This is a genomic window from Flavobacterium sangjuense (assembly GCF_004797125.1).
Classification (GTDB): Bacteria; Bacteroidota; Bacteroidia; order Flavobacteriales; family Flavobacteriaceae; genus Flavobacterium; species Flavobacterium sangjuense.
Genome location: NZ_CP038810.1, coordinates 980,418 through 1,038,088 on the forward strand (window position 1 = coordinate 980,418; position 57,671 = coordinate 1,038,088).

At 36.2% G+C, this 57,671-nt stretch carries 56 protein-coding genes, 1 tRNA gene and 1 pseudogene (1 of these 58 only partly in view); 29 read left to right on the top strand and 29 right to left on the bottom strand.

The genetic code is table 11. The features are described 5' to 3' along the window. The 3 genes from GS03_RS04315 to pyrH all read right to left on the bottom strand — a co-directional run. Window positions 1-740, bottom strand: partial view of a DUF5686 family protein gene (locus GS03_RS04315; protein ID WP_136151340.1) — the 5' portion only. 1,744 nt of this gene lie to the left of the window's left edge; 740 of the gene's 2,484 nt are visible here — the first part of the coding sequence; its start codon is at window positions 738-740; its stop codon lies off the left edge, out of view. Window positions 741-832: 92 nt separating this feature from the next. Next, the gene (gene frr / locus GS03_RS04320; RefSeq protein WP_136151341.1) at window positions 833-1,393 is read right to left on the bottom strand and encodes a ribosome recycling factor; all 561 of its coding nucleotides are present in this window, start codon (window positions 1,391-1,393) and stop codon (window positions 833-835) included. Between the two features lie 10 nt (window positions 1,394-1,403). Then, on the bottom strand, window positions 1,404-2,111 hold the full coding sequence (pyrH, locus tag GS03_RS04325) for a UMP kinase (protein ID WP_136151342.1): 708 nt from the start codon (window positions 2,109-2,111) through the stop codon (window positions 1,404-1,406). Window positions 2,112-2,314: 203 nt separating this feature from the next. On the opposite strand from pyrH, the gene GS03_RS04330 reads away from it, so the two are divergent. After that, a complete protein-coding gene (locus GS03_RS04330; protein ID WP_136151343.1) occupies window positions 2,315-2,923 on the top strand; it encodes a thioredoxin family protein in 609 nt (202 codons plus the stop codon). On the opposite strand, the gene GS03_RS04335 is transcribed toward GS03_RS04330, so the two are convergent. From GS03_RS04335 to GS03_RS04355, 5 genes are read right to left on the bottom strand one after another with little or no spacing between them, the layout of a single operon-like run. After that, complete coding sequence (locus GS03_RS04335; RefSeq protein WP_136151344.1) at window positions 2,915-3,475, bottom strand: hypothetical protein; 561 nt, start codon at window positions 3,473-3,475, stop codon at window positions 2,915-2,917. The two genes, GS03_RS04330 and GS03_RS04335, sit on opposite strands and share 9 nt — an antisense overlap. 1 nt (window position 3,476) lies before the next feature. Next, window positions 3,477-4,166, bottom strand: coding sequence for a tRNA pseudouridine(55) synthase TruB (gene truB, locus GS03_RS04340; protein ID WP_136151345.1), 690 nt, complete (start codon window positions 4,164-4,166; stop codon window positions 3,477-3,479). A 3-nt stretch (window positions 4,167-4,169) separates the two neighbouring features. Next, the gene (locus GS03_RS04345; protein WP_136151346.1) at window positions 4,170-4,979 is read right to left on the bottom strand and encodes an undecaprenyl-diphosphate phosphatase; all 810 of its coding nucleotides are present in this window, start codon (window positions 4,977-4,979) and stop codon (window positions 4,170-4,172) included. Continuing rightward, window positions 4,979-5,221 carry a DUF3098 domain-containing protein gene (locus GS03_RS04350; RefSeq protein WP_136151347.1) on the bottom strand — a complete coding sequence of 81 codons (243 nt, stop codon included), beginning with the start codon at window positions 5,219-5,221 and terminating at the stop codon, window positions 4,979-4,981. Before GS03_RS04350 ends, GS03_RS04345 begins: the two co-directional genes overlap by 1 nt. Before the next feature lie 21 nt (window positions 5,222-5,242). Then, window positions 5,243-6,118: a cell division protein FtsX gene (locus GS03_RS04355; RefSeq protein ID WP_136151348.1), complete on the bottom strand. Its 876-nt coding sequence runs from the start codon at window positions 6,116-6,118 to the stop codon at window positions 5,243-5,245. 221 nt (window positions 6,119-6,339) lie between these two features. On the opposite strand from GS03_RS04355, the gene leuS reads away from it, so the two are divergent. The 4 genes from leuS to GS03_RS04375 all read left to right on the top strand — a co-directional run bounded on the left by leuS (window position 6,340) and on the right by GS03_RS04375 (window position 10,991). Further along, complete coding sequence (gene leuS, locus GS03_RS04360) at window positions 6,340-9,177, top strand: leucine--tRNA ligase (RefSeq protein ID WP_136151349.1); 2,838 nt, start codon at window positions 6,340-6,342, stop codon at window positions 9,175-9,177. Window positions 9,178-9,304: 127 nt separating this feature from the next. Then, the gene (locus GS03_RS04365) at window positions 9,305-9,490 is read left to right on the top strand and encodes a hypothetical protein (RefSeq protein ID WP_136151350.1); all 186 of its coding nucleotides are present in this window, start codon (window positions 9,305-9,307) and stop codon (window positions 9,488-9,490) included. Window positions 9,491-9,561: 71 nt separating this feature from the next. Then, the gene (locus GS03_RS04370; RefSeq protein ID WP_136151351.1) at window positions 9,562-10,257 is read left to right on the top strand and encodes a zinc metallopeptidase; all 696 of its coding nucleotides are present in this window, start codon (window positions 9,562-9,564) and stop codon (window positions 10,255-10,257) included. A gap of 155 nt (window positions 10,258-10,412) precedes the next feature. Next, window positions 10,413-10,991, top strand: a complete 579-nt coding sequence (locus GS03_RS04375) for an NUMOD4 domain-containing protein (RefSeq protein WP_136151352.1) — start codon at window positions 10,413-10,415, stop codon at window positions 10,989-10,991. Here the strand turns inward: GS03_RS04375 and GS03_RS04380 are convergent, their stop codons facing one another. The 4 genes from GS03_RS04380 to GS03_RS04395 all read right to left on the bottom strand — a co-directional run bounded on the left by GS03_RS04380 (window position 10,992) and on the right by GS03_RS04395 (window position 14,346). Beyond that, the gene (locus GS03_RS04380; protein ID WP_136151353.1) at window positions 10,992-11,462 is read right to left on the bottom strand and encodes an Lrp/AsnC family transcriptional regulator; all 471 of its coding nucleotides are present in this window, start codon (window positions 11,460-11,462) and stop codon (window positions 10,992-10,994) included. A 370-nt stretch (window positions 11,463-11,832) separates the two neighbouring features. Further along, window positions 11,833-13,206 (bottom strand): saccharopine dehydrogenase family protein, encoded by a 1,374-nt coding sequence (locus GS03_RS04385; RefSeq protein WP_136151354.1) that lies wholly within the window; start codon window positions 13,204-13,206, stop codon window positions 11,833-11,835. A gap of 10 nt (window positions 13,207-13,216) precedes the next feature. Further along, window positions 13,217-13,543, bottom strand: a complete 327-nt coding sequence (locus GS03_RS04390) for a hypothetical protein (RefSeq protein ID WP_136151355.1) — start codon at window positions 13,541-13,543, stop codon at window positions 13,217-13,219. 2 nt (window positions 13,544-13,545) lie between these two features. Beyond that, window positions 13,546-14,346: a DUF3108 domain-containing protein gene (locus tag GS03_RS04395; protein WP_246034176.1), complete on the bottom strand. Its 801-nt coding sequence runs from the start codon at window positions 14,344-14,346 to the stop codon at window positions 13,546-13,548. Window positions 14,347-14,468: 122 nt separating this feature from the next. Between GS03_RS04395 and GS03_RS04400 the strand changes: the two genes are divergently transcribed. Then, entirely contained in the window at window positions 14,469-14,855 is a 387-nt protein-coding gene (locus tag GS03_RS04400) for a DUF423 domain-containing protein (protein WP_136151356.1), read from the top strand. An 81-nt stretch (window positions 14,856-14,936) separates the two neighbouring features. Beyond that, window positions 14,937-16,562 (top strand): phosphoenolpyruvate carboxykinase (ATP), encoded by a 1,626-nt coding sequence (pckA, locus tag GS03_RS04405; RefSeq protein WP_136151357.1) that lies wholly within the window; start codon window positions 14,937-14,939, stop codon window positions 16,560-16,562. Window positions 16,563-16,635: 73 nt separating this feature from the next. Here pckA and GS03_RS04410 read toward each other — a convergent pair whose 3' ends face one another. Together GS03_RS04410 and GS03_RS04415 are read right to left on the bottom strand one after the other, a co-directional pair. Continuing rightward, complete coding sequence (locus GS03_RS04410) at window positions 16,636-17,385, bottom strand: uroporphyrinogen-III synthase (protein ID WP_136153059.1); 750 nt, start codon at window positions 17,383-17,385, stop codon at window positions 16,636-16,638. A 10-nt stretch (window positions 17,386-17,395) separates the two neighbouring features. Next, the gene (locus tag GS03_RS04415) at window positions 17,396-18,070 is read right to left on the bottom strand and encodes a DUF4271 domain-containing protein (RefSeq protein ID WP_136151358.1); all 675 of its coding nucleotides are present in this window, start codon (window positions 18,068-18,070) and stop codon (window positions 17,396-17,398) included. A gap of 109 nt (window positions 18,071-18,179) precedes the next feature. On the opposite strand from GS03_RS04415, the gene GS03_RS04420 reads away from it, so the two are divergent. The 3 genes from GS03_RS04420 to GS03_RS04430 are packed head-to-tail and all read left to right on the top strand — an operon-like array spanning window position 18,180 to window position 20,662. Further along, a complete protein-coding gene (locus tag GS03_RS04420) occupies window positions 18,180-18,905 on the top strand; it encodes a polyprenol monophosphomannose synthase (RefSeq protein WP_136153060.1) in 726 nt (241 codons plus the stop codon). A gap of 1 nt (window position 18,906) precedes the next feature. Then, complete coding sequence (locus GS03_RS04425; RefSeq protein ID WP_136151359.1) at window positions 18,907-20,247, top strand: dihydroorotase; 1,341 nt, start codon at window positions 18,907-18,909, stop codon at window positions 20,245-20,247. Window positions 20,248-20,257: 10 nt separating this feature from the next. Then, entirely contained in the window at window positions 20,258-20,662 is a 405-nt protein-coding gene (locus GS03_RS04430; protein ID WP_136151360.1) for a DUF4296 domain-containing protein, read from the top strand. Here the strand turns inward: GS03_RS04430 and GS03_RS04435 are convergent, their stop codons facing one another. Continuing rightward, the gene (locus tag GS03_RS04435) at window positions 20,663-21,688 is read right to left on the bottom strand and encodes an NAD-dependent epimerase/dehydratase family protein (RefSeq protein WP_136151361.1); all 1,026 of its coding nucleotides are present in this window, start codon (window positions 21,686-21,688) and stop codon (window positions 20,663-20,665) included. Window positions 21,689-21,801: 113 nt separating this feature from the next. Here GS03_RS04435 and tyrS point away from each other — a divergent pair, with 113 nt between their 5' ends. Then, a complete protein-coding gene (tyrS, locus tag GS03_RS04440; protein WP_136151362.1) occupies window positions 21,802-23,103 on the top strand; it encodes a tyrosine--tRNA ligase in 1,302 nt (433 codons plus the stop codon). Here the strand turns inward: tyrS and GS03_RS04445 are convergent. From GS03_RS04445 to GS03_RS04465, 5 genes are all read right to left on the bottom strand, one after another. Beyond that, window positions 23,096-24,076 (bottom strand): LuxE/PaaK family acyltransferase, encoded by a 981-nt coding sequence (locus GS03_RS04445; protein WP_136151363.1) that lies wholly within the window; start codon window positions 24,074-24,076, stop codon window positions 23,096-23,098. The two genes, tyrS and GS03_RS04445, sit on opposite strands and share 8 nt — an antisense overlap. Window positions 24,077-24,174: 98 nt before the next feature. After that, window positions 24,175-25,170, bottom strand: coding sequence for a T9SS type A sorting domain-containing protein (locus tag GS03_RS04450; RefSeq protein WP_136151364.1), 996 nt, complete (start codon window positions 25,168-25,170; stop codon window positions 24,175-24,177). Between the two features lie 103 nt (window positions 25,171-25,273). Next, the gene (locus tag GS03_RS04455; RefSeq protein ID WP_136151365.1) at window positions 25,274-25,582 is read right to left on the bottom strand and encodes a T9SS type A sorting domain-containing protein; all 309 of its coding nucleotides are present in this window, start codon (window positions 25,580-25,582) and stop codon (window positions 25,274-25,276) included. Between the two features lie 113 nt (window positions 25,583-25,695). Beyond that, window positions 25,696-26,856 carry a hypothetical protein gene (locus GS03_RS04460; RefSeq protein WP_136151366.1) on the bottom strand — a complete coding sequence of 387 codons (1,161 nt, stop codon included), beginning with the start codon at window positions 26,854-26,856 and terminating at the stop codon, window positions 25,696-25,698. A gap of 159 nt (window positions 26,857-27,015) precedes the next feature. Then, a complete protein-coding gene (locus tag GS03_RS04465) occupies window positions 27,016-29,871 on the bottom strand; it encodes a TonB-dependent receptor (protein ID WP_246034177.1) in 2,856 nt (951 codons plus the stop codon). Window positions 29,872-29,978: 107 nt separating this feature from the next. Here GS03_RS04465 and GS03_RS04470 point away from each other — a divergent pair, with 107 nt between their 5' ends. After that, the gene (locus GS03_RS04470) at window positions 29,979-30,662 is read left to right on the top strand and encodes a response regulator transcription factor (protein ID WP_136151367.1); all 684 of its coding nucleotides are present in this window, start codon (window positions 29,979-29,981) and stop codon (window positions 30,660-30,662) included. Beyond that, window positions 30,663-31,706, top strand: a complete 1,044-nt coding sequence (locus GS03_RS04475; protein ID WP_136151368.1) for a sensor histidine kinase — start codon at window positions 30,663-30,665, stop codon at window positions 31,704-31,706. It abuts the gene before it with no gap. On the opposite strand, the gene GS03_RS04480 is transcribed toward GS03_RS04475, so the two are convergent. Next, window positions 31,680-32,744: a UDP-N-acetylglucosamine--N-acetylmuramyl-(pentapeptide) pyrophosphoryl-undecaprenol N-acetylglucosamine transferase gene (locus tag GS03_RS04480; RefSeq protein WP_136151369.1), complete on the bottom strand. Its 1,065-nt coding sequence runs from the start codon at window positions 32,742-32,744 to the stop codon at window positions 31,680-31,682. The two genes, GS03_RS04475 and GS03_RS04480, sit on opposite strands and share 27 nt — an antisense overlap. An 86-nt stretch (window positions 32,745-32,830) precedes the next feature. Here GS03_RS04480 and trmB point away from each other — a divergent pair, with 86 nt between their 5' ends. The 8 genes from trmB (at window position 32,831) to GS03_RS04520 (ending at window position 38,299) form a co-directional block, all read left to right on the top strand. Then, complete coding sequence (gene trmB, locus GS03_RS04485) at window positions 32,831-33,505, top strand: tRNA (guanosine(46)-N7)-methyltransferase TrmB (RefSeq protein WP_136151370.1); 675 nt, start codon at window positions 32,831-32,833, stop codon at window positions 33,503-33,505. After that, the gene (locus GS03_RS04490; RefSeq protein WP_136151371.1) at window positions 33,506-34,132 is read left to right on the top strand and encodes a LysE family transporter; all 627 of its coding nucleotides are present in this window, start codon (window positions 33,506-33,508) and stop codon (window positions 34,130-34,132) included. Beyond that, complete coding sequence (locus tag GS03_RS04495) at window positions 34,132-34,455, top strand: MGMT family protein (RefSeq protein WP_136151372.1); 324 nt, start codon at window positions 34,132-34,134, stop codon at window positions 34,453-34,455. Before GS03_RS04490 ends, GS03_RS04495 begins: the two co-directional genes overlap by 1 nt. Beyond that, window positions 34,456-35,334, top strand: a complete 879-nt coding sequence (locus GS03_RS04500; RefSeq protein ID WP_136151373.1) for a hypothetical protein — start codon at window positions 34,456-34,458, stop codon at window positions 35,332-35,334. 126 nt (window positions 35,335-35,460) lie between these two features. Beyond that, window positions 35,461-36,597, top strand: a complete 1,137-nt coding sequence (locus GS03_RS04505; RefSeq protein WP_168710265.1) for an Mrp/NBP35 family ATP-binding protein — start codon at window positions 35,461-35,463, stop codon at window positions 36,595-36,597. 1 nt (window position 36,598) lies between these two features. Continuing rightward, a complete protein-coding gene (locus GS03_RS04510; RefSeq protein ID WP_136151375.1) occupies window positions 36,599-36,838 on the top strand; it encodes a NifU family protein in 240 nt (79 codons plus the stop codon). Window positions 36,839-36,907: 69 nt separating this feature from the next. Continuing rightward, window positions 36,908-37,966, top strand: coding sequence for an NAD(P)/FAD-dependent oxidoreductase (locus GS03_RS04515; protein ID WP_136151376.1), 1,059 nt, complete (start codon window positions 36,908-36,910; stop codon window positions 37,964-37,966). Continuing rightward, window positions 37,967-38,299, top strand: a complete 333-nt coding sequence (locus tag GS03_RS04520) for a 2Fe-2S iron-sulfur cluster-binding family protein (RefSeq protein ID WP_136151377.1) — start codon at window positions 37,967-37,969, stop codon at window positions 38,297-38,299. It abuts the gene before it with no gap. 10 nt (window positions 38,300-38,309) lie between these two features. Here GS03_RS04520 and GS03_RS04525 read toward each other — a convergent pair whose 3' ends face one another. The 8 genes and pseudogenes from GS03_RS04525 to GS03_RS04560 all read right to left on the bottom strand — a co-directional run. Next, window positions 38,310-39,536: a T9SS type A sorting domain-containing protein gene (locus tag GS03_RS04525; protein WP_136151378.1), complete on the bottom strand. Its 1,227-nt coding sequence runs from the start codon at window positions 39,534-39,536 to the stop codon at window positions 38,310-38,312. Between the two features lie 100 nt (window positions 39,537-39,636). Next, entirely contained in the window at window positions 39,637-40,332 is a 696-nt protein-coding gene (locus GS03_RS04530; RefSeq protein ID WP_136151379.1) for an SGNH/GDSL hydrolase family protein, read from the bottom strand. A gap of 3 nt (window positions 40,333-40,335) precedes the next feature. Next, complete coding sequence (locus tag GS03_RS04535; RefSeq protein ID WP_136151380.1) at window positions 40,336-41,118, bottom strand: DUF3050 domain-containing protein; 783 nt, start codon at window positions 41,116-41,118, stop codon at window positions 40,336-40,338. A gap of 151 nt (window positions 41,119-41,269) precedes the next feature. Then, window positions 41,270-42,448 (bottom strand): acyl-CoA dehydrogenase family protein, encoded by a 1,179-nt coding sequence (locus tag GS03_RS04540; protein ID WP_136151381.1) that lies wholly within the window; start codon window positions 42,446-42,448, stop codon window positions 41,270-41,272. Between the two features lie 301 nt (window positions 42,449-42,749). Then, complete coding sequence (locus tag GS03_RS04545; protein WP_136151382.1) at window positions 42,750-43,469, bottom strand: hypothetical protein; 720 nt, start codon at window positions 43,467-43,469, stop codon at window positions 42,750-42,752. A gap of 99 nt (window positions 43,470-43,568) precedes the next feature. Then, window positions 43,569-44,273 (bottom strand): tRNA1(Val) (adenine(37)-N6)-methyltransferase, encoded by a 705-nt coding sequence (locus tag GS03_RS04550; RefSeq protein WP_136151383.1) that lies wholly within the window; start codon window positions 44,271-44,273, stop codon window positions 43,569-43,571. A gap of 115 nt (window positions 44,274-44,388) precedes the next feature. Further along, window positions 44,389-44,913, bottom strand: coding sequence for a ribosome maturation factor RimM (gene rimM / locus GS03_RS04555; RefSeq protein WP_136151384.1), 525 nt, complete (start codon window positions 44,911-44,913; stop codon window positions 44,389-44,391). 161 nt (window positions 44,914-45,074) lie between these two features. Continuing rightward, window positions 45,075-45,623, bottom strand: a pseudogene (locus GS03_RS04560) (30S ribosomal protein S16); the annotation flags it as partial. 201 nt (window positions 45,624-45,824) lie between these two features. Between GS03_RS04560 and GS03_RS04565 the strand changes: the two are divergent. The 8 genes from GS03_RS04565 (at window position 45,825) to GS03_RS04600 (ending at window position 57,537) form a co-directional block, all read left to right on the top strand. After that, complete coding sequence (locus GS03_RS04565) at window positions 45,825-46,538, top strand: DUF6252 family protein (protein WP_136151386.1); 714 nt, start codon at window positions 45,825-45,827, stop codon at window positions 46,536-46,538. Between the two features lie 127 nt (window positions 46,539-46,665). Beyond that, window positions 46,666-47,004 carry an RNA recognition motif domain-containing protein gene (locus GS03_RS04570; RefSeq protein ID WP_136151387.1) on the top strand — a complete coding sequence of 113 codons (339 nt, stop codon included), beginning with the start codon at window positions 46,666-46,668 and terminating at the stop codon, window positions 47,002-47,004. A gap of 128 nt (window positions 47,005-47,132) precedes the next feature. Next, window positions 47,133-51,647 carry a DNA polymerase III subunit alpha gene (gene dnaE / locus GS03_RS04575; protein ID WP_136151388.1) on the top strand — a complete coding sequence of 1,505 codons (4,515 nt, stop codon included), beginning with the start codon at window positions 47,133-47,135 and terminating at the stop codon, window positions 51,645-51,647. A gap of 199 nt (window positions 51,648-51,846) precedes the next feature. Beyond that, window positions 51,847-53,790, top strand: coding sequence for a pectate lyase family protein (locus tag GS03_RS04580; protein WP_136151389.1), 1,944 nt, complete (start codon window positions 51,847-51,849; stop codon window positions 53,788-53,790). A 42-nt stretch (window positions 53,791-53,832) separates the two neighbouring features. Continuing rightward, window positions 53,833-55,713 (top strand): pectate lyase family protein, encoded by a 1,881-nt coding sequence (locus GS03_RS04585; protein WP_136151390.1) that lies wholly within the window; start codon window positions 53,833-53,835, stop codon window positions 55,711-55,713. 144 nt (window positions 55,714-55,857) lie between these two features. After that, a complete protein-coding gene (trxA, locus tag GS03_RS04590; RefSeq protein ID WP_136151391.1) occupies window positions 55,858-56,175 on the top strand; it encodes a thioredoxin in 318 nt (105 codons plus the stop codon). A gap of 276 nt (window positions 56,176-56,451) precedes the next feature. Further along, entirely contained in the window at window positions 56,452-57,378 is a 927-nt protein-coding gene (locus GS03_RS04595; RefSeq protein WP_136151392.1) for a DUF58 domain-containing protein, read from the top strand. 85 nt (window positions 57,379-57,463) lie between these two features. Then, window positions 57,464-57,537: transfer RNA gene (locus GS03_RS04600), tRNA-Asp, on the top strand. Window positions 57,538-57,671: the final 134 nt, after the last annotated feature.

The following is a 57,671-nucleotide window of genomic DNA, read 5'->3' on the forward strand; positions in this document are numbered from 1 at the left end:
GAAATAGGGCTTTTGTATTTGGTTTCGAAAAGCTCGTATTTTTCATCGTAAATAGAAAACGACTGCAGGCTGAAACCCAAAAATTCATAAATAGGTTCTTTAAAACCCGCCATTTTGGTACCCAAAATAGTTTCTTTTAGTATAGGTTTTTCAAACTGAAATTGCGACACTTTTTCGGTTAGAAACAAATGTTGTTTGTCAATAATCTTTTTAAATTTATAATCGGAAGAATCTATTTTGGCAATTTTTTCTTTGGAAACACCATCCACAAAAAGAGTGTCAATTTTCCCGACAATCGAATCAGGATTTGCCGTTACAAGTAATTTGTTATACGATTTGAATTGAAAACTACGCAGTTTTTTTTGTGGATTGTTGTTCTCTTTTTCCTGAATTACTTTGGCAATAATAGCGTTGGCGGGATTTACATTTGTAATGGTTACTTCTTTTAGCGCATTAGTTTTTGGCGAAAGATAGAGCGTAAAAAAAGTTTTTATTTCAAATAGAGAAATGGTTTTTGGCTCATAGCCAACATAGGAAACTGTCAGCGTTTCGGGCTGTGATGCCAAAAGGAAATTAAACTTTCCATCAACATCGGCAATGGTAGAAAAACCATTCTCGGTTTTTATCGTGGCAAACGGAAGTGCTTTTTTGGTTTCAGCATTTTTTATGATTCCATTGACTTGGAATTGTGCTTGAAGCGACAGCGTGAAGAATAAAAACAGTAGAAATAGTCGCTTCATTTGAAAGTAGTTGGCACAAAGATTTGACAAAAATAGGAATAAAAAAATCCGTCCTGATACATCGGGACGGATTTAATATTGAATTAACAAAGTTACACTTTCATAATTTCGGCTTCTTTGATAGCCAAATGTTCATCCACTTTTCGGATAAAACCATCCGTCAGTTTTTGAATATCTTCTTCAGCAGATTTACAAATGTCTTCTGAAGTACCTTCTTTTTCTAATTTTTTGATTTCAGTATTGGCATCTTTTCGGGCATTTCGGATGCTGATTTTAGCATCTTCCGCTTCCGCTTTTGCCTGCTTTACCAAATCGCGTCTTCTTTCTTCGGTTAAAGGCGGAACGCTGATGATTATATTTTCGCCGTTATTCATTGGGTTGAAACCAAGATTTGCAATCATAATTGCTTTTTCAATGGTTTGCAACATGCTTTTTTCATAAGGCTGAATGGTAATTGTTCTGGCATCAGGAACATTCACGTTAGAAACTTGAGATAAAGGTGTTTGAGAACCGTAATAATCTACAAAAACACTTCCCAACATTTGTGGTGATGCTTTTCCGGCGCGTATATTTAAAAATTCTTTTTCTAAATGTGCAATAGAACCAACCATCGATTCTTTTGTACTGTCTAAAATAAATTCAATTTCTTCCATTTTGTGTAAACTATATTTTAACTACGGTTCCAACATTTTCCCCGTTGCAAATTTTTAATAGATTTCCTTTTTTATTCATATCAAAAACTACGATTGGCAAGGCATTTTCCTGACTTAAAGTAAATGCCGTCGAATCCATTACGTTCAACCCTTTTTTGATAACATCATCAAAAGTAATGCTTTCGAATTTTACTGCGTTTGCGTTTTTTTCAGGATCTGAATCATAAATACCATCAACACGAGTTCCTTTCAAAATTACGTCAGCGTGTACTTCAACACCTCTCAGCACCGCAGCAGTATCAGTTGTAAAATATGGATTCCCTGTTCCGGCACCAAAAATAACAATTCTTCCTTTTTCAAGATGACGTACTGCTCTTCTTTTGATATAAGGTTCGGCAATCGCTTCAATTTTCAAAGCCGTTTGCAAACGGGTCAACATCCCTTTATCTTCTAATGCGCCTTGTAAAGCCATTCCGTTGATAACTGTTGCCAACATTCCCATATAATCACCCTGAACTCTATCCATACCATTACTGGCTCCGGCAATTCCTCTAAAAATATTTCCACCACCAATAACAATGGCAATTTCGACACCTTTACTATGAATTTCCTTAATCTCATCAGCATACTCAGCAAGACGTTTTGGATCAATTCCGTATTGTCTATCGCCCATTAAAGCCTCACCACTTAGTTTTAGAAGAATTCTTTTGTATTTCATTACTCTTTGTTATTGTTTTTTAATTGTGTAATGCTGTCGCTATGGCTCGAGTCATGTAGTTTTATTGTTGTAGTTGTGAAAATGTGATGCAAATATAAACATATTCTCTTTTTTTATGGTATTTGGCAAAAAGAATGTTAGCCAACAATTATCATGTTTTTTGACTTATGGGTTTTGTAACTTTGCAGCATCAAAAAGCAGTTATGAAATACATTATAGAAAAAAGTCTTTCGCAAAGTTATAGTTATGCGGATTATAGAAATCAAATCAAAAACTTATTAAAAGAAGGCAAATCAACGGGTAACGAACAATCGGAAGCGTTGACACATTATAGCGAACTGAACGAAACCAGAATGAATCGTTTAGAGAAAACTATAGTGGTTGCTGATGAATATGTGCAAAAACTGCAGCAGTTGAAACGCGAATATATCTGGTTAGTAATTTCAGAAGGTTGGTGTGGCGATTCGGCACAAATTGTTCCGGTGATTTATAAAATGGCACAAGTTTCCCCGAAAGTTGAATTGAAATTGGTTTTTCGTGATGAAAATGATGATTTGATGAAACTCTTTTTAACCAATGGAACAAGGTCAATTCCGAAGTTGATTGTTCTTGATAAAAATACGTTAGAAGTTTTAGGTGAATTCGGAGCAAGGCCAATAGGAGCGAAGCAGCTAATTTTAGATTATAAAGCGCAACATGGTGTGGTTGATGACAAAGGGAAAACGGCTTTGCACATGTGGTATTTGCACGATAAAGGATTGTCAATCCAGAAGGAAATTATGGAGTTAATGGCAAGGCTTGAATTAGAATAGAAAACAGTTTATTCCGATACTGACACTTCCAATTTTCTCTGGAGTATTTTTTGAAAAGCCATATTGACACAATTCTATATAAAGTCCGGCGCCACTTTCTTCGTCTTCGATGCCAAGGCTTATTTTTTTGAAATTCCCCGATAAATTGTCACCACTGATAGATAAGGCTCTACCAAAGCCAACTTCAGAGGTAATACGTATGTCTTCAGCAATTCTCGGACTCAGGCGAACAGAGCCAAAAATCGGAGCTACCACTAGGCAACGGGAAGCTTTCCAGTCGATTCCAAAGTTCATCCCAACACCAATCCATTTGTCTAAATGACCACCAATTCCAGCCCGGAGACTTATCCCATCGGGTAAAAACCAAAATTCTTTTTCACCTGTATAGGGGTTAATTTCGCCGGCATATTGATTCGCTTTTAAGGGTACCGAAAGTTCAAATTTTTTATAAATCGGTTTTGGATCTTCAATAAACTTTCTTGGTTTGACTTCTTCCTGAGAAAAACCAAATTGAAATATAAATAAAACGAAGAATAAAAAGAGCTGTTTCATTTTAGATCTTTTTTTCAAATTCTTCGGGAGTAATTCCGTTTTCAACTGAAAAATCTCCAATTTTGGTTCGGCGTAAGACTGATAAATGCGCTCCGGAATTTAGTGCTTTTCCAAAGTCAAAAGCTAACGAACGAATATAAGTTCCTTTGCTGCAAACTACTCTGAATTCTATTTCAGGCATATAAAATTTAGTGATTTCAAATTCATGAATGGTAGTTTTTCGGGAAGAAATTTCAACTTCTTCGCCAGCACGTGCATGTTCGTACAAACGCTTTCCGTCTTTTTTTATGGCTGAAAAAACAGGTGGTTTTTGGTCGATTTCACCAATGAATTGTTTTACGGTTTCCTGAATTAATTCGGCTGTAATATGTTCCGTCGGGAAAGTTTCATCAACTTCTGTTTCTAAATCATATGATGGCGTTGTTGCTCCAACGGTAATTGTTCCGGTATATTCTTTGGCTTGCCCTTGAATTTCGGTAATTCGCTTGGTAAATTTTCCGGTGCAGACAATCAGTAAACCTGTTGCCAAAGGATCTAAAGTGCCGGCATGACCAATTTTAAATTTTTTTGGAAGATCGTATTTGCGTTTTAAAATGTACTTCAATTTGTTCACCGCCTGAAACGAAGACCAAGTCAAAGGTTTGTCAATCAAAAGGATTTGACCGTTTAAAAAGTCTTCAGCAGTTTTCAACGTCTATTTGTTTAAAGAGAAATAAGCCAGTAAAATAACTCCGGCTATAATTCGGTAATACGCCCAAGGTTTGAAACCGTATTTTTTTATGATTCCGATAAAGAATTTGATAGCAATAACAGCTACAATAAATGCTACAATATTACCAACCAAAAACATTTTTAGGTTGTCAGGAGATTGCGTCAACAGTTCATATCCTTTTAATTGAGACACTTCATAAGTCTTCAAAAATAAAGAGTAAGTCGTAACTGCCAACATCGTCGGAACTGCCAAAAAAAACGAGAACTCAGCAGCTGTTTCTCTGGTTAATCCTTGTTGCATTCCGCCAATAATGGAAGCAGCAGAACGACTTGTTCCCGGCATCATTGCTAAACATTGCCAAAATCCTATCGTAACTGCTTTTTTAATAGAAATGTCTTCTTCGTGAGCCACAGTTGGAGTGTGAAAACGACCGTCTACGAAAAGTAAAACGATTCCACCGATGATTAGCACAATCGCAATTGGAATAGGGTTTCCAAGTACGGCGTCAATTTTGTCATCAAATATTTTCCCTAAAACCAAGGCCGGAATTACAGCACAAGCTAATTTGATATAAAAGTTAATTTTGCGGAAGTCAAAGAACTTTTTCCAATACAAAACCACAACGGCTAAGATTGCTCCAAACTGTATAGAAACCTGAAATAATTTTACAAAATCGTCTTCCTGAATTCCAAAATAAGAACTGGTAAAAATCATATGTGCAGTCGAAGAAACCGGTAAGTATTCGGTTAAACCTTCAACAATGGCGATGAGTATCGCTTGAAAATAATCCATTATTCCGCTTTAGATTTTTTGAAGATAGAATAAATCGTAATTCCAAACCCAATCAAAACAACAGTTGGTGCCAAACGAATTCTTCTAAAACTGAAAACATCTTCGTTGAAAACCTTTGGGTCATCACTTCCGCCGCCACTCATCAAAATGAATCCCAAAGCAATAACCGCAATACCGATTAATAGGATTTTATAGTTTGCCTTTTCAAAAAGAAAATCAGGTTTTTGCTCGTTGTTTTTCATTTTATGCTGAATTATTTATTTTTAATACAAATCGTCTGTTCTCAAATTCAAAAAGCGCTGTGTGGCAAAGTAAGTGCTTATCCAGGTAATCACAACACCCAAAACCAAAACGCCGAAAAGCACAACGGTAATGGCTAATTTATCTTCCATAATGCCAAGATTTGGGAACGTAGTTTGGATGTAAACCAACACGCCAATCAAAGCAAATACAGCTAATGCCGAACCAATCAATCCCAGAAAAATGCTGCGTTGAATAAAAGGTTTTCTGATAAACGATTTGGTTGCACCAACCATCTGCATGGTTTTAATAATAAATCGGTTAGCAAAGATTGATAAACGTAACGAACTATTTATTAGTAATACCGAAACAAAGGCAAAAACACAACTGATAATTAAAATCCACATGCTGATGTTTTTGATGTTATCATTGACCAAAGTCACTAATTGCTTGTCATAAACGATATCAGCAATCATCTCATTTTTACGCAGGCGATTTTCAATTTTAGCAATACCGGCATTGGTAACATAATCGGCTTTCAAATGAATGTCAAAAGAATTCTGAAGTGGATTTACACCCAAAAACTGCATAAAATCCTCGCCAATTACTTTCATGTGTTTTTTGGCTGCCTCTTCTTTCGAAACATATTCAAAAGATTTAGCAAATTTTGCTGTTTTCAACTCACTCGTAAAAGCGGTTATTGTAGAATCGGAAGCTTCAGTTTTAAAGAAAACAGTCATTGCAATTTCTTCTTTGAAATTGTCTGATAATCGTTTGGAATTGATGACAAACAGCCCCAAAATCCCCAATAAAAACAACACCAAAAAGATACTCAACACGACCGAAAAATAGGAAGTAATAACTCTGCGTTTCTGAAACTTTTCAAATGATGATAACATAAATTGTATTTTGATGTGGTAAAAATAATAAAGAAAATTGTTTTTCTTCTTTATAACGTACAAACTTTTAACTTTATTATAATAAACGTAAATTTGCCGCTTAAATTTTTAAGGAGCGAGTGGTTCGGGCTGTTTCAGTAAACCATTTTCCCGCTATTCGCACTACAAGGTAGTTGCTTCTATCGGGGCTAGAAAACAAACGCATTGACATCTATATAAGAATGAAATACTTCCACGAAAAAACCGAAGAAAAATGGCAGCAGTATTGGGCTAAAAACCAAACTTTTGCTGCAACTAATAATTCAGATAAGCCAAAATATTATGTGCTCGATATGTTTCCGTATCCTTCCGGTGCCGGACTTCACGTTGGACATCCGCTGGGTTATATTGCTTCCGATATCGTGGCGCGTTTCAAACGTCACAAAGGATTTAACGTGTTGCATCCGCAAGGTTATGATTCTTTTGGACTTCCGGCAGAACAATACGCGATTCAAACCGGGCAGCATCCCGAAAAAACAACTCGCGAAAATATTGCGCGTTACCGTGAGCAATTAGATAAAATTGGTTTTTCATTCGATTGGAGCAGAGAAGTACGAACCTCTAATGCCGATTATTACAAACATACACAGTGGATTTTCATTCAATTATTTAACTCGTGGTATAACAAGGATACGGACAAAGCTGAAGATATTTCGACTTTGATTGATATTTTTGAAAAAGCCGGTAATGCTACGGTTCATGCGGTTTGTGATGATAATATCGAAATATTTTTTGCTTCGGAATGGAATGATTTTTCATCCGAAGAAAAGCAAAAAAGATTATTGCAATACCGATTAACTTATTTGGCCGAAACCGAAGTAAACTGGTGCCCTGCACTGGGAACCGTTTTGGCAAATGATGAAATCGTAAACGGCGTTTCAGAACGTGGCGGTCATCCGGTTATTCGTAAAAAAATGACTCAATGGTCGATGCGAATTTCAGCTTATGCCGAACGTTTATTGCAAGGTTTAGACACTATCGATTGGAGCGAATCGATTAAAGAATCACAACGCAACTGGATTGGAAAATCGGTTGGAGCTTCGGTAGATTTTAAATTGAAGCATCATCATGCTACTATTTCGGTATTTACTACAAGGCCTGATACGATATTCGGAGTTACATTTATGACATTGGCTCCGGAACACGAATTGGTTTCTCAAATCACAAGTCCGGAACAAAAAGCAGCGGTTGATGCTTATGTTGAAGCTACAGCAAAACGTTCGGAACGTGAAAGAATGGCAGATGTAAAAACCATTTCGGGAGTGTTCACAGGCGCTTATGCCGAACATCCATTTACCAAAGAATCGATTCCGGTTTGGATTGGTGATTACGTTTTGGCTGGTTATGGAACTGGTGCTGTAATGGCGGTTCCTGCCGGTGATGAAAGAGATTATGCTTTTGCCAATTTCTTCAAAGGACAAAACGGAATGCCTGAAATTAAAAATATTTTCAACCAAGATATTTCGCAGGAAGCGTTTGCTGCTAAAGAAGGTTTTGAATTGACAAATTCTGATTTCCTAAACGGATTGGGTTATAAAGCTGCAACCAAAAAAATCATCGAAGAATTGGAAAAAATCCACCACGGAAAAGGTAAAACCAATTACCGTTTGCGCGACGCTGTTTTCTCCCGTCAAAGATATTGGGGCGAACCATTTCCTGTTTATTATGTGAATGGAATGCCGCAAATGATTGATTCAAAATATTTACCAATTGTACTTCCTGAAGTAGAGAAATATTTACCAACAGAAGACGGGCAGCCGCCATTAGGGAATTCAACCAAATGGGCTTGGTCAATCGTTACCAATGAAGTGGTAGATAATGATAAAATTGACAACGAAACGGTATTCCCTTTAGAACTAAACACGATGCCAGGTTGGGCAGGAAGTTCGTGGTATTGGATGCGTTATATGGATGCGCACAATGATGCCGAATTTGCAAGCAAAGAAGCCTTGAAATATTGGGAAAGCGTTGATTTATACATAGGCGGAAGCGAGCACGCAACCGGACATTTATTATACTCGCGTTTTTGGAACAAATTCCTAAAAGACAAAGGTTTTGCACCAACTGAAGAACCATTTAAAAAACTGATTAATCAGGGAATGATTTTAGGGATGAGTGCATTTGTTTATAGAAGCGAAGATTCAAAAAAACTGTATTCAAAAGGATTGATTACTGGTGAAAAAGTTCATCCAATTCACGTTGATTTAGCCGTTATCAATGATATCACTAACGAATTAGATATAAAGGCTTTCAAAAATCATCCGTTATATGCAGATTATAAAGACGCCGAATTCATTTTAGAAAACGGTAAATACATCGTTGGGCGTGAAGTAGAAAAAATGTCGAAATCCAAATATAACGTAGTAAATCCCGATGACATCTGCAACGATTACGGCGCCGATACGTTGCGTTTATACGAAATGTTCCTTGGTCCGTTAGAGCAGGCAAAGCCATGGAATACAGCCGGGATCACAGGAGTTTCAGGTTTCCTTAAAAAACTATGGCGTTTGTATTTTGATGACAATACCGGTTTGAATATCTCTGATGGGGAACCAACAGCTGATATGTACAAATCGCTACATAAAACTATCAAAAAAGTAACTGAAGATATAGAGAATTTCTCGTTCAATACTTCGGTATCACAATTTATGATTTGTGTAAATGAATTGTCTACGCTAAAATGCAACCACCGAAAAATATTGGAACCATTGGCAATCGTAATTTCACCTTATGCGCCGCATATTGCTGAAGAACTGTGGAGTCAATTAGGACACGAAGGTTCAATATCCACTGTTGCTTTTCCAATTTGTGAAGAAAAATATTTAGTAGAATCTGAAAAAGAATATCCGGTTTCCTTTAACGGAAAAATGCGTTTCACAATTAAGCTGCCTTTAGATTTAACCGTTCCGCAAATTCAGGAAATTGTTTTGGCTGACGAAAGAACCATTAAGCAACTTGATGGCAGAACACCCAATAAAGTAATTATCGTTCCGGGGAAAGTGATTAATCTGGTAGGATAAAGTGGATTAAGGGATAAGAGAAAAGGGATTAGGGATAAGTTGGTTTACTTATCCCTAGTCCCTTATCCCTTTTAACTCAATTTGTAACCTTTTTCAAATTTCCCGTATAAGAACAAAAACTTATACCATGAAAAAACACGAAATCCACACCATTGTAGAAACCGCTGGTTTTAGCAGCATGAAAGAAAGGTTAACCGACAAAGTAGAGCATTTTCTAAATGAAAAAGCCAATGCCGGTTATGAAATAGTAAACGTTAGTTTCACGTATTATGAAGCAAGGGAACTCGTTGCTTTCATCACCATCTGCAGATAAATGACAAGCTGTCATCTTTAAAGTGTTGGCTTGCAATTTGATGAGATCTTATAAATTAAAATTTAAAAATCATGATAGGATATTATATATTACTCGGCTTGATTGCCTTAATCAGTTTTGCAGTAAGCTCGAAACTAAAGAGCAAATTTGAGGAATACTCGCATATTCATTTACGCAACGGAATGTCTGGTGCTGAAATCGCAACACAAATGCTACAAGACCACGGCATTTATGATGTAAAAGTCATTTCAACACCGGGACAATTAACGGATCATTACAATCCGGCGGATAAAACAGTAAATTTAAGTGAAGGCGTTTACAATCAAAGAAACGCGTCAGCTGCGGCAGTTGCGGCACACGAATGCGGTCACGCTGTCCAACATGCGACGGCATATAATATGTTGCAGTTACGCTCACAATTAGTGCCAATTGTAAACGTTTCGTCAACCTTGTCACAATGGTTGATTATTGGTGGGTTAATCCTTGGTGCTGCGGCACATTTGGGCTTTGGATTTTATATCGCTGTAGCCGGATTGGTTTTAATGGCGGTTGCGACTGTCTTTAGTTTTATTACACTGCCAGTTGAATATGATGCGAGCAATAGAGCTTTAGCCTGGCTGAAAAACAAAAACATGCTAAGCCAACAAGAATACGCCGGAGCAGAAGATGCCTTAAAATGGGCTGCACGAACTTATGTGGTTGCAGCAATTGGTGCTTTAGCCTCGCTCTTATATTGGGCGTTGCAGGTTTTTGGAAGAAGAGATTAAAAACAAAATCCGCTATGAAAGTAGCGGATTTTTTATTTTTAAACCTATTGACTGCTGTTTTGGTAATCCCTTTCGTTCAGTCATAGTTAAAAGAGCAGTAATGTTAGATTACTACTTATCTTTTTTATAAATTCGGGGAACAAATACCACAGTTAATGATTATACTTTACGCAAACGAAGAATTTCGGGAAATCGAAACGGATTTTCCATTGAAATATAGATATGCTGTTTCCAACAGAGGAAGGCTGATAAGTTTTTCTGAGAACTTTAAAGATGGAAACTTATTAAAAGGTTCTACATCTGATGGCTATAAGGCTTTCCGTTATGCAAGAACTGAAAACGGTAAAGCAATCCGTAAAACCCTTTTCATATACAAACTCGTTGCGGAATTCTTTATTCCGAAAACATCTGATGAGCAACAATATGTATTGCATTTGGATTATGTTAGGGATAATGATTCGGTGCATAATTTGAAATGGGCGACTTATGAGGAGAAGTTAGAGCACTATAAAAAAAGCCCACATGTAATCAATTCCAAGAAAAAACTAATTGAGTACAATATAAAAGCCGACGGCAGAAAATTAACTACGACTAAAGTTATTCATTTAAAAAAGATACTTAGCAAGCCAGATCAAAAAACGCGCATCAAGATGTTGGCGAAACAATTTGGAATAAGTGAAATGCAGATAAACCGAATTAAGCGTGGCGAAAACTGGAGCCACATAAAAGTATAATTACAACTGAATCTGTCTTTCAATTTGCTGCTCTAATGAAATAAAAGTTTCTGTTCTCGAAACTCCTTCAATAGGCTGGATTTTTTTGTTAAGCAGTTGCATCAAATGTTCGTTATCGCGGCAAATCATTTTGATTAGGATACTCCAGTTTCCGGTTGTGTAGTGACACTCCAGAACTTCGGGGATTTTTTTTAGTTCTTTCACAGCTTCTGAATTACTTGAGGCTTTGTCAAGATAAATCCCAATAAATGCCATAGTTTTATAACCCAAAACTTTATTGTCTACAATTAGTTTTGAACTGGCAATTACACCTGCATCTTCTAGTTTTCGTAAGCGTTGGTGAATGGCAGCACCGGAAATTCCTATTTTGTTGGCGATTTGCAATATCGGTTTTCGGGCATCTTCCATTAGGTCGCGGAGGATTTCCTTATCGATACCGTCAATTTCTATTTGTAGTTGATTTATTTTCATAAGTAATGAATTTAAAGCAAAAATAGGAATTTTGTTTTAAACTAAAAGTAAAATTTGTAATTGACATCTGATTTAACAAAAGGCGATTGCTAATTAGCCCTGATGGAAGTGGCACGAAGTATAACGGACAGCAGGAATAACCATTCCTAAAATGCCCAAACCATTCGCTTTAAATAAAAAATAAGTGACTATCGGAAAGATTACACCAAGCAAAGAAGCTAGATTTATGTGCGCATAAATTTTCAAAAAGCTTTGCGTCTTAGTGGCTTTGCGAGATTTAATTGGCTCGCAAAGCCACTAAGACGCAATGAAAATCCACTAACATATCAGAAAGAAACTTTGGCATAAAGTTCCTGATAGTTATTAAAAATTAATTCCCTAGTAACTTATCAGGATTGTAACCAACATAAGGCATTTCGGTTTCGTGGAAAACGATACCATGAGCTTCCAGTTCTTTCAAAATTGGTTCGTACACTTCTTTTTTAATTGGCAATTGTACGCCAGGCGTTTTGATGTTGCCATTCAGGATTTGCAAAGTTGCCATTGCTACCGGTAAGCCAACGGTTTTTGCCATTGCGGTATAGATTTGGTCATCGCCGATGCAAACCATTTTGGAATCTATTTGTTTCCGCTCGCCGTTAAGTTCGTAACCAAATTTGTGGTACATCACAATCATGTCTTTGTCTTCGGGTTGTAATGTCCAACTGTCGTTTAAGATTCGTTCTAAAATTTGTGCCGGAGTGGCATTTCTGAGTCCAACAATCTTCTTTGCATTAAAGATGTCAAGTTCCATTAATTTGTCCCACATGATGTCATCTTGTTCAATACCAAGAGCCATTCGGGTTTTTAATTCAACCGAGTCAGATGCGTGAAAAGGTAAAAAAGAATTAATAAAATCACGATAACTCATCGTTTCTGAATTTTCCATAACATAAGAATCATCGGTCATGCCTAATTGCACAAACATATTCCACGCTTTGGAAAAACCAACTCTGCGGATGGTTCCACGATATAACGTCAGGATATCATCAAGACCATAAATGCTTCTGTATTTTAAGGAATCACGATTGGCATAACCCTCAAATTTTCCGTAACCTTCGACATGAAAGAATTCGGTTCTGCGGAACAATTTGTGATACGGAATGTATTTGTATTTGCCTTCCTGAATAAATTTGGCTGCACCACCCTGACCAGCTAAAACTACATTTCTCGGCGCCCAGGTAAATTTGTAATTCCAAAGATTATCATCTGATTCCGGTGCTACTAAACCACCACAAAACGATTCGAATAAAATCATTTTGCCGCCTTTGGCTTCAATTTCATGAATCACTTTCATGGCGCTCATGTGGTCAATGCCGGGATCGAGTCCCACTTCATTCATAAAAATCAGATTATTGGCTTTTACAGCTTCATCCAAGCTTTGCATCTCATCCGAAATATAAGAAGCCGTAACCATATTTTTCTTGAAAGTTATACAGTCTTTTGCCACTTCAATATGCATGTGCGCCGGCAACATGGAAATAACAATATCTGCTTTTTGAATTTCGGCTTGGCGTTGGGCAACATCATTTATGTCTAAAGCAATTGGGGTTGCATTTGGATGATTGTATGTTTTTCTTTTGGCTAATTCTATTGATAAATCACCAAGGATTATATTTAAGTTTTCCTGGGCAGATTTTCTTAAAAGATATTTTATAAGTGAAGATGCTGAACGTCCGGCACCAATGATTAAAATGTTTCTCATGCTGTTGATTTTATTCCAAATCCTTTTCTAAATCTTCGAGTTCTTTTTGGGCTTCTTTCTTGGTTTCAATTTTTTCCTTTTCAAATTTGGTGTCTTTCACCACTTCGTCTTTTATCAGCAGTGTTTTCCCCAAAACAAATACAGAAGAAAGCACACATAAAATTAGTAAAAAATTAGGAAGCTTTTTTTGATTAGCCTCAGATTTTTTAAGCAATAACAAACAAAAAATCATCGCCAGACCAATTGGCAGAAAAGCAATAGTATCCATAGGCAAAGCCGAAAAAGCGATTGCCAAAATCGTGAATAGTATTCCTAAAACTAAAAATAATTTTCTCATGATTAAATCCCGGTTGCTGAGGTTAACGTTAATTGTCCCGTTCCAACAGGAATACTAAACTTTAGCAAAGCCGGAACTTTTTTGCTGTCAGCAGTAAGCCAAATTAGGTTTTTATCTTTTCCTTTTAAGGCATCGGTTTTGGCTCCAATAGACAGTTTGTAGCATTCTTTGCTGCCTAAATTTCCGGCAGAAATAGTTTCTTTACCCATAAATTTTAGGGTAACCGGAATTTGTTTTTCGTCAAAAACAATCATTAGGTTTTGTGTTTGCCCAACTTTAAATTTGGACAAATCCATGGTTCTTACTTTATACAAAAGTGAAACCACGTCTTGTGTCGAACCACCAATGGTAAAGGTTTTTTGCGATTCAGGATAGTTTCTTTTCTTAACGGTGCTGTTTACGGTATTGCCTTTAATAACATATTTTTCCTTCTTTTTATAACCGCCTTCGTCTATATTCCTTTTATACAAACTTGGTTTTAAAGTTTTCGGATTTACATAAGATTCATATATATCCCTGATTTTGAAAAACGAATCCCATTTGCTATAGGTTGACAATTCGCAACTCAAATGCAAATAGGTGTTTTTTGATGTGGTGACATTTTCGGTCGACATGGTAACTTGCGCCAATTGGGTCATCAAACCGCTCATGTTGTAGGAACCTGCAAAAACCAGTTTCTCACCTGATTTTATAGTTTGGCTGTTAGCTGCTGTAAAAGTAAAAACGAAACAAAGGATAAGAGATATCTTATTACTCATATTTTTAATATTGTTTTTTCGGTATTCGTGAATCTTCGATTTCATAATTCTAAATTGATGCTGCAAAAATAAATTTTTAAAATGGTTCAAATACCAAAAGAAACGTGAAATTTTTTTAATAGTATTCAGATAACGAATAAATTTGTGTTTTAGTATAGATTTATAAAATGGAAAGAAAAATTACAAGTGTTGCTGCTTTGATGGGAATTACAGCAATAATTTTAGGTGCATTTGGAGCCCATGCTTTAAAAAAACAATTATCGATTGAGCAACTTACCGCTTTTGAAACAGGCGTAAAATATCAAATGTATCATGCGCTTTTTTTATTGTTTTTAGGACTCAATACGTTACTCGATGAAAAAGCAAAAAAAATGGTGTTTCAATTGGTGATTTTTGGAGTAATTTTCTTTTCGGGGTCCATCTATTTATTGTCCACAAAAGCAGTAACAGGAGTTGATTTTAAATTTATTGGGATTGTCACGCCTATCGGTGGAGCCTTGTTAATACTGGCCTGGAGCATTTTGTTTTGGAAAATTTTGAAAGCAAAAAGATAATATTTTGATAAAAAAAATAGTTTGTAAAATTTAATTTTTACCTTTGTCGTCAAATTTATAATGCAACACAAACTAATTTCTATGGAGAACTACGCTCAAATTACGAAATCGATTTCGTTAGAAAAATATGGGATTAAAAATGTTCACGAAATTATTCACAATCCTTCCTTCGAAAAGTTATACAATGATGAGTTAAATCCAAATTTGGAAGGTTTTGAAAAAGGCCAGCTAACAGAACTTGGAGCGGTAAATGTTATGACAGGTGTTTTTACCGGTCGTTCGCCAAAAGATAAATACATTGTTAAAGACAGCATCACCGAAAATACCATTTGGTGGAATTCTGAAAAAGCAGTTAACGACAACAAACCCATAAACCAAAATACTTGGGAAGCGTTAAAAAATACTACTACCACGCAATTATCCGGAAAGAAATTATATGTTGTTGATGCTTTTTGTGGCGCCAATGAAAATACAAGACTGAAAGTCCGTTTCATCATGGAAGTTGCCTGGCAGGCACATTTTGTAACTAATATGTTCATTCGCCCAACGGAAGCCGAACTGGAACATTTTGGAGAGCCGGATTTTATTGTGATGAATGGTTCTAAAACTTCTTTCAAAGATTTCGCAGATTACGGATTAAATTCTGAAGTATATATAGCGTTTAATTTAACTGAGAAAATCCAAATTATAGGGGGCACTTGGTATGGCGGCGAAATGAAAAAAGGAATGTTTGCCATGATGAATTATTATTTGCCATTGCAGGGAATTGCTTCGATGCATTGTTCGGCAAATAAAGGTGAAGCCGGAGATGTTGCTGTTTTCTTTGGTCTTTCAGGAACCGGAAAAACAACATTATCTACTGATCCAAAACGAGAATTAATTGGTGACGATGAACACGGTTGGGATGACGAAGGCGTTTTCAATTTTGAAGGTGGTTGTTATGCTAAAACCATTGATTTAAGCAGAGAAAACGAACCGGATATATACAATGCTATCAAAAGAGATGCGCTATTGGAAAATGTTACGGTTGATGCTGATGGAGCCATTGATTTTAAAGACACGTCTGTAACACAAAATACAAGAGTTTCCTATCCGATTTATCACATTCATAATATTGTTAAACCGGTTTCAAAAGCAGGCCATGCGAATAAAGTAATTTTTCTTACGGCAGATGCTTTTGGAGTAATGCCACCAGTTTCAAAGTTAACACCGGAACAAACGCAATATTATTTCCTTTCCGGGTTTACGGCTAAATTAGCTGGAACAGAACGCGGAATTACCGAACCAACACCAACATTCTCTGCTTGTTTTGGAAAAGCGTTTTTGACTTTGCATCCAACAAAATATGGAGAAGAATTGGTAAAGAAAATGGAACAAAACCAAGCCAAAGCTTATATGGTTAACACAGGTTGGAATGGAACAGGAAAACGCATTTCGATAAAAGATACACGCGCCATTATTGATGCAATTCTTGATGGTTCAATTGAAAATGCAGCTACTAAAACAGTTCCGGTTTTCAATTTTGAAGTTCCAACATCTTTGCATGATGTAAATTCAGCTATTTTAGATCCAAGAGATACGTATGAAAATGCATCAGACTGGAATACAAAAGCAACGGATTTGGCATCAAAATTCATTAAAAATTTCGAACAATATACTGATAATGAACAAGGAAAAAGCTTGGTGAAAGCCGGGCCGCAATTATAATTAACCAACCTAACCAAAGAAAAAAGCCATTCCCTTAATTGAGAATGGCTTTTTTTATGATGATAATTTTGTTTTATTTTCCTTTGTTGGCGTCGGCAATATATCTTTCCAAAGCCATTGTCATCGACGGTGTTTCGGGCGTTGGTGCCAAAATATCGATACGCAATCCGTGTTCCAAAGCTTCTTTTTGAGTAGTGCTTCCAAAGACAGCAATACGTGTATTGTTTTGTTTAAAGTCAGGGAAATTCTTGAACAATGATTTAATTCCGGTTGGACTAAAAAATGCCAAAACATCATAATAAACATCTGCCAAATCAGACAAATCACTCATTACTGTTTTGTAAAAAGTCGCTTGTGTCCAATCTACTTTTAATGCATCCAACGTTTGTGGCACATCATAATTCAATTGGTCTGAAGCTGGTAAAAGAAATTTCTCTTCTTTGTATTTTTTGATTAGCGGAGACAAATCAACGAAGTCTTTTTGACCAACATAGATTTTACGTTTTCTGTAAACCACATATTTTTGCAGGTAAAAAGCAATCGCTTCCGATTGGCAAAAATATTTTAAATCTTCGGGAACTTTATAACGCATTTCTTCGGCCACTCTAAAAAAATGATCAACAGAATTTCTGCTGTTCAAAATGATTGCCGTAAAGTTATTTAGGTCTATTTTTTGAGCTCTGACATCTTTTGCGCTTACACCTTCTACATGAATAAATGATCGGAAATCAATCTTTACCTTATGCTTTTGCTGTAATTCAAAATAAGGTGAATTCTCTACTTTTGGTTCTGGCTGTGACACCAAAATTGTTTTCACTTTCAAATTGGACATTCTAATGTGCTAAATTTTTTGTAATCAAATAATATATAAAATAGTAGGGCGCTATTTCAAGTGCGCAAAGATACAAAATAAAATAAAACAACTTGCCGATGAGTAAGTTTTGATAAATCTTCAACGAAACCAGATAAGAAAACAAGTTAATTATTAAAATCACAACAATTGTGCAATAAATCAGAATATTTGATGGAGTATTGTTATAAAACAAGTAAATGTTTATTGGCAGCAAAATCAATCCGATAAAAGTTCGGTAACTAACTTTTTGCAAATTAAATTGTTCGGCAAATTCTTCAATGTTAAAAATGGTTGCCACTATCTTTTCAATCAGGAATTTTGAAAGCACAAATATTCCGAAAAAAGTAAAAATCCGAAGAAAAATTACCCAATCAGTTTTTGAAACATACCCAAAATAATTCAGCACCAATTGAATGAAAAAAGAAAACGAAATAATCTGTACAACAAACAACAATATCGTAAAACCACTCATCAAATGAGAAGTGTCTTTGTATACTTTTATGTATTTATCGGAAACCAAAATTCTTAGAAATTCGCTAAACCGGGTTTCAAATGCAGTCTTGGTAATTGCAATCAAAACAAAAGAGAAAACAAACAAATAGGTTGCCCAATCTCTAGGCTCTAAAATTCTCGGTTGTAAAACAGTTTCTATCATAATCCTGACAAAATTACTAATTTTTTATTTCTTAAAATTATTATATAATTATTAAGATAGTGCTCTGATAAAAAGTTTATTTTTGCAACGAAGTTTGACGGCACTTACTATGAATGACGGTATTGTAATTATTCCAACGTATAACGAAATTGAGAACATCGAAAGTATTATTCGGGCTGTATTTTCGTTACACAAAAAGTTTCATGTTCTAATTGTTGATGATAATTCGCCAGACAAAACGGCTGAAAAAGTAATGGAATTGCAAAGTGAATTTCAAGATAAATTATTTTTATCCGTCAGAAAGAAAAAATCAGGTTTAGGAACAGCTTATGTTCACGGATTCAAATGGGCATTGAAGCATCATTACGAATACATTTTTGAAATGGATGCCGATTTTTCACACAACCCAAATGATTTAGAAAAACTATATGAAGCCTGTCATTTTAATGGTGCAGATTTAGCCATTGGCTCACGTTATGTTACAGGAGTAAATGTGGTGAATTGGCCTTTGAGCAGAGTATTGCTTTCTTATTTTGCTTCGGTTTATGTACGAATGATTACAGGTATGAAAATCATGGACGCGACCGCCGGATTTATTTGTTACCATCGAGAAGTATTGGAAAAAATAAATTTAGATAGAATAAAATTTATTGGTTACGCATTTCAAATTGAAATGAAATACAGGGCTTTCGCCAAAAATTTTAATATACAGGAAGTTCCGGTCATCTTTACCGACAGAACTAAAGGGCAATCCAAAATGAGCGGTTCTATTATTAAGGAAGCTATTTTTGGGGTTATTTCCCTAAGACTTAAGAAGTTTTTAAATCGATTATAGCATGAATACCGTTTTAATTAAGAATGCCAAAATTGTAAACGAAGGAACCATTTTTGAAGGCGATGTTTTGATTGAAAACGAATTTATTGTTGAAATCGCTGAAAGCATTAGCCCAAAACTTTCCAGTTGTAAAATCATTGATGCCGAAGGAAGTTATCTTATTCCCGGAGCTATTGATGATCAGGTTCATTTTCGTGAACCGGGTTTGACTCACAAAGGCGATATAGCTTCTGAAAGTCGCGCCGCTGTTGCCGGCGGAATCACTTCTTTTATTGAACAGCCCAACACTGTTCCGAATGCGGTCACTCAGGAAATTTTAGAAGAAAAATATCAAATCGCCGCCAAAACATCTTATGCCAATTATTCGTTTATGATGGGCGGAACGAACGATAATTTAGAAGAAATTTTAAAAACAAACCCAAAAAACGTTGCCGGAATTAAATTATTTCTGGGTTCATCAACTGGAAATATGTTGGTTGATAATCAGGAAACTTTGGAGAAAATATTTTCTTCTACAAAGATGCTTATTGCGGTGCATTGCGAAGATGAAACGACCATTAAAAATAATTTAGAACGATACAAACTACAATTTGGTGAAGACATTCCGATTGAATTCCATCATCAAATCAGAAGCGCGGAAGCCTGTTATATTTCTTCTTCCAAAGCAATTGAGCTAGCCAAAAAAACAGGTGCAAGATTGCATATTTTTCATCTTTCTACAGCGAAAGAAATGGAGCTGTTTACCAATAAAATTCCGTTGGAAGAAAAGCAAATCACCGCTGAAGTTTGTGTGCACCATCTTTGGTTTTCGGATGAAGATTATAAAACAAAAGGCAATTTCATCAAGTGGAATCCTGCTATAAAAACCGCTGACGACAGAACGGCTTTGTGGGAAGCATTGCTTGATGACAGAATTGATGTTATAGCAACAGATCATGCACCTCATACATTGGAAGAAAAGCAGCAGTCGTATTTAAAAGCACCATCGGGCGGACCTTTAGTGCAACATGCTGTGGTGGCCATGTTTGAAGCCAATCATCAGGGAAAGATTTCTGTAGAAAAGATTGTAGAAAAAATGTGTCACAATCCGGCAAAGATTTTTAAAATCGAAAAGCGAGGTTTTATCAAAGAAGGATTTTATGCCGATTTGGTTATTGTGAATCCGAGTTTGCCATGGAATGTCAAGAAAGAAAATATACTGGCCAAATGCGGTTGGTCGCCATTTGATGGTTATAATTTTAAATCAAGAATTACGCATACCTTTGTGAATGGCGAATTGGTTTACCACAATTTTAAAGTAAAAGATATTCCTGTTGGAAAGCGTTTGCTTTTTGACAGATAAAAATTTTAATATGAAGAGAAGTATTCTTTTAGGTTTGATAGTGCTGCTTTTTGGTTGTAACAGCAATTCGGTTGAAAAGCCTGAAAACCTTATTGACAAAGACAAAATGGTTGCTATTTTATATGATATATCCTTATTGGAAGCAATCAAATCACAAAATATCAATGGTGGTCTGACTGCGAAAATGGGCAACGATTATATTTATAAAAAGTATAAAATCGATAGCATTCAATTTGCAAAAAGCAATAAATATTATGCTTCCGATATAGAGGAATACAAAAAAATAATTGAAAAGGTTAAAGAAAAACTGAGTGCAGAAACAGTAAAAGTTGAAGCCGAAATGAGGAAAAATGGCCAGGCTGTTCCGCCAAATCCAAACAGTACTTTAAATTCGGATACGCCGCAAGTACAATAATTACTTCTGCAGAGAAAAAATTTCTTCAATCACTTTATCAATGCTTTGGAATTCAAAATTCAAAGCATTTTTTATTTTATGGCTATCGTATTTGTCTACCGTATGAATAGTTGTTGCGGCATGTTTTGACAGTTTTCTTTTGGTTCTGAAAAAAGTATTCATAAACCAATCTATTCGCCATAAAATAGCTGTCATCCATGGTTTTGCATAGAAAGTAGGTTTGGGTTTAGCTCCGCTCCGTTCGGCTCCGCCTCGGGTGTTTAGATTTTGAGCAATAGTATTGATTATTTTTTGATAACTCATACTCTCGGAAACAAGACAAAAACGTTCACCAACAATGGTACTTTTCATCAGTTGAATCATAGCTGAAACCACATCTTTTACACCAACATATCCTGTTTCACCTAGCGTGTAGAAATTTAGTCCGTTTTTGACTTTAGTAAAAATTTCACCACTTCCTTCATCCCAAATAGTTGCGCCTAAAATCACGCCTGGATTTACCATTACAATTTGTAAACCTTCTTGTTGTGCTCGCCAAACTTCCATTTCTGCGCCGTATTTTGAAATGGCATAATCGCTGTGATAGGCTTCAGGATTCCATTCGGTTTCTTCGTCAATTGGAATTTCGCTTGACGCAACATTTCCAAAAGCGGCTATAGAGCTTACTTGACATAGTTTTTTGATTTGGTATGCGAGGCAGAAATTAACAATATTGGCAGTTCCTTCTATGTTTATTTTGCGCAGTTTTTCTTCATCATCCGGGTCAAATGAAATTAAACCCGCGCAATGATACACATAATCAATATTCTGAAAAGCAACTTCTAACGAAGGAATATCAGTAATATCGGCAGCAACCCAATCAATTTTGGGGAATAAATGTTCCTTTTGATATAACTTAAAAAGCGACTTTGTTTTTTCGATAGAGTTAGGGTGTCTGTAGATTGCCCGAATTGAATCTTCATTTTCAACCAAATGAAGAAGCAAATGTGCTCCGACTAAACCTGTTCCGCCTGTTACTAATATCATAATGCGAATTTACAAATTACGAATTACGAATTACGAATTATTGATGCCAAATAACCGAATAACCGAATAACCAAATCAACAATTATTTTATCTTTGCGCAAATTGATTTTAAAATGAAGAATCTTGTCGAAGAATTAAAATGGCGTGGACTTTACCACGACAGCATGCCCGGAACCGAAGAACAATTGCTTAAGGAAGCCACGACCGCTTATATTGGTTTTGATCCGACAGCTGATTCGTTGCATATTGGAAGCATGGTGCAAATCATTTTACTCTTGCATTTGAAAAATTTTGGACACAAACCAATTGCTTTGGTTGGTGGTGCGACTGGAATGATTGGTGATCCTTCAGGAAAATCGGATGAGCGTAATTTGCTTACGGAAGACCAATTGGCGAAGAATGTTGCCGGAATCAAAAGTGTTCTTTCAAGATTTTTGGATTTTAATGAGACTGGAGCAAATGCGCCGGTTATGGTGAACAACTACGATTGGATGAAGTCATTTTCGTTTATCGATTTTGCACGTGAAGTTGGAAAACGAATCACTGTTAATTATATGATGGCGAAAGATTCGGTAAAGAAACGTTTGTCGGGAGAAGCCGGTGACGGAATGTCGTTTACGGAGTTTACCTACCAACTGATTCAGGGTTACGATTTTTATCATTTGCACAAGCATTACAATTGCGTGTTGCAAATGGGCGGTTCTGACCAATGGGGAAATATCACGACAGGAACGGAATTGGTTCGCAGAATGAACCCGAATACAGAAGCAAAAGCTTTTGCTTTGACTACACCTTTAATTACGAAAGCCGATGGTTCTAAATTTGGAAAATCAGAAGGCGGAAACATTTGGCTTGATGCCGATAAAACTTCGGTTTATAAGTTCTACCAATTTTGGTTAAACACTTCGGATGAAGATTCGGAGAAATACATAAAGATTTTCACTTTTTTAGATAAAAATGTTATTGATACTTTGATTGCTGAACATAAAGAAGCGGCGCATTTGCGAGTATTGCAAAGGAAACTAGCTGAAGAAGTTACGATTTTAGTTCATGGAAAAGCAGAATTAGAAAAAGCGATTCAGGCTTCGAATATTTTGTTTGGAAATGCTACGGCTGACGATTTGAAACAATTGGATGAAGCTACTTTTTTGGAGGTTTTTGATGGTGTTCCGCAAGCGGAAATTTCAAAAGATGTTATTTCTAACGGAATCAATATTGTTGATGTGTTGAATGAGAAATCAGGATTTTTGAAATCAAATGGTGAAGCGAGACGCGCTTTGGCAGAGAATTCGATTTCGGTAAATAAGGAAAAAGTTACTGAAGAATTTCAGTTGACTACAAAAGATTTGATTAACAATCAGTTTGTTTTACTACAACGCGGAAAGAAAAATTATTTTGTGATTAGGGTTAGATAACCATCAAGTTGCAACCACGAATATCAGAATTATCAAAACGTCCCAATACTTCGAACGAATTATTGGGATATTTTTTGCCCAAATCCTGAGTGGCAATAAACGAGCACGAATTGATATTGGCCAAATCAATTATGTTTATTCCGCCGGTCTTTCCATAATCTACATAAGTCAGCGCGTCTTCGGTATCACGAATTTGGATTTGCATCCAAGCGGGACATTCGAAAATTCCGTCACCTAAAGAATACGCTTGTGATAAAAGCTCAGTCATTCCATATTCGGAATGAATATTTTGAACTCCAAAACCATGACACAGAATTTCATGTAATTCTTCGCGTATCATTTCTTTGCGTTTGCCTTTCATGCCACCGGTTTCCATAATTATGGTGTTTTTTAATTGGAAACTTTGTTTCTCAATCAAATCTAATAAAGCATATGTAACTCCGATTAGAATTACATTTTGACCTGAATCATCTAACTCAATAAGCTTTGTAATTAGTTCGTCATAATTATGCAAATAAAAGCCGCTGTGCTCATTGTTTGAAAGTTCAATCAAATCCTTTGCCATATAAATTAGAGACGAGCCAGAGCGCTCCAAATAGGATGGAAGCAAAGCTAAAACCGCATAATCTTCAATGTTTCCATAAAATTCTGAAAAGGCATTTCGATAACTTTGTTCGTATAGCGAAACATCGGTAACTAAATGTTTGCTGGTAATCATTCCGGTAGTTCCACTACTGGTAAATGTTTCCTGAACAGTGTCCGTATTCGAAACCACATTATGATTCTTAAAAAATTGAATAGGTAGAAATGGAATTTGCTGTAGCGATTTTACGGACTGTTTATCCACTTTCAGAAAATCGCAAAACTCCTGATAGACTAAGTTGTTTTCGTATTGAAAACGAAAAACCTTTAGTGCTATTTTTTCAAATTGCTTTTGAGAGGAAATGGTAAATATGTCTTGTGAATCTATCAAATTATAAAGGTTCTGAAACTAGTTCAGAACGATGCAAAAGTAATGAAAATAAAAAAGCCCTAACTTTCGTTAGAGCTTTTAAGTATATTGAATAGTAATTATCTAATAACTAATTTTCTTGAAGCAGTTTTTCCTTCTTCAGTAATTTTAACGATGTAAACACCAGCATTTAGTGAACTTACGTTAACTGTAGTGTCATTAGTAGAAGTGCTTAAAACTTTTTTACCTAATACATCATAAACAGCAACAGTTTTTTGAGCATTAGCAGAAGTTTCAATAAACAATGTTCCGTTAGTAACCGGGTTTGGATATACTCTTAAACCAGTGATAGCGTTTTGGTTAGTTCTTAATATATCTGAAGTTACATAAGCCCAAGTTGAACCTAATCTAATTTCGTCTATATCGATATTACCAGTTCCTGCAGCTGCAGTTCCAGCTTGTCTGATTGCAATACTCGCAAATTGAGCAGGTGCAGCAGTTGTTCCTGTTGCATTTGTTACAGTAGCAGCTGTTTCAGTTCCACCAATTGCAGGGTTTACCCATAAACTTGCAGTATTAGTTCCGAAATCAAATTTCACAACAATAAAATGAGTTGTAGTTATTGCTAAATCTCCTGCATATGTTGGGGTTGCAGTTCCACCAGCACCATTTAAAATTCCTAAATTAAAAGTCCCAGCAGCAGAACCATTTCTGATGTATACTCTTCCATTGAAACCAGTAACACCTGTAGCTCCGGCAGTAGTAGCAAACATTAGAAAATAATTACCAACTGTATCGGTATTTAATGCTAATCCATCAGCATTTGGTAAATTAATTAAAGCTGAATAATAAGCTACACCAGTTAATGGTGCTGCAGAAGCAAGGTTAACATCTTCAGTGTTACCTGCGATAATTTGTGTTCTGTTACCTTGAGAAGTCATTCCAGAGTAAGTAAGTGAACCGGCAGTAATAGTTTGTTGACCTGGAATTGCTCCACTATGCGTTACCCAACCGTTAGCATTTAACGAACCTGTCCCCATAAATGGATCAGAAGCCTGAGCAAGTGAAAGAGATATTGTCAATATAGACAATGATAGAGTGTAAAGTTTTTTCATCTTTTATAAATTTATTAGCTTACAAATATAAGGACAAATTTTATTTATAAAAATAAAGAATGTAAAAAAATGATTAAAAAACGATTAATTTTCAGAAAGGCAACTATCTGACAATTAGTTTTCTGGTGGCAGTAGTTTCGCCTTCAGTAATTTTGATGATATAAACACCAGGTGGAATAGAAGCAATATTTAACTCGCGGGATGATACAGTAGTTTGTAAAACTTTTTTTCCCAATACATCAAATATTGAAATATCTTTATCCAAAGAAGTTTTTGAAGTAATATATATTTTACCATTACTCACAGGATTTGGATAAAATCCTAAAGATTCGCTAGGCTGTTTTCCTTCTTGGGCAAAGCCTGCAAGAGAAAACATTAGGAATGCGATTATTATAAAGTAATTTTTTTTCATGACTTCAATTTGGTTACAACAAATATATAAAATTTATTTCAAATAGTGTACCAAAAAAAATCCCTTAATCCGAGTTAATGGATTAAAGGATTTTTTAAACATTTTTTAGTTTTTTATGGAACTAAGTTTGTCCCATTAACGGTTGTCCATATTCCTGTAGATATACTAGCTCCTGTAGCACTATCACTTGTAATATATTGTCCGGTTGGAAATGAAACGCTCAGACTTCCGGCACCTAAGTACTGAGAAGTTCCGTCATTAATTTTCACCGCATTAATTTTTATTTTATTTCCGTTAACCTGATCGGTATTAGTTGCTGCGTCTTGAATTCTAACACTAGTTGAATTAGCCGTAGTATATCCGGAGATTACGATATTTGAAAAATCACCATTACCTTGTTTTTTGAATTGGATGGCATCATATTCAGCTGCTGAAGATCCGCCTTCTGTTACAGTTCCTGCAGCTCTGATTAAAGTAATGTTTGAAATTACCGGCCAAAAAGCGTTATTGTTATTTGAAGCTTCGATTTCCATTCCGAAATTACCTGTTCCTGTTTGATATGCATACCAGTTAGAATTGTTTTGACCTTTCCATCCATCTTGCCAGTCGAAAGAATCGTCATAATTTCCATAAGAAATCAAATTTGTAGCGCTAACAGTTCCACCGTAGAACTCATAACCATCATCAGCACCTTTGTAAGAAACTAAATGGTCTAAAGTAGTTCCGGATCCAACAGAATAGAATGAAAAACCATTCATTTCACTTGTACCATCAGTAATCTTTTTACCAGCGTATTCAACTCTTACATAACGTAAAGTTCCGCCGTTGTGTGTTGGATTTGTTCCACCATATGATAGATTTAATCCATCTTCAGAGGTTTTTACAGTCACACCACCAGCACCATTGATAGGAGCATCTCCATAAATGATAATTCCACCCCAAGAACCCGGAGTAGCTGAAGGTTCTGTCAATACAATTGGTTGAGCAGCTGTTCCGTTCATGATTAATTTTCCGCCATTTTTAACTACGATAGCATCCACGCCATTAGCAGCATTAGCTGTGATAGTCGAACCTGCATCAAAAGTTACTGTAACGCCGTTTTCAATTGTTACGATTCCGTTTAAGGTATAATTACCAAAAGCATATGTTTTATTAGTAGTTATTGCTCCCGTTAATTCTCCTTCTACCGGTAGAATAGTTCCTTCATCATCATCAGATGAACAGCCAACAAATAATGTTGATAAAATAGCAAGACTTAAGAATAAATTTTTCATGTTTAATTGTGTTTTAAATTGTTTTGACAAAACTAATTCGAGTGTGTTTTTTAAACGTTTGCTTATCATTATATAAAAGTTATCGCTTAATTATTTAATTGTAAAATCAATGTTTCTTAATTATAAACAAAAGAGCTCCTAAGAGCTCTTTTTATTTTTTTAGAATGTGTAAGATAGACTTGTTGAGAATCCGACACCTCTTTTGTAGCTTTCCAAAAGGAGTGAAGATTCGTCTATACTAATCTTGCTTTTGTCACCTAATTCTCTTTTGTAAGTTGGGTTCAAAATATTGTCAATGGAGAACTTAATGTCCCATTTTTTATTGATATTACTTCCCCAGACAAAATCCAGTTTGTGAAACGGTTTTTCATAAATATGATCGTTACCTGCAACACCAACTGCATAAATTCTTTCGCCATAAACATTGTATACCAATGAAGCTGTGTTTTTCCATTTTGGATTTAAAAGGAATTCATATTTCAAATCGGAATTAACCAACCAACCTGATGCACCTTGTAGTTTCCTTTTTTCAAAAGTGTCAAAATAGCCAACACGATTTTTGTTAACTCTGGCTTCAGTAATCATCAATGAAGTATTGGTTCCAAATGAAAAACCTTCAAGATTTTTGTTTAAACGACTTAATTGCAGAAGGAATTCGAATTCAGCACCAAAAAGTGTAGCGCTTTTATTGTTGAAATAGGTTATGGTTTGACCGCTTCCTGTAGCACTTGCCTGAACGGTTCTTTCTATCGGATTGTCTATGTATTTAGTGAATAATGTAGCGGCAAATAATTCGTTTTTGGTTGGAAAAAATTCAAATTTCAAATCAATATTGTAATTTTCACTGTTCTCAATATCAGAATTACCTCTTTCGGTTGTACCATCAGCGTTGATTAAGTTGATATCCAAACTTTCAAAAAGCACCGGTTTGGTGTAGGTTTTTGAGGCAGCTAAACGAAGATTACTTTTGTCATTAAGAACATACTTAACATTGACAGAAGGTAAAATGTATAAATTCTCAGTGGTCTTTTTTCTGTATGGATTGTTGATTGGATCTACGATCGATTTGTATTTGTATTCACGTAAAGTATTCTCGGCTCTAAGACCAAGGTTTAACTCCAGTTTTTCAGAAAAATGATATAGAAATTTAGTGTATAAAGCATCGGCTCTTTGCAATACTTTGGTTTTCCATTCGGCAGAAGATTGTTCTGTAAATGAAAGAAAGTTGGCAGCTATATCATCCTGAATTGCTTGGTCAATTTCATTTACAACCACATTATATGGCGTCGCACCAGAATTTGGCACACCAAAAGTAAATCGGAATTTTGACACCATGTATTCGGCAAAACCATTATATCCAAACGAGAATTTGTGCTTTCTGTCTTCATTTTCCCCGAATTTATAGTTGTATTCTAAATTACCGGACATATGGTAATTGTTGTCGATGTTGAAAAACTGACGCAATAAGTTGTTACTTCCGTATTGGGTGTTGATTTCAGTTTCGCTGATTTTTGTTCCGGTGATAAATTTTCTATCCGGTTGACTGTATTTGGTTCGGGTGAAAGACAAACCACCTTTTACTGAATGCTTGTCGTCACTTGTTATTTTGTAATTTCCAAAAAATTGATTGGCAAAATAATCCGATTGCTCGTATTGGTTTAATCGAATAAATTCATTCGGATTGTCTACAGCAGTTCTGGTGTAACCAACTTGGTCTTGTATAAGATTTTCAGTTGACTTTAAGTACAAGGTGTTGTATAGTAATTTGAAACGGTCAGTTTTGTACTGTAAACCAACCAATACAGAAGATTGTGTCTGAAATTTGAATTCCTCTTTTACAAGATTATTATCGTAAATACCTTGACCTTGTGAAAATGTTCTGTCAACTCCTTTTCGTATTTGATAACTGTTGTCAAAATTAGTTGCGAATGTATAGATCAATTTATTTTTTTCCTTACCCAAATAAAATTTTCCTGTATGACTAAGACCGAAACTAGTGTTTAAAGGTGCCGTAGTTTTTTTAACATTCCAACTCGATTTATAGTCGTTATCAATTCTCCCGTTGGGAATAGCACCATAACCAGCAGGCAATTGACGTTCTTGTCCGCCAAAACCAAAAAAGCTTTTGGTGTTATCTGCATCAGTAGAAAGTAAAAAATCACTACCGTTATTATTAGTTGTATAACCTACGCCATAGCTTAACTTGGTCTGACTTTCCTGAGTTTGACTCGTAATAACATCAATAGTGGCACCGGCAAAATCACCATAAATATCAGGATTGAAGGTTTTATAAACATCCATATAACCAACCACATCTGTTGGAAACTGATCTAACGGAATTATTTTTTTGAATGGGCTGTTAGACGGAACTGCCAATCCATTAATTAGCAAACTATTATAACGATCTTCCAATCCTCGGATGAATAAACCTTTTGATTCTACTTTGGTAATTCCTGAGATTTTGGTCAACCCTTCTTCAACAGTTGAAACCCCTTTTCTCGACATTTCCTGAGCACCAATACTTTGTTTGATTTCTACTGCTTTTTTCTGTTCCAATAACAAAGCAGTTTCTTTTTCACGGCTTGCAGTGTTTTGAATTACCACATCTTTCAATTGATAACTTCCCGAACCAAGTGCTTTGTTAAGGGTTATGGTTTCTCCGGCTTTCACTTCAATTTTTTCTTCTATAGTTTCATAACCCAAAAAGCTAAATTGAATGGTATAACTTCCGGCATCAACACTAATCGTATATTTCCCGGTTTCATCTGTAGTTACCCCGATGGTGGTTCCTTTTAACACCACATTGGCAAAAGGAAGCGTTTCATTATTTAAATCTTTATCCGTTAATGTTCCTGTAATAGTTCCTTTATTTTGTGCAAAACCCAGAACAGTTATAAGTAAAAAAGTAACAATTAATTTAAATTTCATTTCAGTTGTGTTTAATTTTGGTGCAAAGAAACCACCGCAATGTAAAGGTCGTGTTACTCCATTATTACCATTTTGTTCTTTAAGCATTACCAAATTGTTAACATATTAAATTACGGTTAACTCCCGTTTCATTTATCAATTCATTTTGTATTATCTTTACATTTACATCCACAAAAACAATTGTGTCAACATATATGAAAAAGAAAGACATTAAGATTTTACTGGTAGATGATGAGCAGGATATCCTAGAGATTGTAGGATATAATCTTTCTCAGGAAGGTTATCAAATTGTAACCGCTACCAACGGGAAAGAGGCAATAACCAAAGCCAAAAAAGAGTTGCCACAACTCATCATTATGGATGTGATGATGCCCGAAATGGATGGAATGGAAGCCTGCGAAAACATTCGAAAACTACCTGAATTAAGTAATGTCATCATTACTTTTTTAACGGCACGAAGCGAAGATTATTCACAAGTTGCCGGATTTGAAGCCGGTGCGGATGATTATATCACCAAACCAATCAAACCAAAATTATTGGTAAGCAAAGTCAAAGCCTTACTTCGTCGTTTAAAAAGTGACGAGCACACTTCAGAAACACTCAATGTTGGCGGCATCGAAATCAACAGAGAAGAATATAAAATCATCAAAGAAGGAAAAGAAATTGTATTGCCACGAAAAGAGTTTGAATTGTTTTATCTTTTGGCTTCCAAACCGGGAAAAGTATTCAAACGCGAAGAAATTCTGGATAAAGTCTGGGGCAATGAAGTCATCGTTGGCGGAAGAACTATCGATGTTCACATTAGAAAACTTCGCGAAAAAATTGGTGAAGATTTATTCAAAACCATCAAAGGTGTTGGCTATAAATTAGAAGTGTAAATGAAAATAAATTTCAAGAAAACCTATACGTTTGCTTTAATTTCAACGTCGTATATCACTGCTTTTTCTACAGGTTTTCTTGCTATTTTGTTATGGTTCTTTAATGAATTTTCTTTGCCAATTGTACTCGTTTTTGCAGTTTCAATAGCACTTTTCTCCTTTTTTGTTATCCAATATCGTGTTGAGCGATTTATTTATCGAAGAGTAAAAAAAATCTACGATGATGTGTCGCTTTTAGAATCTACATCTTTCCGAAATCAGCCTATCACAACTGATATGGAAACTTTGACCAAGCAGGTTAAAAAGTTTGCCACCGATAAAAAACTCGAAATCGAAACTTTAAAAGTGCGTGAAGAATACCGAAGAGAATTTCTTGGTAATGTTTCGCATGAACTTAAAACGCCATTGTTTACAGTACAAGGTTACTTGTCCACCTTGCTTGATGGCGCAATGGATGACAAAAAAATACGCAAGAAATATTTGGAGAGAGCCGAAAAAGGAGTAGAAAGATTGGTCTATATTGTTGAAGATTTAGATATGATATCCAAACTCGAAATGGGCGATGTAAACCTTGAATTGAAGAAGTTTAACATTGTTGATTTAGTGCAGAGTGTTTTCGATTTGCTCGAAATGACGGCAGACAAAAAGAACATCATTCTCATGTTTGACAGGAAGTACAACAAGGCAATAAACGTTTTTGCCGATCAGGAAAAAATTCAACAAGTGCTTTCAAATCTGATAATGAATTCAATAAAATACGGAAAAGAAAACGGCACGACTGAAGTCACCATTGAAGATTTGGTTAACGAAAAAATAATCGTCCGCGTCCGCGATAATGGTGAAGGAATTGAAAAGCAATACATTCCCAGATTGTTCGAACGATTTTTCAGAGTGGACAAAAGCGGTGCAAGAAGCGAAGGCGGTTCCGGTCTCGGACTTTCAATTGTAAAGCATATTATTGAAGCACACGGCGAAAAAATCTATGTGGAGAGCGAATTCAGGAAAGGTTCTGAATTTTCATTCACGCTCGAAAAGCACCAATAATTGTTTCCAGTCGATTTCCTTTTTAAGTTGCGGCAAACCTCCGTATAAGGTAACTTCCAGTAAATTTTCTATTATAAAATCATCTTGTTTCGCATAAGGAATAAAGCCATTTCGCTTTAATCTTTTTGCCAGATATTCTTGCTCAAATTGTCCCGGCGTTGGTATAAAAAAAGCCCTCTTCTGCAGCTTTGCCAAATCCATAACTGTAGTATAACCCGAACGACAAAGTACCGTTTCACTTTCGTTAAAAGCGGTTTCGATTTCTGAAGAAGTCATAAAATTGTAATACGTCACATTTCCGTCTTGGGTTGTTTTTTGTACAGATTCAATTTTTCCTTTGATGAAAAGTACTTTTCCGTCAAATGATTGAATTTCCTTGATGAGTTTTTCTTCCAAAAAAGTCCGCTGTGGTTCCGGTCCGGAAAGCATAACCATCAAATCGTATTTAATTGGCAAATCCTTTTTCTCCAATCGGCTCAACGGACCAAGATATTTCAGATTTAGCGAACTGTTTTTTAAATGTCCAAGTTTTCCGGTCAGGTTAGGGTTTTCTTTTATATCCGGAATCCAGCATTCTGTAAATTTTTTGATAAAATGTTGGTGCAGTTTGCTCGAAATCCAGGTCGTTTTTCCCGACAAAACATTCAGTTGATGTGTCATAAAAACACTTGGAATCTTTTTGCTGTAAACGCCCAAACGATTGTCGGAAATAATGCCTTGGATATCATATTCGGTAATCCATTTTTTGACCAGTTTTTTTTCGGCAAAAATCGCTTCGATCATTTTTGGACTGTTCTTAATCAGTTTCCATTTGAAATCGGCGCCATTTTTGGCATACTCAATTTCATAAGAAGGCAATTCCAACGATTGTAAATGCGGAAATTCCTTTTGAAGCAGCTGCAAAGCCACGCCATCGGAAGCCAAAATTGGTGTAAAACCATTTTTCTCTAACTCACGAATAATCGGAATACAGCGTGTAGCGTGACCTAAACCCCAATTTAGCGGAGCAACTAGAATATTTTTTTTCGAATTTTCCAAGTAGTGAAATTACGGTTTTAACATTGCAAAGTAAAAAAGATTTTGAATAGTTTATATTTCCTTAATTTTACCAAAAAATTAAGTTTGTGGGAAGTAAGAATAAATTAAAGCGGTTTAAGGAAAATGAAACTTTTGAAAACGTTTTTCAACCAACAAGAGAAGAAGTTGTAGGTGGAGATTTTGCATTAAAAGGAAAATGGAATCAGGATTTTTTCAAAAATGACAATCCAATAATTATTGAACTGGGTTGTGGCAAAGGCGAGTATTCTGTTGGCTTGGCCGAACGTTATCCTGATAAAAACTTTGTCGGAATCGATATAAAAGGTGCCCGTTTTTGGCGCGGCGCTAAAACAGCTGTTGATGGCGGAATGCGCAATGTGGCTTTTGTCCGAACACAAATTGAGTTAATCAATTTTATTTTTGCCGAAAATGAAGTAGATGAAATCTGGATTACTTTCCCCGATCCGCAAATCAAATACAAACGCACCAAACACCGAATGACTAATTCGGAATTTTTGCAGTTGTACAAGAGAATCCTGAAACCTGACGGAGTAGTAAACCTTAAAACAGATAGCGAATTCATGCACGGTTATACGCTTGGATTGTTGCATGGCGAAGGTCACGAAGTATTGTATGCCAACCATAATGTGTACAAAAATGAAGGTGCCCCTGAAGCGGTGACAGCGATTCAGACATTTTACGAAAATCAATATTTGGAAATCAACAAGGCAATTACGTATATTCGTTTCAAAATCAAATAAATGCAGTTTTTTTTACCACTTGTTTTAGGGTTTTGCATTGCTTTTCTGGCGGTTATTCTTCCGGGTTTAATCAATATGACAGCAGCAAAAATCAGTACGCAGGAAGGTAAAAATGAAGCTTTAAGTTTTGCTGTTGGCGCAGCGGTAATCATATTTTTTCAAACTTTTATCGCGGTATTATTTGCCCGATTTATCAGCGTTCATCAGGAAATTGTTTCCACACTTCAGGAAATTGGCATTTTTGTTTTTACATTGCTAAGTATCTATTTTTTCTGGATTGCCAAAAAACCAAAGAAAATCAAAACAGACAGCACAGTCAAAGGAAAATCGAACCGTTTCTTTTTGGGAATGCTGTTATCAACTTTGAATTTATTACCCATTCCATTCTATGTTTTTGCGAGCATGAGTTTGTCAGCCTCGGGCTATTTTAGTTTTGATAAAATTCCGGTTTCATCTTTTGTGATTGGCGTTGTCTGTGGCTCGTTTACTGTTTTTTACATCTACATCGTAGCCTTTAAAAAAATTGAAAAGAAGACTGAATTCCTGATGCGAAACATCAATACTATCATCGGCTCGGTAACTACTTTTATGGCTGTTGTGACACTTTTAAAATTGCTGTATAACTAATGGAAGCTAATTTTTTTGAACGGGTTTATGCCATCGCACGCCAAATTCCGGAAGGTAAAGTAACTTCTTATGGTGCTATTGCCAAAGCTTTAGGAACAGCACGCTCTGCGCGAATGGTTGGCTGGGCAATGAATGCATCGCACAATATGGAAGACGTCCCGGCGCATCGAGTGGTCAACAGAAAAGGCTTGCTATCGGGAAAACATCATTTTGACGGAACCAATTTGATGCAGCAATTATTAGAAAACGAGGGCATCAAAGTAATCGATAATCAAATCGTTGATTTTGAAAAGCATTTTTGGCAGCCAGAAATCACTAAATAAATGAAAAAGCTTTTCGCCATATTCTTTATTCTGTTGTTTTCTTTTTGTTCTAAAAAGGAAAGCCACTCTCAATATCCAAATATTATCGGACCGGATATTGAAAACCCTGTTCAGGTGAATACTAAAACCATGCTGCATATGTGCATGGATAACGGTTATAGGGATTTGGCATATAATATCAGCACTGATACTGCTGCTTTGCTTAAGCGTGAGAATAATATTCCGGAAAATTACCTCACGACAATGAAGTTTGAAACAATACTTCCGCGCTATGATTTCAGGATTATAATCGATACTTCCTATACAATTTCAGGGAAAGGATTTGAATACAAGAGCATTCCAATTCCGGATGATTTTTGGATGCGCAATGGTTTAATAAAAGGGAAAGCACCAACAAGCGACCAGATAAAAAGATCAAGCGAAATAATAAACAGCTTTTACGATAATATCTTCAAGCTTCCGAAAACCTTTGTAGAATGCTATCCATTGCTTATTTACAACAATAGTAAAAAGACAGCTTACACTTATCACATCAAATTGATACAGGAAGCAAAAGACATTGATGGCAAATGGAAGCCAATCGAATTTTTTTCAGATGCACCATCGTGCTTGCCAAGCCCATTCTTTCATAAACATTTGCCTCAGAAATATAATGTCGTATCAATCATAAAATACCATGGAAACTTTAAGACAAAGCTTCGTGTAAAGGTAAAAATGGGGAAACACATTTATTATTCAAACGAGATTGTTGGGCAAATCAATAGGACACAGTTTGATAGGTCTTATGCCAAAAATACCATTATTTGGACATGGCGCAATGGAAGTAGCTATCTGATTGATGAATATTTGTCCCTTGTCTTTTTGAAAGACCAACAATAATTGGCCATAAAAGATAATTATCAAAGCATAAAAACTTTTCTCTTTTCGCTTTTTCCTTTTAACTATTTTCAACCTATCTTTGCAATCTATATTCAGTTTAAATAAAAGTAACTGAAGCGATTAATTATGAAATTAGACAGAAAAGAAATCCTTTCAGCATTGGAAACAATAACCATTGCCGGCGAAGGAAAAAATATGGTTGAAAGCGGTGCGGTAAAAAACGTACTGACTTTTGGCAACGAAGTGGTGGTTGAATTAGTCATTGCAACACCTGCGATGCACATTAAAAAACGTGCAGAAGACGATATTAAAAAGTTAATCCACGAAAAATTTTCACCTGACGCTGTGGTGAAAGTGAATATCAAAGTGGAAGCGCCAACTCAAAATCCGAACGAAATCAAAGGAAAAGCAATTCCGGGAATCAGCAGTATCATTGCTGTAGCTTCAGGAAAAGGCGGTGTTGGTAAATCAACGGTAACGGCAAATTTAGCAGTGACTTTAGCCAAAATGGGTTTCAAAGTCGGGGTTTTAGATGCTGATATTTACGGGCCAAGTATGCCAATCATGTTTGATGTGGAAAATGAAAAACCAATTTCGGTTGAGGTTGACGGCAAATCAAAAATGAAACCTGTAGAAAGCTATGAGATAAAAATTCTTTCAATAGGATTCTTTACGGCGCCAAGCCAGGCTGTTATTTGGCGTGGACCAATGGCATCCAAAGCTTTAAACCAAATGATATTTGACGCTGACTGGGGACAATTGGATTTCATGCTAATCGATTTACCACCGGGAACAGGCGATATTCATTTGTCAATCATGCAATCGTTGCCAATTACAGGAGCTGTTGTTGTGAGTACACCACAAGCCGTTGCTTTGGCTGATGCCAAAAAAGGAGTTTCGATGTTTTTATCAGACAGCATCAACGTTCCGGTTTTGGGAATCATAGAAAATATGGCCTACTTCACTCCTGAAGAATTGCCAAATAATAAATATTACATCTTCGGAAAAGAAGGAGCCAAAAACCTGGCTGAAGATTTACAAGTGCCTTTTTTAGGTGAAGTTCCGTTAGTGCAAAGCATACGCGAAGCCGGAGATTATGGTCGCCCTGCAGCCTTGCAAACCGCATCGGTAATCGAAAGAGTTTTTGAAGAAATTACAAGAAATGTGGTTCAGGAAACGGTAAACAGAAACGAAAGTTTACCACCAACAGAAGCAATCAAAATAACAACTATGGCTGGTTGCTCAGCCGTTAAAGGGAAATAAGATGAACACAGAAGAATTAACCTTAAACATCGAAAAGGCGTTAGACGAAATCAGACCATTTCTGAATTCAGATGGTGGTGATATCAAATTGGTTTCTATCGAAGATGAAAAACACGTAAAAGTGCGTCTCGAAGGAGCATGCACTGGATGTAGTTTGAGCATGAGCACGATGAAAGCCGGAGTGGAAACTACTATTAAAAAGTACGCACCGCAAATAGAAACAGTTGTAAATATCGCGTAGTTTATGATAAAAATCATGAGTTATGACTTTGCAATTTTGCAACTTTGCGACTCTGCAACTTAAAGAAAAATGATCGAAACAGATATACTAATAATCGGAGCCGGACCAACAGGACTTTTTGCTGTTTTTGAAGCGGGATTATTAAAACTTAAATGCCATCTTATTGACGCTTTGCCACAAATTGGCGGGCAGCTTTCCGAATTATATCCAAAAAAACCCATCTATGATATTCCGGGTTTCCCTGAAGTTTTAGCCGGAGATTTGGTTTCCAATTTAATGGAACAAATTAAACAATTCCAACCTGGATTTACATTAGGAGAAACAGCCGAAACTATTGAGAAGTTAGAAGACGGAACTTTCATCGTTATCACTAATAAAGGGACAAAACATCACGCCAAAGCGGTTGCTATTGCTGGTGGATTGGGAACTTTTGAGCCAAGAAAACCTATTCTTAAGGATTTAGAATTCTACGAACAAAACGATAGAGGTGTAGATTATTTTATAAAAGATCCGGAAAAATACAGAGACAAAAATGTTGTGATTTCAGGTGGTGGCGATTCGGCGCTGGATTGGAGTATTTTCCTTTCTAATGTGGCAGCTTCCGTGACTTTGGTTCACCGAAGAAATGAATTTCGTGGCGCTTTAGACTCAGTAGAAAAAGTGCAGGAATTGAAAGATTCAGGAAAAATCAAATTAGTAACACCAGCCGAAGTTATTGGTTTCAAAGGTTCGGAACGGATTGAATCGGTTGACATTGAAATCAACGGAGCTCGTATGAATGTGGTTACGGACTATTTTATTCCGCTTTTTGGATTAACACCAAAGCTTGGCGCAATAGCGAATTGGGGTTTAGAAATAGAAAAAAATGCTATTAAAGTAAACAATGCTTTAGATTATCAAACCAACATCGATGGGATTTATGCCATTGGCGATGTGAATACGTATCCAGGAAAATTAAAGCTTATTTTGTGTGGTTTCCACGAGGCGACCTTAATGTGCCAAAGTGTATACAACCGAATTAATCCAGGAAAAAAATATGTGTTGAAATACACTACTGTTTCCGGAGTTGATGGTTTTGACGGAACACGAAAGGAAGCTGAAAAAGCTGTAGTAAAATCGATAGACTAAATGTCACAAGACGTAACCATAAAAATTACCGACCGTAATGGTGTGACTCACGAAGTGCAGGCACCAACAGATATGAACATGAATATCATGGAACTTATTCGTGCCTATGAACTTGCCGAAGAAGGAACTATTGGTATTTGTGGTGGTATGGCAATGTGTGCCTCGTGTCAGTGTTATGTTTTGAATGAAGTTATTTCATTGGAAAGAAATCCCGATGAAGAAGCCATGCTTTGGGAAGCGTATCACGTCAAAGAAAACAGCCGCTTGGGTTGTCAAATACCAATAACAGAAGCCATAGATGGATTGGAAATAGAAATTGCTCCTGAGCAATAAAGCCTAAAACCTATTTTTTGATGAAAGTTATTTTAGCGGTTTCGTTATCGTTAGATAAAAATAAGAAATAAAATCCCTGCTTTAAATTTGACACATCTATAGCTGTTCCTGAATTGGATTGAGTCATAATTTTTTCGCCTAGAACATTGTAGATGTCGAATTTTGCTCCCATAAAATTAGCCGCCTGAATTTGTAAAATGTTCCCAACCGGATTTGGATAAACACTAACTGTTTTACCATACTGATTTTGAGCTGTTGCAAGTGAATTACAATCGAAACCAGTTGTTACCGGTGAAAACCATCGCAGTGCATCGGTTAATATTGTACTGCTTTCCGAACTTGATGCATCTCTGCAAACCCACGCACTGACTGTATTGCTCGAAGGACAATTTTCCGTAATGGCAAAACCTTCAATATTTGTATTTCCGGATGGAGCAGGAAGAAAATACTCATTAGTCATGTTTAATTTTCGTTCTGAGCTGACTATTGAAGAAGCCAACGTTACAGCTTCAAGAGTATTGTCGCCGGTATTATGCAAAATATACAATAATCCGGTTGATCCATCAAATGACAAATCACAACTTTCGCTTCTGTTTGTTTTGTATTTTCCAACAAAGGCAAAATCATTATTAACGTTTGGATTGACATCAAAAACCCATACATAGCCTCCATTTTGATGTGCGATAAATAATAATCCGCCCATTCCTTTTTGTGAAACATAAGGTAAACCGGTTGTCTGACTGATAAAATTTGCATGTGTCAAAAAAGTATCGGCAATAAAACAAATGCCTTCGGGTCCGGTATTTCCTGTGTCAGTCATTGTTGATGGAGATTGTAATAAATCCCAGCTTTTGGATTGAGTAACTGTCCCAAAATCACTCGTGTGCGTATATTTTCTGATTTCATAATTATTTTCATCAATAGTATAAAATGCATTCTCAGTATTATTTGCCATCGTAATTCCTTCCGGTCCACCTGAAATAGATTTGTTACCAATTTGGGAAAAGGAATTTGTACCCGAATTATACTGTAATATTCTAACGCGACCACTATTCTGAACCAGATACAAACGATTCGTATCCTTATTCCAATACAATCCACTAGCTTCATCAATTCCTGATGAACTCATTGTAGCTGTTAAATTAGTGGCAGAGTTCCAAGCAACAGATGGCCAATTACTTTGTGAAAATGTAGGTTGTATTATAAATAATAAAAGAATTATTCGGATGGCTTTCATCTATGATGGTTTATAGGTTATAACAAACTTAATTCAACCAAATATAAAAGAATATTTTTTAATGAAATAATAAATGAGATGAACCATGATTAATTTTAGATTAATCAGCGATTTTAGTTCTGGCTGCGGGTAAAAGACGCTCAACAAATTTTGCATAAGCTATTGACGAAGGATGTAAGCCATCATTAGCCACTAATTCTCGTTGAACTAATCCTAATCTTGTAATATCAGTAATATTGATAAAGGTTATAGCATTAGCGTTGCAGTAATTTTCGGCAAACGCATTATAGTTGTCTATCTCAGTCGAAATTGTTGTATTCCCATTTCCGAAAGGGGTAAAAGCATAATCCGGAATCGAAACGACAATCACATTATTTTTATCCCCTTTTGCTTTTTGAATCGCAGTGTTTACCAACTCTGGAAATTCTTGTTCGTATAGACTGAAAGGTTTGTGCTGGTATTGATTGTTAACACCAATTAAAAGGGTCACCAAATCATAATCATTGGTTGGATTTTCAGCAGCAATTGCCGATTTTAAATTGGTTGTTGTCCAGCCTGTTGTTGCAATAATTTTGACCTGAAAAGTGTCGTTTGTATTTAAATATTTCCCAATACTGTCTTTTAACTGCACTGGAAAGCGACAGGTTTCGCATACGCTCTGACCAATAGTATAACTGTCACCAAGTGCTAAGTATTTGTAGTTTTTTGGAGAAATTACAATGGCACTGTCAGTGCTGCAACTTTGAAAAAATAGTCCAATTATGCTGAGAAATACTATTTTTAGAATGAGTTTCATAAGTTATGCTAACTCTAATTTTGCTTCAATTTTTTCTTCTATAGCATCCCAAAGCCCGATTCTTTTTTCAAGAGCCAAAATGGAGACTTCTTCAACTTCTTTCCATTTGTGCTCATCTTCTCTACAAAGTTCTGTAATCATTTGCATTGCCATCGGACCATGTTCGTCGGCATCTAATTCGATATGTCTTTCAAAATAATAAATCAGTTTTGACAAATCAGTTTCAGGCAAATTCTGCTGGAAACTTTTTAGGATTTCAGTAAACATATTCGGAATCAAATCTTCTCTTCCAAAGGTAAATGCAGAGGCGATTCTATGTGTTTTCCCTTCTTCGATAATACGAAAAGTGAAGTCTAAAAAAGCTTTTATTTTTGGATGTAAATCACTTTTTTTTATGGCGATAAATACATTTTTGGTATCATTTATATTTTCCAAAAAAGATTCTAATTCTGCAGTTTGGGCACCACAATCTTTCATAGCGTCTACATACATTTCAAAATGGCTTAAACGTTTTCCGTCCATAGTCAAATCACTTTCTTCAGCCAAGACAATTTCATTTATTAAATAACGTGTTTCCGGATTTTGGGAAGCAAACCATGGAGTTGTTGTGCAGGTAAGTTTGTTTTGTAAAGCCTTAAGTAACGACATAAAATCCCAAACGGCATAGACATGACATTCCAAAAACTGATGCAAATCATCTATCGTCTTTACTTTTTCGTAAAGCGGATGCTGCAATAAAATATCTTTTTGTAATTGGATTTTCTGGTTGATGATAGAAATGTTCATAGCTGATTTTTAAAATATATACGGTTACAATAACAGAAAGGATTTATCTTCGGTCAGTTCGGACAAAGGCCTCTGGTTGAAACTCCGTAAAAGTAAAAATGCTTCCCGTAAATGAGAAGCATTTTGTATCAATTTTATCTATTGTTTAATCTTATTTGAAAGCCGGAATTCCTGTAATATCCGCACCGGTAATCAACAAATGAATATCGTGAGTGCCTTCATAAGTAATTACAGATTCTAAGTTCATGCTGTGACGCATGATTGAATATTCTCCGGTGATTCCCATTCCACCTAGCATTTGACGTGCTTCACGGGCAATATGAATTGCCATGTCAACGTTATTTCTTTTTGCCATCGAGATTTGAGCTGTTGTTGCTTTTCCTTCGTTTCTCAAAACACCAAGTCTCCAGGTTAGTAATTGCGCTTTAGTGATTTCGGTAATCATTTCAGCCAATTTCTTTTGTTGTAATTGAAATGAGGCTATAGGTTTGCCAAACTGAATTCTTTCTTTTGCATAACGCAAAGCCGTGTCATAACAATCCATTGCTGCTCCAATTGCGCCCCAGGCAATTCCGTAACGAGCGGAATCCAAACACTGCATTGGTGCACCCAATCCGGATTTCCCCGGCATAAGGTTTTCTTTTGGGACTTTTACGTTGTCAAAAATCAATTCCCCGGTTGCCGAAGCACGAAGTGACCATTTGTTATGGGTTTCCGGAGTTGTAAATCCTTCCATACCGCGCTCAACAATCAAACCGTGAATTCTTCCTTCTTCATTTTTTGCCCAAACCACTGCAATATCTGCAAATGGCGCATTTGAAATCCACATTTTAGCACCATTTAACAAATAATGATTGCCCATATCTTTGTAATTGGTTGTCATCCCGGAAGGGTTTGAACCGTGGTCTGGCTCGGTTAATCCGAAACATCCCATAAATTCTCCAGTGGCTAATTTTGGTAAATATTTTTGACGTTGTTCTTCGGTTCCGAATTTCCAAATAGGATACATTACCAATGACGATTGTACCGATGAGGTAGAACGCACACCAGAATCTCCTCTTTCAATTTCCTGCATAATCAAACCATACGAAATCTGATCCAAACCAGCACCGCCATATTCTTCAGGAATGTAAGGCCCAAATCCACCAATTTCACCCAAACCTTTGATGATTTGCTTCGGAAATTCCGCGCGTTGCGCATAGTCTTCAATGATTGGAGACACTTCGCGTTTTACCCATGCACGAGCCGAATCACGCACTAATTTGTGTTCTTCCGTTAATAAATCATCTAAATTGTAGTAATCCGGAGCTTGAAATAAATCTGGTTTCATTTTATAAAATGTTGGTTTACGAAAACGTTTGCAAAGCTACATAATCTTAATTAAAATCTCAATCAACAATTGTTATAATTTTTGGTTATCGCATGCTTTGCGTCTTCTCGTCTTTGCGAGCCATAAAATAATTTCTCGCAAAGTCGCAAAGCCACAAAATTTAATGTATTTGATGTGAATTTAAGGAGTCAGGAACCTGCTATTCGCTATTGTCCTCACTGCGTTACGGACTATCGCTACACATGATCGAAGCGACTGCCGAAGGAATCAGGGCTAGAGTTGTATTTAAAGTAAAACTATTTTATTTTTTAAATTCGGCTTTTTTGGTAAGTAGAAATTCCAAAATAGTTAATTCATCTTTTTCGATTACCGTTTTTGATTGTGAATCGGCATCGCAATACGCAATAAATTTGGGAACCTCTTCTTTTTGTAGCCCGAGCGTTTTAGAAAAAAAGGATTCATCAAAATTAGCTTTGGCATATTCCTTAAAGCTTATTTTTTCTTCAGGAGTTTTGGGTTTTGGGTTTTTACTTTTAAATAATTTCCCAATCATTTTCCCAATCTGGATAAAATCCATCCCTAATGGTATTTCTCCTGTATAAATGTCTTTATTTACCGGGTTTGATTGTTGATTTTCCAGTTGCGCCATCTTTATGCCATTATAAGAAGTGGATTCAAGTTTTATAGCTTTAATCTGCCGTATCACAACTTCTTCCAATGGTACAGGTTTCTCAATTAGTTTAATAAAAAGAGAATTTTTTTCAAAGTCTTTCGCGGTTAGGGTATATTGCTGATCGGCAAAATTATCAGACATAAAAATAAGGATATCGTTAACTTTAGCTTCAATTTTAAACTCGCCTAAGGTATTGGTTTGGGTGAGTTTTCGGGTGGTAAAGTTGATTACTTCTACGTTTTTCTGATAACTATCCTGATAGGAAACTTTACCATGGATGAGTTTTTGATCTTGAGAAAAGCAGACAATTGAAAGCGATAAAAATAATATGGAAATAATTTTTGACATGGCATTTAAATATAGGATTGACATTAAATATTAAAATTAGTCAAATCCCTTCACTTAAATTCAGAATAGTTTGTTAAAGTTGGAATGCGAAAGTTAAACTTACATCTTTAAATAAAAATCCTTAGTCAAGGCAATGTAGTCTTCGGTATATTGATGACGTGCAGTTTCAATAATCAATTCGTCAATTGAAGGTTCTTTTTTAATTCTGGAAAAAGCGAGCAAACTTCTCTTGATTTCGGTAGTTGGTGTTCCTTTTACACGAGTAATTTTAAAAGGATATAATTCGAAATGGTTGGCTAAAGAGATGAATTTCTCTTCTTCTTTAAACGGAATAATAACCGAGAAGATTCCGTTTTCTGAAAGTAATAAATGAGCGGCTTCAACTAAATCTTCAAAAGGCATCGCCTCTGCAAATCGAGCTAAATCCCGTTGTTCATTTTCGGTTTTATAATCTTCAGTATAAAATGGCGGATTGGAAATAATAATGTCGTACTGCTCTTCAGGTTCATCCATAAATTCGTCCAAACCGGCATGAAAACAAAACAGTCTGTCGCCCCAGGGTGAAGTTTCAAAATTTTCTACGCATTGTTCGAAAGCATTCTCGTCAATTTCGATAGCGTCAATTTGCTCGGCTGAACTTCGTTGCGCTAACATCAAGGATAAAATGCCGGTTCCGGCACCAATATCCAAAATGGAAAAAGGATGATTATCAATTGGGCACCAAGCACCAAGCAAAACACCATCGGTGCCAATTTTCATTGCACATTTGTCTTGTTGAACGGTAAATTTTTTGAATTGGAACATTTTCTAATTGATAATTGATTGCCTAGCCCTGATGGTAGTGGCATCCTTTTGTTTTGTCATGCTGAGCTTGTCGAAGCGCAAAACAAAAGATATAACGGACAGCAGGAAATAGCTCCTAAAGATACATTTCAACCAAGCCTTCCGGTAAATCCATCACGACTTTTTTGTTCTCGCGGTCAATTTTTACCAGAAATTGGTCAATCATCGGGATAAGAATTTCAACACTTCCGTTTACAACTTCAAATAAAGGTTGGGCAGTAGTGTCGTTAATGGATACGATTTTTCCGAATACACCCAAGCGTTTGTCTTCAATTTCAAACCCAATGACTTCATGAAAATAAAACTGGTTTCCTTCAAGTTTTGGCAACATAGATAAAGGAAGGTAAACTTCGCATCCTAAAAGCGTGTCTGCTTCAGCTTCGGTATCAACATCTTCAAATTGCACACGAAGAAAATCATTTTTGTGCAGTGAACCGTTTTCAATAAAAAATGGAACCAGATTTTTGTTGAACTCAACAAATACTGATTCCATATTTTCATATAATTCGGGTTCGTCTGTATCCAAATAGATAAGTACTTCCCCTTTGAAACTAAATTTTTTTGCAATCTTACCTAAATAGAAACAATCTTCTTTACGCATAATTGCCTGAAGTATTATGCTTCTTTTTCTTCATTAGTTTCTTCTGCAGCAGGAGCTTCTTCAGTTGCAACTTCAGCAACAACTTCCGGAGTTTCCTCAACAGCAACTTCAGCAGCTGGAGCTTCTTCAGCAACAACTTCTTCTGTAGCTACTTCAGTAGCAGTTTCTTCAACAGCAACTTCAGCAACAGCTTCCGGAGCTTCATCAGCTACAGCCTCAACTGCAGTTTCTTCAGCAACTTCTTCTTCTACTACTTTTGCAGCTTCAACAGCGGCAGCAGCACGTTTATCATTAGCTTCTTTTTCAGCTTTTAAAGCTTTCGCTTTAGCAGCAGCTTGTGCTTTTGATAAACCTTCTTTTTTGGTGTTTACTTTTCCGGCTTTTTCTTCCAACCATGTAGCTAATTTAGCATCAGCTTGCTCTTGCGTTAAAGCTCCTTTACGAACGCCACCATCAAGGTGATGTTTCATCAAAGCACCTTTGTAAGAAAGGATAGCTCTTGCAGTATCAGTTGGTTGTGCTCCATTGTGTAACCATTGAACCGCTTGGTCAAGGTTTAAATCAATAGTTGCAGGATTGGTGTTTGGATTGTAAGTTCCTAATTTTTCAAGGTATTTACCATCTCTTTTTGATCTAGCATCTGCTGCTACAATCCAGTAAAAAGGTTTTTGTTTTTTACCGTGTCTTTGTAATCTAATTTTTACTGACATAATCTTTTTGATTAATTTGAGGTACACGACCTCGTTATTTTTAAGGGTGCAAAGATAACTTTTTTTTGAAAACAAACTAATCGAATCACATCTTTTTAAATATTAAATAGCTCCCACCTCGCACTTTAACATTATTTTTTTTGAATTTAGTTAGCATTTTTACATTAAAAAGTTATTTTTGTGGAGAAATACATTGAAAAAATGAAAAGATTTTTGTCCCTATTTATTATTGCTGTGGCTTTTTCTTCTTGCCAAGAAGATGTAAAATTTAATAATCCTGGTTTTCAAGGGTTAAAAGATGATGTTTTTTGGAGAGCCAATGACGCAAGAGCTTATGTTGATGCATCAGGAAAATTAAGCATTGAAGCGCTTACAGCATATGAAACAGTTACTTTGAACACAAGTAGCGCTAATGTTGGCACCTATATTTTAGGTACTACAAATGTTAATAATTCGGCAACCTATTCTTCAAACTTAAATGATATAGAACTGGAGTATGCAACCATTGCAGTTCCCGGTCCTGTGGGAATGGTAAGTATATCTAATGGTGGAACAGGCTATAGCAGTGGAACAGCTGTTGCTACAACCGGAGGAACAGGGAGCGGATTAACAGTTAATACTACTGTCAATGCTTCAGGAGTTGTTACTGCCGTAACTATTTCTTCTCGCGGTAGTGGCTATATGGCAGGTGATTTAGTTACTGTGGCCGGCGGAAATGTTAATTGCAAAGTTAGAGTTACGAATGTTCAAAACAGTAATGGTGAAATTAAAATTACCGAATACGATCAGGTGAATTTCACTATTTCAGGAACATTTAAATTTAATGCAGCCAATTCAAACGGAAGTTCTGGCAACCCAATACTGAATTTCCAGCATGGTGAATTCTATAAAATACGGATTTGGCCATCAATATAATTCTGGATAACAAATAACTAAAACCATCTTCGGATGGTTTTTTTGTTAATTAAATAATAAAGTCCAAATTAATAGCGGTTTACACTTTTTTTAAACTACATTTGTAATCGAATTTTAAATAAATTATATGAATATTTTTGTTGGAAGTCTTCCGTTCAGTATTGACGAAGCAGATTTAAGAGAGTCTTTTGAGGCTTATGGAACAGTTGACTCTGTTAAAATTATTACTGATAAATTTACTGGAAGAAGTAAAGGATTTGGTTTTGTTGAAATGTCTAATGATGACGAAGCTCAAAAAGCTATCGACGAATTAAACGGTGCAACAGTTGAAGGACGTACTATCGTAGTTAACAAATCGGAGCCAAAACCGGAAGGAGAAAGAAGATCATTCAATAACAACCGTTCAGGTGGTGGTTATAGCGGTGGTGGAAACTCTCGCGGTGGTGGAGACAGAGGAAGATACTAGTTTACACTCTATAATAAATAATGAAGCCATCTCAATTGAGGTGGCTTTTTTGTTGATAACTAAAATTGATTTCTTGGCTGCTAAAATGTATTTTTGAAACATTACTTTTTTAAAATCCCAACGGCATTATGTATTTAATTTTTGATACCGAAACAACTGGTTTACCAAGAAATTGGGCGGCGCCAATTACAGATACTGACAATTGGCCAAGATGCATCCAGATTGCCTGGCAGTTGCACGATGAGTTAGGGAATCTTATTGAGCATCAGGATTATTTGGTGAAACCGAATGGTTTTAATATCCCGTTTGATGCTGAAAGAATTCACGGAATTTCGACCGAATTAGCCGAAGCACAGGGAATAGAATTAAGTGAAGTTTTAGAAAAATTCAATATCGCTTTATCGAAATCAAAATTCATAGTCGGACAAAATGTTGGCTTTGATGTCAATATTATGGGTTGCGAATTTCACCGAATGGGAATGCAGTCAACTATGAGTTCAATGCCCGTTTTAGATACGTGTACTGAAGTTACAGCATCGCTTTTAAAATTACCTGGCGGACGTGGCGGAAGATTCAAATTACCAACCTTAACCGAGTTACACCAATATCTTTTTGGAGTTCCGTTTTCTGAAGCGCATAACGCAACAGCTGACGTTGAGGCAACGACCCGTTGTTTCTTAGAATTAATCAACAGACAGGTTTTTACCAAAGAAGAATTAGATGTTCCTGCCGATTATTTTGACAGATTTAATAAAAATAACCCGCAGGAAATTCAGCTTATTGGGTTGAAACATATCAACCTGAAACAAGCTTCTGAAGAAATTCGGAAACAATTTCAAAAGAAAGAAGAAGTTGCAACGCCAACTCATGAAGAGAAACCCGTTCATCACACTTTAGCAGAGGTTGATTTTGTTCATTTGCACAATCACACACAATTTTCGGTATTGCAATCCACAATCAGCGTTGCCGATTTGGTGAAAGCGGCTGTAACCAATAAAATGCCTGCCGTTGCCATGACGGATCACGCCAATTTGATGGGTGCTTTTCATTTTGTTCGCGATATTTTATACCACAATAAATCGGCTGCAACCAAAAATAAAACAGCAGAAGAAAACGGAGAAACGCCAACAGAAACGATTATCAAACCTATAGTTGGCTGTGAGTTTTACGTTTGTGATGATTTAAAAGATAAGTCCCGTAAAGACAATGGTTACCAAATTGTCTTCTTAGCCAAAACCAAAAAGGGTTATCACAATCTGGCAAAATTATCTTCTATTGCTTATACCGAAGGATTTTATTATGTGCCGCGAATTGATAGAAAAGCCATTCAGGAATACAAAGAAGACATCATTGTATTGTCCGGAAATTTGTATGGCGAAATCCCAAGTAAAGTTTTAAATATTGGAGAAAACCAAGCCGAAGAAGCCTTGCTTTGGTGGAAACAGGAATTCGGAGATGATTTCTATTTGGAATTAATGCGGCACAATCAGGAAGATGAAAATCGTGTAAATGCCTCATTGATTTCTCTGGCAAAAAAGCACAATGTAAAAACGGTTGCTACCAATAACGTTTTCTATATTGATAAAGAAGATGCGAATGCACATGATATTTTATTGTGCGTTCGCGATGGCGAAAAACAGTCAACACCAATTGGTCGTGGACGAGGCTATCGCTACGGATTAGACAATCAGGAGTATTATTTCAAATCGGCTGAAGCCATGAAAAAACTCTTTCACGATTTGCCTGAAGCGATTACCAATACGGAAGAAATCGTCAACAAAATTGAAATCTATGATTTGTCACGTGATGTTTTACTTCCAAAATTTGAAATTCCAAATGAATTTTTAGTTGAAGAAGATGCAACTGATGGTGGCAAACGTGGTGAAAATAAATACCTGCACCATTTAACTTATGAAGGTGCGAAAAGAAGATATTCAGAAATCACTCCGGAAATAAAAGAACGCATCGATTTTGAATTACTGACGATTAAAAATTCAGGTTATCCGGGTTATTTTTTAATTGTTCAGGATTTCATCGCCGAAGCGAGAAGAATGGATGTTTCTGTTGGTCCGGGTCGTGGTTCTGCAGCAGGTTCTGTAGTGGCGTATTGTCTCGGAATTACGAACATCGACCCGTTGCTATACAATTTGCTTTTTGAGCGTTTCCTAAATCCGGACAGGGTTTCACTTCCCGATATTGATATCGATTTTGATGATGAAGGACGAAGCAAAGTAATGGATTATGTAATTCAGAAATACGGTTCGAAACAAGTTGCCCAAATTATCACTTACGGAACAATGGCTACCAAATCGAGTATTCGTGACACCGCAAGGGTTATGGATTTACCGCTTTTCGAAGCTGATAAAGTGGCGAAACTAATTCCGGGTTTAATGCCATCCAAATGGAATTTGGCCCGACTTTTATCCGAAGACGAAGCAACAGTTAAAAAAGCATTACGCCCTGAAGAATTTGACAGAGTCAAAGAATTAATTTCACTTTCCAAAGAAGGGAATTTATGTGCCGACACCATTAATCAGGCAAAATTTCTGGAAGGAAACCTCAGAAATACTGGGATTCACGCTTGTGGCGTAATCATCACGCCAAGTGACATTACCAATTTTGTACCTGTGGCAACTGCCAAGGATTCGGATTTGTATGTTACCCAATTTGATAACTCAGTCGTAGAAAGCGCCGGATTATTAAAGATGGATTTCCTGGGATTGAAAACCCTAACCTTGATAAAAGATACTGTAAAATTAGTAAAATACAGAACCGGAAAAGACCTCAATCCGGATGAATTTCCAATTGATGATGTAAAGACGTATGAGCTTTTTCAACGTGGCGAGACAGTTGGGATTTTCCAGTATGAAAGTGCCGGAATGCAGAAATACATGAAGGAACTGAAGCCAACAGTTTTTGGCGATTTGATTGCGATGAATGCGCTTTATCGTCCGGGACCAATTGCTTATATTCCGAGCTTTATCAAGCGTAAAAACGGAGAAGAAGAAATTACATACGATATTGAAGCTTGTGAAGAACTGCTGAAAGAAACCTACGGAATTACAGTTTACCAGGAACAGGTAATGCTTTTGTCACAAAAGTTAGCTGATTTCTCAAAAGGTGATGCCGATGTTTTGCGTAAGGCAATGGGAAAAAAGCAGAAAGATGTTTTGGATAAAATGAAGCCAAAATTCATTTCTCAGGCAGAAGCCAAAGGCCATTCAGCCGATAAATTAGAAAAAATCTGGAAAGACTGGGAAGCTTTCGCCGAATATGCTTTCAACAAATCGCACTCGACATGCTACGCTTGGATTGCCTATCAAACAGCTTATTTAAAAGCGAATTATCCTGCCGAATATATGGCGGCAGTTTTATCCAATAACATGAGTGATATCAAGCAGGTTTCATTCTTTATGGAGGAATGCAAGCGAATGGGATTGCAGGTTCTTGGGCCAGATGTGAACGAGTCGTTTTATAAATTTACGGTAAACGATAACTATGCGGTTCGTTTCGGAATGGGCGCTGTTAAAGGTGTTGGTGCCAATGCTGTGGATACCATTGTCCAAAACAGAAAGGATGAACCTTATAAATCGATATTTGATTTAGCCAAAAAAATAGATTTGCGTGCTGCGAATAAAAAAGCATTTGAAAGTCTGGCGCTTGCCGGTGGATTTGATTGTTTTCAAAACACACATCGTGCACAATATTTCCATATTGAAGGTGAAGGAATTACATTTTTGGAAAAGGCGGTTCGTTATGGTTCCAAATTCCAGGAGAATGAAAATTCATCACAAGTAAGTTTGTTTGGCGAAAGCAGCGATGTTCAAATTGCCGAGCCAATTGTTCCGCCGTGTGATGAATGGAACACAATGGAAAAATTAGCCAAAGAAAAAGAAGTAGTTGGAATTTACATTTCAGGTCATCCGCTTGACGATTACCGTTTTGAAATGAAATATTTCTGTAACAGTAAATTGGAAAATTTAAAAAACCTTGGAGACTACATTGGCAAAACACTAACCTTTGCCGGAATCGTAACTAATGTGCAATACAGAACTGCCAAAAATGGTAAAGACTGGGCGATGTTCACTTTGGAAGGTTATGATGAAAGTCACGAGTTCCGAATTTTTGATGAAGAGTATTTAAAGTACCGCCATTTTTTGGTCAACAACCAATTTGTTTATTTTAAAGTAACCATAAAAGAGGGCTGGGTAAATCGCGAAACCGGGAAAAAATCAGATCCAAGAATTCAATTTACAGATGTAAAACAATTGCAGGATGTGTTGCCTCAGTTTGCCAAAAAGCTGAGTATTCAAATGGATATTAATGAGCTGCATAAAAATGCTATTGAGCAATTAAATGCGGTTTTCCAATCAAACAAAGGTGATAACACGGTAACTTTTGAAATCGTTGAATTCGATAAAACGAAAGTAATTCCAGAGATAGTTCCGAAAATTGCAGTCTTAGACGAAGAAAATTTCGATGCTGAAAACCTAGAGGGAATTGAGTTAGAAGTTCCGGTTGTTGAGGAAGAAATTCAGGTTATGACCAAAGTTTCGCTGCCAAGCAGAAAATTGAAAATCAAAATTTCTAATGAATTGTTGATTGAATTGGAGAAAATGCAGGTAAAGTTTAGGTTGAATTAGAAATCAGAGAGCAAATTGAATCCAGACGTTTGGACTCCTCAAAGTTTCTGGTTTTTAGACTGTTTCTATAATCTTGATTATTATTTTCTATCTTTTTTTGTAGCCCGTAAATAAAAATTATTATGTTTGGAGTAATTCGTTCAAAAAGAAGAATTTAATCTGAACAAATTTGAACTAAATTCCTAAATTCTATATAAAGATGAAGTCGATTAAAGTATTATTAATGGGTTTTGTATTATCATTCTCAGTTTCAATGATTGCACAAGATGACTGTTCTTCTGTTGGTTGGGCAAATTATGATGGTCAAACCTATGTTGGAGCTCCTACAGGTGGTGGAAATACCGCTCCAATTGAAGTAACTACTTTTGCCGATTTAAAAACAGCAGCGGAATCTATAGGGCCAAGAGTCATTTATATTTTGAATGATGTTGGTGCCGGTTATGTAGGCACTACAGGGGATGTACTTTATATAAAATCAGATAAAACAATAATTGGATATGGGGGAGTAACAGTTCGTTGTTCTTGGCAAATTAATGGTGTAAGTAATATAATTATTCGGAATTTAACAATTTCAGGACCAGGTAATACTAATGATAGTCAGAATTGGGATGCATTTAATATTACTGGTTCTAAAAGAATTTGGGTAGATCATTGTAAAATTATGGATGGTGAGGATGGAAATTTTGATGTAGTTAGAGGCTCAGATAATGTTTCTGTTACTTGGTGTATATTTACTTATTCGGCTGATGGAACACATAATTTTTCTAATCTTATAGGATCAAGTGATACTGAACCTGAAAGTTGGGAAAAACTGAATATCACTTTTGCAAATTGCTGGTGGAAAGATGTTAATTCTCGCACACCTCGAGCTAGATACGGAAAGATACATGTATTAAATTGTTATTATTCGAATTCTAGTGGAGCAAGGGCTGGTTTTAAGTCTAATGTAAGGGAAGAAGGCAGTTATTTTGAAGGTATAAACACTCCAGTTGACCTTATTACGCCAGGAGCGGAAGCAGGTATTTTTACAATAGGTTGTAGATTTGTTTCTTGTACCGGAAATACAAACTCAGTAAGTGTTGGAGGATATACCGCATTTATCCCTCCTTATGCCTATACTATTAATCCGGTTGATGATGTAAAATCGGTGGTTACAAATAGTGAATGTGGAGCAGGACCAACGATGGATAGTCCAACTCAATGTGGTTGTGCTACTTCTTTACCAGTTTCAGTAACAGGCGTGTCTGTATCACCACCTACTGGGTCAATACGTGAGGGCGATACTATTCAATTAATAGCAACGGTAACTCCTTCAAATGCCACGAATATAGCAGTAACATGGTCTTCTGGTAATACTGCTATTGCTACAGTAAGTTCCACAGGTTTAGTTACCGGAATAGCACCAGGTGTTGTTGATATTATTGCTACAACAATGGATGGAGGACTTACAGCTAGTAGTGCTATTACGGTCACTATTATATGTCCAAGTGTACAATATCAAGCCGAAGCGGGTACCATGAGTCCCGGAGGAACTATTGATAGTAATCATGTGGGGTATACAGGAACCGGATTTGTAAACACAACAAATGCTATTGGGGCATGGTGCGAAATTACCGTTAATGTCCCTTCCGCAGGTTTATATGATTGTAGTTTTAGATATGGTAACGGGGCTGCAATTGATCGTACACAAAGTGTCGTTGTTAATGGAGTTACGCAAGTAAATAACTTAAGTTTTCCTTATACTGGAGCCTGGACAACCTGGGATAAATCAAATTTTAGTTTGAACTTAAATGCGGGAAATAATACAGTAAGATTTGTATCGCTAACTAGTTCCGGTGCAGCAAATTTAGATCGTTTGGATGTTTTTGATTGTACAAGTTTAGGTGCGGAATCTGTAAATCAGGCGTTTAAATTTGATTTGTATCCTAATCCAATTACTAATTTACTAACTATTGAAATAGCTCAAGAATTTGTAGAAGAATCAATAATTCAGTTATATGATATTACAGGGAAATTAATATTGAAAAATAAAGTAGAGGGAAGTATTCATACTTTGAGTTTAAAAAATTTAAAAGCTGGTGTATATTTAGTTAGAGTTACTAATGGGAATAACAATGTTGTGAAACGTATTATTAAACAATAGAAAGCAAAATACTTAAGGGAATAATTATAAAATGAAGTTGACATGAAAAAAATAGTACTGTTTTTAATTTTTACAGGCTTATTAGCTATTCCGGGTTTAGTAACTGCCCAGGTTAATTTTGATTTGGTTGGTTTTGCAACCCAAAATGGAGGGACAACAGGAGGACAAGCGGGTTCAGTAGTTAATGTAAGCAATTATACCGATTTAAAATCGTATGCTGAAAGTACTACGGCTTATACCATTATGGTCAACGGCACTATCTCAAATGGAGCAAATGGAGGTACAATTATCGTAGGTTCCAATAAATCAATAATTGGTGTTGGAAATACGGCCTATTTATTTGGTGTAGGTTTAGATATTAATAGCCACAGTAATATTATTATTCGGAATTTAAAAATATCAATGACAGGAGTAACAACTCGAGTAGATACGCCCGGAGTTTATTCGGCTACGGGAGATAATGGATTGCCTCAAATTTTGGTAAATGGAGGCGATTGCATCGGAATTAGAGGTTCAAGTACAAATATTTGGATAGACCACTGTGAATTATTTTCCATAGATCCGGATATTCAGACTAATATAGACTTATATGATGGCTTGATTGATATTAAAGGGCAGTCCGGTTTTATAACCGTTTCATGGTGTTATATGCATGATCATCATAAATCGAATTTGGTTGGTGCCAGTGAAACTGACCTATGGGTTGACAGAAAAATAACGTATCACCACAATTATTATAACAAAGTTCACTATCGTATCCCAATGTATAGAGGAGCGACAGGACATTTTTTTAATAATTATGTAGTAGGAGCAGTTGATGCTTCCGAAATTAGAAATGGTAGTTGTGTACGTGTTGAAAAAAATTATTACGAAGCGTTGCACTATTCAATTTATACACCTAATGATTACCCTGGTAATACAGAAAGAATTGATAATATTGAAATTGCCCGAACTCCAAGAGCGTATCCGGGAAATTGTGTAGCTACTATTCCTTATGATTATTCAGCTGTTTTAACCAATGTTACTGATGACGTGAAAACGGTTGTTCCACTTTATTCCGGAGTTGGAAGAATAGGTAATGATTGTAATGGAGACAATATGGGCACGGCTTATCTTGATTCATGCGGAATATGTGTAGGAGGAAATACGGGTTTACAAGCCTGTGTTTTAGATTGTAATGGTGTTCAGGATGGAACAGCTTTTATTGATGGTTGCAACATCTGTGTTGGAGGAAATACAGGAAATACGGCTTGTGATGCTGATTGTACCTGGACAGAATACCAAGCCGAAACAGGAACTATGATTACAGGAGGAACTATTGATAGTAATAATGCCGGATTTACAGGAACCGGATTTGTAAACACACCAAATGCTATTGGTGCATGGTACGAAATTGTCGTAAACGTTGCTACAGCAGATGAACAAAATCTTAGATTCCGTTATGCAAATGGTAGTGCCGTTAATCGCGCAGTAAGTGTATTAGTTAACGGAAGTGAACAAATAAGCAGTTTAAATTTTCCAAGTACAGGATCATTTACCACCTGGGATTCAGTTGCCTTTAGTTTAAGTCTAATTGAGGGAAATAACACAATTAGATTTGTATCGCTTACCAGTTCCGGAGCAGCAAATCTGGATCGACTTGATGTTTGTCAAAGCACACCTCTTGGCGTTCCCGAAACAAATTTTGAAGCTTTCAGCGTATATCCTAACCCGGTTACTAATTTACTGACTATCGAATTAGGAAAAGAATTTGACACTAATTCTGTTATTAAGTTATATGATATTTCAGGAAAACTAATTAGCACAAAAAAGGTAAAAGAAGCTACTCAAACGTTGAACATGCAACATTTACAAGCCGGGGTTTATCTGGTTAAAGTTTCTAATGGCACTAAAAATGTTGTAAAACGCATTGTTAAAGAATAAGAGCCTTGGTTGGATAAGTTCCTAAACTAAGTATCAGTTCTGACAATGATTTTATAGCCAAAACTGATTTTTTTATCATAACTAACTGAAATAAAATGTCTAATTTTGGCATCAAATAAATACAATAATTTAAAAATATAAAATATGGCTTTAGCAATAACAGATGCTACTTTTGATGAAGTAGTATTAAAATCAAATAAACCGGTAGTAGTAGATTTTTGGGCAGCTTGGTGCGGACCATGTAGAATGGTTGGACCGGTTATTGACGAAATCGCAAGCGAATATGAAGGAAAAGCAACAGTTGGAAAAGTTGATGTTGATGCCAATCAGGAATTTGCTGCAAAATACGGAGTTCGTAACATTCCAACAGTTTTAGTTTTCCAAAACGGAGAAGTAGTTGGTCGTCAGGTTGGCGTTGCTCCAAAGAAAACGTATACTGATGCTATTGATGCACTTTTGTAATCGATAAGTCATTGCGAGGAACGAAGCAATCTCATCATAATTAATAAAAAAAGGCTCAACGAAAGTTGGGCCTTTTTTATTAGGATCACCACATTTCTTTCTTGGGGAATCTCCACCCGCTTTCCGCTCCAATCTGTCATTGCGAGGAACGAAGCAATCTCATCATAATTATCTTTTGCAATGCCAGGATTTCCACTGCAATCGGGGCTAGACGACACTAAACTTTTAAACTTCATAAACCTCCTAAACTTTATAAACTTTCTTTATATTTGAACTATGAAGATTGAAGAACAAAAAGAGCTCGTTTCCGGTTTTAAACATCTTGAATTGCTTGCCAATCAAGTGGTGGAAGGCTTTATTTCCGGAATGCACAAATCACCGTTTCATGGTTTTTCTGCCGAATTTGCCGAACATAAAGTCTATAATTCCGGAGAAAGCACCAAGCATATTGACTGGAAATTATTTGCCAAAACCGACAGGTTGTACACCAAAAAATATGAAGAAGAAACCAATCTTCGTTGTCATTTAATTATTGATAATTCTTCTTCGATGCATTATCCAAAACTGAAAAACGAGGAACCTTTTTATCATAACAAAATTGGTTTTTCGGTTCTGGCTTCAGCAGTTTTGATGAATTTATTGAAAAAGCAACGCGATGCTGTTGGGCTAAGCGTCTATTCGGATACTTTTGAATATTACGCACCCGAAAAAGGAAGCGATCGTCATCATCGTATGATTTTGAATAAACTGGAAGAGCTTTTAGAAAAACCAAAGGTTTCAAAAAATACCGATACGGTTACGTTTTTGCATCAAATTGCAGAAAAAATCCATCGCCGTTCGATGATAATTTTGTTTACCGATATGTTTCAAACGGGTAATAATGAGGCGCTTTTCAATGCTTTGCAACATTTGAAACACAACAAACACAAGGTAGTTGTTTTTCATGTCATCGATAAAAAGACCGAAATCAATTTCAATTTTGATAATGCGCCACGAAAGTTCATCGATTTAGAAACGGGAGAAACTATTAATATTTTTGCCGATAGTGTCAAAGATGCCTATGAAGAAAAGGTGAATGATTACTTCAAAACATTAGCCATGACTTGCGCACAAAACAGAATTAAGTATGTTCCGGTTGCTGTGGAAGAAAGTTTTGAGAAGATTTTGACTACTTATTTGGTTGAAAAACAAATGTTTGGTTAGAATTGTTTTTTACATATTTTATTTTTTAAAAAAATAGTTGCAGATTTGAAAAACGATTGTATATTTGCAACCGCAATAACGCAGAGGTTTGGTAGTTCAGTTGGTTAGAATACATGCCTGTCACGCATGGGGTCGCGGGTTCGAGTCCCGTCCAGACCGCGAAATTTGGAAGAGCACTTTGGAAACAAAGTGCTTTTTTGCCCAAAAAAGCATTTAAGATTAGTTGTGTTGTTTGCTACGACTTTGTAACTCGTAGCGCGGTTTAGTAGTTAGACCAATGAAAAGCTTTCCAC

Excerpts from the sequence above, each read along its gene's own strand:
- GS03_RS04550 (WP_136151383.1), bottom strand. The coding sequence starts at position 44,273 with ATGTTCCAATTCAAAAAATTTACCGTTCAACAAGACAAATGTGCAATG.
- GS03_RS04545 (WP_136151382.1), bottom strand. The coding sequence starts at position 43,469 with ATGTCAAAAATTATTTCCATATTATTTTTATCGCTTTCAATTGTCTGC.
- GS03_RS04540 (WP_136151381.1), bottom strand. The coding sequence starts at position 42,448 with ATGAAACCAGATTTATTTCAAGCTCCGGATTACTACAATTTAGATGAT.
- GS03_RS04430 (WP_136151360.1), top strand. The coding sequence starts at position 20,258 with ATGAAGAGAAGTATTCTTTTAGGTTTGATAGTGCTGCTTTTTGGTTGT.
- GS03_RS04565 (WP_136151386.1), top strand. The coding sequence starts at position 45,825 with ATGAAAAGATTTTTGTCCCTATTTATTATTGCTGTGGCTTTTTCTTCT.
- GS03_RS04580 (WP_136151389.1), top strand. The coding sequence starts at position 51,847 with ATGAAGTCGATTAAAGTATTATTAATGGGTTTTGTATTATCATTCTCA.
- pckA (WP_136151357.1), top strand. The coding sequence starts at position 14,937 with ATGGAGAACTACGCTCAAATTACGAAATCGATTTCGTTAGAAAAATAT.
- GS03_RS04345 (WP_136151346.1), bottom strand. The coding sequence starts at position 4,979 with ATGGATTATTTTCAAGCGATACTCATCGCCATTGTTGAAGGTTTAACC.
- GS03_RS04400 (WP_136151356.1), top strand. The coding sequence starts at position 14,469 with ATGGAAAGAAAAATTACAAGTGTTGCTGCTTTGATGGGAATTACAGCA.
- GS03_RS04425 (WP_136151359.1), top strand. The coding sequence starts at position 18,907 with ATGAATACCGTTTTAATTAAGAATGCCAAAATTGTAAACGAAGGAACC.
- GS03_RS04490 (WP_136151371.1), top strand. The coding sequence starts at position 33,506 with ATGCAGTTTTTTTTACCACTTGTTTTAGGGTTTTGCATTGCTTTTCTG.
- GS03_RS04495 (WP_136151372.1), top strand. The coding sequence starts at position 34,132 with ATGGAAGCTAATTTTTTTGAACGGGTTTATGCCATCGCACGCCAAATT.
- GS03_RS04460 (WP_136151366.1), bottom strand. The coding sequence starts at position 26,856 with ATGAAAAATTTATTCTTAAGTCTTGCTATTTTATCAACATTATTTGTT.
- frr (WP_136151341.1), bottom strand. The coding sequence starts at position 1,393 with ATGGAAGAAATTGAATTTATTTTAGACAGTACAAAAGAATCGATGGTT.
- GS03_RS04435 (WP_136151361.1), bottom strand. The coding sequence starts at position 21,688 with ATGATATTAGTAACAGGCGGAACAGGTTTAGTCGGAGCACATTTGCTT.
- GS03_RS04520 (WP_136151377.1), top strand. The coding sequence starts at position 37,967 with ATGTCACAAGACGTAACCATAAAAATTACCGACCGTAATGGTGTGACT.
- GS03_RS04535 (WP_136151380.1), bottom strand. The coding sequence starts at position 41,118 with ATGAACATTTCTATCATCAACCAGAAAATCCAATTACAAAAAGATATT.
- GS03_RS04450 (WP_136151364.1), bottom strand. The coding sequence starts at position 25,170 with ATGAAAAAACTTTACACTCTATCATTGTCTATATTGACAATATCTCTT.
- GS03_RS04525 (WP_136151378.1), bottom strand. The coding sequence starts at position 39,536 with ATGAAAGCCATCCGAATAATTCTTTTATTATTTATAATACAACCTACA.
- GS03_RS04415 (WP_136151358.1), bottom strand. The coding sequence starts at position 18,070 with ATGATAGAAACTGTTTTACAACCGAGAATTTTAGAGCCTAGAGATTGG.
- GS03_RS04475 (WP_136151368.1), top strand. The coding sequence starts at position 30,663 with ATGAAAATAAATTTCAAGAAAACCTATACGTTTGCTTTAATTTCAACG.
- trxA (WP_136151391.1), top strand. The coding sequence starts at position 55,858 with ATGGCTTTAGCAATAACAGATGCTACTTTTGATGAAGTAGTATTAAAA.
- GS03_RS04380 (WP_136151353.1), bottom strand. The coding sequence starts at position 11,462 with ATGAAAATAAATCAACTACAAATAGAAATTGACGGTATCGATAAGGAA.
- GS03_RS04375 (WP_136151352.1), top strand. The coding sequence starts at position 10,413 with ATGATTATACTTTACGCAAACGAAGAATTTCGGGAAATCGAAACGGAT.
- GS03_RS04355 (WP_136151348.1), bottom strand. The coding sequence starts at position 6,118 with ATGTTATCATCATTTGAAAAGTTTCAGAAACGCAGAGTTATTACTTCC.
- tyrS (WP_136151362.1), top strand. The coding sequence starts at position 21,802 with ATGAAGAATCTTGTCGAAGAATTAAAATGGCGTGGACTTTACCACGAC.
- GS03_RS04470 (WP_136151367.1), top strand. The coding sequence starts at position 29,979 with ATGAAAAAGAAAGACATTAAGATTTTACTGGTAGATGATGAGCAGGAT.
- GS03_RS04335 (WP_136151344.1), bottom strand. The coding sequence starts at position 3,475 with ATGAAACAGCTCTTTTTATTCTTCGTTTTATTTATATTTCAATTTGGT.
- dnaE (WP_136151388.1), top strand. The coding sequence starts at position 47,133 with ATGTATTTAATTTTTGATACCGAAACAACTGGTTTACCAAGAAATTGG.
- GS03_RS04330 (WP_136151343.1), top strand. The coding sequence starts at position 2,315 with ATGAAATACATTATAGAAAAAAGTCTTTCGCAAAGTTATAGTTATGCG.
- leuS (WP_136151349.1), top strand. The coding sequence starts at position 6,340 with ATGAAATACTTCCACGAAAAAACCGAAGAAAAATGGCAGCAGTATTGG.
- GS03_RS04585 (WP_136151390.1), top strand. The coding sequence starts at position 53,833 with ATGAAAAAAATAGTACTGTTTTTAATTTTTACAGGCTTATTAGCTATT.
- GS03_RS04365 (WP_136151350.1), top strand. The coding sequence starts at position 9,305 with ATGAAAAAACACGAAATCCACACCATTGTAGAAACCGCTGGTTTTAGC.
- GS03_RS04350 (WP_136151347.1), bottom strand. The coding sequence starts at position 5,221 with ATGAAAAACAACGAGCAAAAACCTGATTTTCTTTTTGAAAAGGCAAAC.
- GS03_RS04515 (WP_136151376.1), top strand. The coding sequence starts at position 36,908 with ATGATCGAAACAGATATACTAATAATCGGAGCCGGACCAACAGGACTT.
- GS03_RS04595 (WP_136151392.1), top strand. The coding sequence starts at position 56,452 with ATGAAGATTGAAGAACAAAAAGAGCTCGTTTCCGGTTTTAAACATCTT.
- GS03_RS04530 (WP_136151379.1), bottom strand. The coding sequence starts at position 40,332 with ATGAAACTCATTCTAAAAATAGTATTTCTCAGCATAATTGGACTATTT.
- GS03_RS04420 (WP_136153060.1), top strand. The coding sequence starts at position 18,180 with ATGAATGACGGTATTGTAATTATTCCAACGTATAACGAAATTGAGAAC.
- GS03_RS04465 (WP_246034177.1), bottom strand. The coding sequence starts at position 29,871 with ATGCTTAAAGAACAAAATGGTAATAATGGAGTAACACGACCTTTACAT.
- GS03_RS04395 (WP_246034176.1), bottom strand. The coding sequence starts at position 14,346 with ATGAAATCGAAGATTCACGAATACCGAAAAAACAATATTAAAAATATG.
- GS03_RS04500 (WP_136151373.1), top strand. The coding sequence starts at position 34,456 with ATGAAAAAGCTTTTCGCCATATTCTTTATTCTGTTGTTTTCTTTTTGT.
- rimM (WP_136151384.1), bottom strand. The coding sequence starts at position 44,913 with ATGCGTAAAGAAGATTGTTTCTATTTAGGTAAGATTGCAAAAAAATTT.
- GS03_RS04370 (WP_136151351.1), top strand. The coding sequence starts at position 9,562 with ATGATAGGATATTATATATTACTCGGCTTGATTGCCTTAATCAGTTTT.
- GS03_RS04510 (WP_136151375.1), top strand. The coding sequence starts at position 36,599 with ATGAACACAGAAGAATTAACCTTAAACATCGAAAAGGCGTTAGACGAA.
- GS03_RS04390 (WP_136151355.1), bottom strand. The coding sequence starts at position 13,543 with ATGAGAAAATTATTTTTAGTTTTAGGAATACTATTCACGATTTTGGCA.
- GS03_RS04505 (WP_168710265.1), top strand. The coding sequence starts at position 35,461 with ATGAAATTAGACAGAAAAGAAATCCTTTCAGCATTGGAAACAATAACC.
- GS03_RS04570 (WP_136151387.1), top strand. The coding sequence starts at position 46,666 with ATGAATATTTTTGTTGGAAGTCTTCCGTTCAGTATTGACGAAGCAGAT.
- GS03_RS04385 (WP_136151354.1), bottom strand. The coding sequence starts at position 13,206 with ATGAGAAACATTTTAATCATTGGTGCCGGACGTTCAGCATCTTCACTT.
- GS03_RS04455 (WP_136151365.1), bottom strand. The coding sequence starts at position 25,582 with ATGAAAAAAAATTACTTTATAATAATCGCATTCCTAATGTTTTCTCTT.
- pyrH (WP_136151342.1), bottom strand. The coding sequence starts at position 2,111 with ATGAAATACAAAAGAATTCTTCTAAAACTAAGTGGTGAGGCTTTAATG.